50 protein-coding genes (2 of these 50 cut by a window edge) are annotated in these 57,671 nt (G+C 49.4%); 24 read left to right on the top strand and 26 right to left on the bottom strand.

The window, feature by feature from the left end; translation table 11 throughout:
- The 3 genes from MJ611_RS00515 to MJ611_RS00505 form a co-directional block, all read left to right on the top strand.
- Nucleotides 1-718: the 3' end of an ATP-binding protein gene (locus tag MJ611_RS00515; RefSeq protein ID WP_250427393.1), read on the top strand. 2,939 nt of this gene lie to the left of the window's left edge; 718 of the gene's 3,657 nt are visible here — the last part of the coding sequence; its start codon lies off the left edge, out of view; its stop codon occupies nucleotides 716-718.
- A complete protein-coding gene (locus MJ611_RS00510; protein ID WP_250427392.1) occupies nucleotides 715-4,203 on the top strand; it encodes a hypothetical protein in 3,489 nt (1,162 codons plus the stop codon). Before MJ611_RS00515 ends, MJ611_RS00510 begins: the two co-directional genes overlap by 4 nt.
- Before the next feature lie 139 nt (nucleotides 4,204-4,342).
- Entirely contained in the window at nucleotides 4,343-5,461 is a 1,119-nt protein-coding gene (locus MJ611_RS00505) for a hypothetical protein (RefSeq protein WP_250427391.1), read from the top strand.
- An 11-nt stretch (nucleotides 5,462-5,472) separates the two neighbouring features.
- On the opposite strand, the gene MJ611_RS00500 is transcribed toward MJ611_RS00505, so the two are convergent.
- From MJ611_RS00500 to MJ611_RS00465, 8 genes are all read right to left on the bottom strand, one after another.
- A complete protein-coding gene (locus tag MJ611_RS00500) occupies nucleotides 5,473-6,438 on the bottom strand; it encodes a calcium/sodium antiporter (RefSeq protein ID WP_250427390.1) in 966 nt (321 codons plus the stop codon).
- A gap of 124 nt (nucleotides 6,439-6,562) precedes the next feature.
- Nucleotides 6,563-7,270, bottom strand: coding sequence for a YebC/PmpR family DNA-binding transcriptional regulator (locus MJ611_RS00495; protein ID WP_250427389.1), 708 nt, complete (start codon nucleotides 7,268-7,270; stop codon nucleotides 6,563-6,565).
- A gap of 203 nt (nucleotides 7,271-7,473) precedes the next feature.
- Nucleotides 7,474-8,106, bottom strand: a complete 633-nt coding sequence (locus MJ611_RS00490; protein ID WP_250427388.1) for an ABC transporter ATP-binding protein — start codon at nucleotides 8,104-8,106, stop codon at nucleotides 7,474-7,476.
- Complete coding sequence (gene lpxA, locus MJ611_RS00485; RefSeq protein WP_250427387.1) at nucleotides 8,096-8,887, bottom strand: acyl-ACP--UDP-N-acetylglucosamine O-acyltransferase; 792 nt, start codon at nucleotides 8,885-8,887, stop codon at nucleotides 8,096-8,098. Before lpxA ends, MJ611_RS00490 begins: the two co-directional genes overlap by 11 nt.
- Entirely contained in the window at nucleotides 8,884-10,278 is a 1,395-nt protein-coding gene (locus MJ611_RS00480; RefSeq protein ID WP_250427386.1) for a bifunctional UDP-3-O-[3-hydroxymyristoyl] N-acetylglucosamine deacetylase/3-hydroxyacyl-ACP dehydratase, read from the bottom strand. Before MJ611_RS00480 ends, lpxA begins: the two co-directional genes overlap by 4 nt.
- A gap of 180 nt (nucleotides 10,279-10,458) precedes the next feature.
- Complete coding sequence (lpxD, locus tag MJ611_RS00475) at nucleotides 10,459-11,481, bottom strand: UDP-3-O-(3-hydroxymyristoyl)glucosamine N-acyltransferase (protein WP_250427385.1); 1,023 nt, start codon at nucleotides 11,479-11,481, stop codon at nucleotides 10,459-10,461.
- 269 nt (nucleotides 11,482-11,750) lie between these two features.
- A complete protein-coding gene (locus MJ611_RS00470) occupies nucleotides 11,751-12,527 on the bottom strand; it encodes a Cthe_2314 family HEPN domain-containing protein (RefSeq protein WP_250427384.1) in 777 nt (258 codons plus the stop codon).
- 20 nt (nucleotides 12,528-12,547) lie between these two features.
- A complete protein-coding gene (locus tag MJ611_RS00465) occupies nucleotides 12,548-13,777 on the bottom strand; it encodes an HD domain-containing protein (RefSeq protein WP_250427383.1) in 1,230 nt (409 codons plus the stop codon).
- A gap of 139 nt (nucleotides 13,778-13,916) precedes the next feature.
- Here MJ611_RS00465 and porX point away from each other — a divergent pair, with 139 nt between their 5' ends.
- The 3 genes from porX to MJ611_RS00450 are packed head-to-tail and all read left to right on the top strand — an operon-like array spanning nucleotide 13,917 to nucleotide 17,149.
- Nucleotides 13,917-15,479: a T9SS response regulator signal transducer PorX gene (gene porX / locus MJ611_RS00460; RefSeq protein ID WP_250427382.1), complete on the top strand. Its 1,563-nt coding sequence runs from the start codon at nucleotides 13,917-13,919 to the stop codon at nucleotides 15,477-15,479.
- Entirely contained in the window at nucleotides 15,472-15,918 is a 447-nt protein-coding gene (gene tsaE, locus MJ611_RS00455; RefSeq protein ID WP_250427381.1) for a tRNA (adenosine(37)-N6)-threonylcarbamoyltransferase complex ATPase subunit type 1 TsaE, read from the top strand. Before porX ends, tsaE begins: the two co-directional genes overlap by 8 nt.
- A 1-nt stretch (nucleotide 15,919) precedes the next feature.
- Entirely contained in the window at nucleotides 15,920-17,149 is a 1,230-nt protein-coding gene (locus MJ611_RS00450) for an alanine dehydrogenase (RefSeq protein ID WP_250427380.1), read from the top strand.
- Nucleotides 17,150-17,259: 110 nt separating this feature from the next.
- Here MJ611_RS00450 and MJ611_RS00445 read toward each other — a convergent pair whose 3' ends face one another.
- The 4 genes from MJ611_RS00445 to MJ611_RS00430 form a co-directional block, all read right to left on the bottom strand.
- Nucleotides 17,260-18,168, bottom strand: a complete 909-nt coding sequence (locus tag MJ611_RS00445) for a flavin reductase family protein (protein WP_250427379.1) — start codon at nucleotides 18,166-18,168, stop codon at nucleotides 17,260-17,262.
- Nucleotides 18,169-18,578: 410 nt separating this feature from the next.
- Entirely contained in the window at nucleotides 18,579-19,850 is a 1,272-nt protein-coding gene (gene fahA / locus MJ611_RS00440; protein WP_250427378.1) for a fumarylacetoacetase, read from the bottom strand.
- Nucleotides 19,851-20,045: 195 nt separating this feature from the next.
- The gene (locus MJ611_RS00435) at nucleotides 20,046-20,309 is read right to left on the bottom strand and encodes a NifU family protein (RefSeq protein ID WP_250427377.1); all 264 of its coding nucleotides are present in this window, start codon (nucleotides 20,307-20,309) and stop codon (nucleotides 20,046-20,048) included.
- Nucleotides 20,310-20,314: 5 nt separating this feature from the next.
- The gene (locus MJ611_RS00430) at nucleotides 20,315-21,418 is read right to left on the bottom strand and encodes an Mrp/NBP35 family ATP-binding protein (protein ID WP_250427376.1); all 1,104 of its coding nucleotides are present in this window, start codon (nucleotides 21,416-21,418) and stop codon (nucleotides 20,315-20,317) included.
- Nucleotides 21,419-21,604: 186 nt separating this feature from the next.
- Between MJ611_RS00430 and MJ611_RS00425 the strand changes: the two genes are divergently transcribed.
- The 4 genes from MJ611_RS00425 (at nucleotide 21,605) to dnaG (ending at nucleotide 25,287) form a co-directional block, all read left to right on the top strand.
- On the top strand, nucleotides 21,605-22,075 hold the full coding sequence (locus MJ611_RS00425; RefSeq protein ID WP_250427375.1) for an META domain-containing protein: 471 nt from the start codon (nucleotides 21,605-21,607) through the stop codon (nucleotides 22,073-22,075).
- A gap of 59 nt (nucleotides 22,076-22,134) precedes the next feature.
- Nucleotides 22,135-22,662 carry an O-acetyl-ADP-ribose deacetylase gene (locus MJ611_RS00420; protein ID WP_250427374.1) on the top strand — a complete coding sequence of 176 codons (528 nt, stop codon included), beginning with the start codon at nucleotides 22,135-22,137 and terminating at the stop codon, nucleotides 22,660-22,662.
- A gap of 310 nt (nucleotides 22,663-22,972) precedes the next feature.
- Nucleotides 22,973-23,143, top strand: coding sequence for a hypothetical protein (locus tag MJ611_RS00415; protein WP_250427373.1), 171 nt, complete (start codon nucleotides 22,973-22,975; stop codon nucleotides 23,141-23,143).
- 203 nt (nucleotides 23,144-23,346) lie between these two features.
- Nucleotides 23,347-25,287, top strand: coding sequence for a DNA primase (dnaG, locus tag MJ611_RS00410; RefSeq protein ID WP_250427372.1), 1,941 nt, complete (start codon nucleotides 23,347-23,349; stop codon nucleotides 25,285-25,287).
- 642 nt (nucleotides 25,288-25,929) lie between these two features.
- On the opposite strand, the gene MJ611_RS00405 is transcribed toward dnaG, so the two are convergent.
- Nucleotides 25,930-30,444, bottom strand: a complete 4,515-nt coding sequence (locus tag MJ611_RS00405) for a DUF7619 domain-containing protein (RefSeq protein ID WP_250427371.1) — start codon at nucleotides 30,442-30,444, stop codon at nucleotides 25,930-25,932.
- A 194-nt stretch (nucleotides 30,445-30,638) separates the two neighbouring features.
- Between MJ611_RS00405 and MJ611_RS00400 the strand changes: the two genes are divergently transcribed.
- The 3 genes from MJ611_RS00400 to MJ611_RS00390 all read left to right on the top strand — a co-directional run bounded on the left by MJ611_RS00400 (nucleotide 30,639) and on the right by MJ611_RS00390 (nucleotide 33,546).
- On the top strand, nucleotides 30,639-31,076 hold the full coding sequence (locus MJ611_RS00400; protein ID WP_250427370.1) for an acyl-CoA thioesterase: 438 nt from the start codon (nucleotides 30,639-30,641) through the stop codon (nucleotides 31,074-31,076).
- Nucleotides 31,077-31,282: 206 nt separating this feature from the next.
- Nucleotides 31,283-32,527 (top strand): bifunctional 3,4-dihydroxy-2-butanone-4-phosphate synthase/GTP cyclohydrolase II, encoded by a 1,245-nt coding sequence (locus MJ611_RS00395; RefSeq protein ID WP_250427369.1) that lies wholly within the window; start codon nucleotides 31,283-31,285, stop codon nucleotides 32,525-32,527.
- A gap of 335 nt (nucleotides 32,528-32,862) precedes the next feature.
- Entirely contained in the window at nucleotides 32,863-33,546 is a 684-nt protein-coding gene (locus tag MJ611_RS00390) for a hypothetical protein (protein ID WP_250427368.1), read from the top strand.
- Nucleotides 33,547-33,551: 5 nt separating this feature from the next.
- On the opposite strand, the gene MJ611_RS00385 is transcribed toward MJ611_RS00390, so the two are convergent.
- Both MJ611_RS00385 and MJ611_RS00380 read right to left on the bottom strand, forming a co-directional pair.
- Entirely contained in the window at nucleotides 33,552-34,322 is a 771-nt protein-coding gene (locus tag MJ611_RS00385; RefSeq protein ID WP_250427367.1) for an ABC transporter permease, read from the bottom strand.
- Entirely contained in the window at nucleotides 34,322-35,218 is an 897-nt protein-coding gene (locus tag MJ611_RS00380) for an ABC transporter ATP-binding protein (RefSeq protein WP_250427366.1), read from the bottom strand. Before MJ611_RS00380 ends, MJ611_RS00385 begins: the two co-directional genes overlap by 1 nt.
- 364 nt (nucleotides 35,219-35,582) lie before the next feature.
- Here MJ611_RS00380 and MJ611_RS00375 point away from each other — a divergent pair, with 364 nt between their 5' ends.
- From MJ611_RS00375 to MJ611_RS00365, 3 genes are read left to right on the top strand one after another with little or no spacing between them, the layout of a single operon-like run.
- A complete protein-coding gene (locus tag MJ611_RS00375; protein WP_250427365.1) occupies nucleotides 35,583-36,161 on the top strand; it encodes a DUF3267 domain-containing protein in 579 nt (192 codons plus the stop codon).
- A 44-nt stretch (nucleotides 36,162-36,205) separates the two neighbouring features.
- Nucleotides 36,206-36,847 (top strand): YdcF family protein, encoded by a 642-nt coding sequence (locus MJ611_RS00370; protein WP_250427364.1) that lies wholly within the window; start codon nucleotides 36,206-36,208, stop codon nucleotides 36,845-36,847.
- 6 nt (nucleotides 36,848-36,853) lie between these two features.
- The gene (locus MJ611_RS00365) at nucleotides 36,854-37,000 is read left to right on the top strand and encodes a hypothetical protein (protein WP_250427363.1); all 147 of its coding nucleotides are present in this window, start codon (nucleotides 36,854-36,856) and stop codon (nucleotides 36,998-37,000) included.
- Nucleotides 37,001-37,093: 93 nt separating this feature from the next.
- Here the strand turns inward: MJ611_RS00365 and MJ611_RS00360 are convergent, their stop codons facing one another.
- On the bottom strand, nucleotides 37,094-38,593 hold the full coding sequence (locus MJ611_RS00360) for a PQQ-dependent sugar dehydrogenase (RefSeq protein WP_250427362.1): 1,500 nt from the start codon (nucleotides 38,591-38,593) through the stop codon (nucleotides 37,094-37,096).
- 132 nt (nucleotides 38,594-38,725) lie between these two features.
- Entirely contained in the window at nucleotides 38,726-39,247 is a 522-nt protein-coding gene (locus tag MJ611_RS00355) for a cupin domain-containing protein (RefSeq protein WP_250427361.1), read from the bottom strand.
- A gap of 198 nt (nucleotides 39,248-39,445) precedes the next feature.
- On the opposite strand from MJ611_RS00355, the gene MJ611_RS00350 reads away from it, so the two are divergent.
- Together MJ611_RS00350 and MJ611_RS00345 are read left to right on the top strand one after the other, a co-directional pair.
- On the top strand, nucleotides 39,446-40,234 hold the full coding sequence (locus tag MJ611_RS00350; protein WP_262921569.1) for a PhzF family phenazine biosynthesis protein: 789 nt from the start codon (nucleotides 39,446-39,448) through the stop codon (nucleotides 40,232-40,234).
- 151 nt (nucleotides 40,235-40,385) lie between these two features.
- On the top strand, nucleotides 40,386-41,699 hold the full coding sequence (locus tag MJ611_RS00345) for a DUF885 domain-containing protein (protein ID WP_250427360.1): 1,314 nt from the start codon (nucleotides 40,386-40,388) through the stop codon (nucleotides 41,697-41,699).
- A gap of 99 nt (nucleotides 41,700-41,798) precedes the next feature.
- Here the strand turns inward: MJ611_RS00345 and MJ611_RS00340 are convergent, their stop codons facing one another.
- Nucleotides 41,799-42,431 (bottom strand): nitroreductase family protein, encoded by a 633-nt coding sequence (locus tag MJ611_RS00340; protein WP_250427359.1) that lies wholly within the window; start codon nucleotides 42,429-42,431, stop codon nucleotides 41,799-41,801.
- A 361-nt stretch (nucleotides 42,432-42,792) separates the two neighbouring features.
- On the opposite strand from MJ611_RS00340, the gene MJ611_RS00335 reads away from it, so the two are divergent.
- Nucleotides 42,793-44,100 carry a T9SS type A sorting domain-containing protein gene (locus MJ611_RS00335; RefSeq protein ID WP_250427358.1) on the top strand — a complete coding sequence of 436 codons (1,308 nt, stop codon included), beginning with the start codon at nucleotides 42,793-42,795 and terminating at the stop codon, nucleotides 44,098-44,100.
- 81 nt (nucleotides 44,101-44,181) lie between these two features.
- Here the strand turns inward: MJ611_RS00335 and MJ611_RS00330 are convergent, their stop codons facing one another.
- The 4 genes from MJ611_RS00330 to MJ611_RS00315 form a co-directional block, all read right to left on the bottom strand.
- Nucleotides 44,182-44,508, bottom strand: a complete 327-nt coding sequence (locus MJ611_RS00330) for a HesB/IscA family protein (protein ID WP_219878646.1) — start codon at nucleotides 44,506-44,508, stop codon at nucleotides 44,182-44,184.
- A 12-nt stretch (nucleotides 44,509-44,520) separates the two neighbouring features.
- Entirely contained in the window at nucleotides 44,521-44,928 is a 408-nt protein-coding gene (locus MJ611_RS00325; RefSeq protein ID WP_250427357.1) for a hypothetical protein, read from the bottom strand.
- A gap of 15 nt (nucleotides 44,929-44,943) precedes the next feature.
- Nucleotides 44,944-45,357: a Fe-S cluster assembly scaffold IscU gene (gene iscU, locus MJ611_RS00320; protein ID WP_185197531.1), complete on the bottom strand. Its 414-nt coding sequence runs from the start codon at nucleotides 45,355-45,357 to the stop codon at nucleotides 44,944-44,946.
- A 92-nt stretch (nucleotides 45,358-45,449) separates the two neighbouring features.
- Nucleotides 45,450-46,664, bottom strand: coding sequence for an IscS subfamily cysteine desulfurase (locus MJ611_RS00315; protein ID WP_250427356.1), 1,215 nt, complete (start codon nucleotides 46,662-46,664; stop codon nucleotides 45,450-45,452).
- 115 nt (nucleotides 46,665-46,779) lie between these two features.
- Here MJ611_RS00315 and mce point away from each other — a divergent pair, with 115 nt between their 5' ends.
- The 3 genes from mce (at nucleotide 46,780) to MJ611_RS00300 (ending at nucleotide 49,373) form a co-directional block, all read left to right on the top strand.
- Complete coding sequence (mce, locus tag MJ611_RS00310) at nucleotides 46,780-47,181, top strand: methylmalonyl-CoA epimerase (RefSeq protein ID WP_250427355.1); 402 nt, start codon at nucleotides 46,780-46,782, stop codon at nucleotides 47,179-47,181.
- A 93-nt stretch (nucleotides 47,182-47,274) separates the two neighbouring features.
- Nucleotides 47,275-47,847: an L-threonylcarbamoyladenylate synthase gene (locus MJ611_RS00305; protein ID WP_250427354.1), complete on the top strand. Its 573-nt coding sequence runs from the start codon at nucleotides 47,275-47,277 to the stop codon at nucleotides 47,845-47,847.
- 83 nt (nucleotides 47,848-47,930) lie between these two features.
- Nucleotides 47,931-49,373: a CCA tRNA nucleotidyltransferase gene (locus MJ611_RS00300; RefSeq protein ID WP_250427353.1), complete on the top strand. Its 1,443-nt coding sequence runs from the start codon at nucleotides 47,931-47,933 to the stop codon at nucleotides 49,371-49,373.
- Between the two features lie 26 nt (nucleotides 49,374-49,399).
- Here the strand turns inward: MJ611_RS00300 and MJ611_RS00295 are convergent, their stop codons facing one another.
- The 4 genes from MJ611_RS00295 to MJ611_RS00280 all read right to left on the bottom strand — a co-directional run bounded on the left by MJ611_RS00295 (nucleotide 49,400) and on the right by MJ611_RS00280 (nucleotide 53,395).
- Nucleotides 49,400-49,846 (bottom strand): hypothetical protein, encoded by a 447-nt coding sequence (locus tag MJ611_RS00295; RefSeq protein ID WP_250427352.1) that lies wholly within the window; start codon nucleotides 49,844-49,846, stop codon nucleotides 49,400-49,402.
- A gap of 14 nt (nucleotides 49,847-49,860) precedes the next feature.
- Complete coding sequence (locus tag MJ611_RS00290; protein ID WP_250427351.1) at nucleotides 49,861-50,292, bottom strand: hypothetical protein; 432 nt, start codon at nucleotides 50,290-50,292, stop codon at nucleotides 49,861-49,863.
- A gap of 290 nt (nucleotides 50,293-50,582) precedes the next feature.
- Nucleotides 50,583-53,054 carry a GIN domain-containing protein gene (locus tag MJ611_RS00285; protein ID WP_250427350.1) on the bottom strand — a complete coding sequence of 824 codons (2,472 nt, stop codon included), beginning with the start codon at nucleotides 53,052-53,054 and terminating at the stop codon, nucleotides 50,583-50,585.
- A complete protein-coding gene (locus MJ611_RS00280) occupies nucleotides 53,051-53,395 on the bottom strand; it encodes a PadR family transcriptional regulator (protein ID WP_250427349.1) in 345 nt (114 codons plus the stop codon). The genes MJ611_RS00285 and MJ611_RS00280 overlap by 4 nt, the downstream gene beginning before the upstream one ends.
- Nucleotides 53,396-53,680: 285 nt before the next feature.
- Here MJ611_RS00280 and MJ611_RS00275 point away from each other — a divergent pair, with 285 nt between their 5' ends.
- Together MJ611_RS00275 and porU2 are read left to right on the top strand one after the other, a co-directional pair.
- Nucleotides 53,681-54,778 (top strand): putative type IX sorting system protein PorV2, encoded by a 1,098-nt coding sequence (locus MJ611_RS00275; RefSeq protein WP_449580841.1) that lies wholly within the window; start codon nucleotides 53,681-53,683, stop codon nucleotides 54,776-54,778.
- A 25-nt stretch (nucleotides 54,779-54,803) separates the two neighbouring features.
- Nucleotides 54,804-57,671: the 5' portion of a putative type IX secretion system sortase PorU2 gene (porU2, locus tag MJ611_RS00270; RefSeq protein WP_377495392.1), read on the top strand. The gene runs 2,151 nt beyond the window's last position; 2,868 of the gene's 5,019 nt are visible here — the first part of the coding sequence; the start codon lies at nucleotides 54,804-54,806; its stop codon lies off the right edge, out of view.

The raw sequence follows: 57,671 nt of genomic DNA, 5'->3' as shown, positions 1-57,671 counted from the left end.
GACGCTGGAGCAGAATAAGGTGGAGTTGGCGATGCGCGAAAAAGAAGCTGCCTGGCGCGAGATGGCGCGGCAGGTAGCCCATGAGATCAAGAACCCGCTTACGCCGATGAAGCTGTCGCTGCAGTACCTGCAGAAAGCGATTGCTGAAAAGAAACCGAATACGGAGCAGCTCATCGAGAAGATCTCGCAAACCTTGATCACCCAGATCAACATCCTGAGCGATATCGCCACTTCGTTCTCTAACTTTACAGCCATGCCAGAGCCGAAGGCGGAGCTGATGGACGTGGCCGCTGCCTTGCGCAAAGCAGCAGATTTGCACAACGACCCGGCAAGTGCCACGCTTAGGACAGACATCACAACAGAGGCCGTGATGGTGATGGCCGATGAGAGCCTGATGGTGCGTACGTTCAACAACCTGCTGCTGAATGCGATCCAGGCAGTGCCGACCACACGCAAGCCGTTGCTGCACGTTGCCTTAAAGGTACAGCAGGCGGAAGGCGTTGTGTTGATCTCCATTAAGGATAACGGCAGCGGCATCCCGTGGGAAGTACGCGGCAAGGTGTTTATCCCGAACTTCAGTACAAAGTATACAGGTTCGGGTATAGGGTTGGCAGTAGCCAAAAAAGGAATAGAAAACGCAGGAGGTCGCATATGGTTTGAGACAGAAGAAGGGAAAGGCACAACGTTTTTTATCTCTTTACCCTTGGCCAGTCCATGAGCAGAAAGCTCTACATAGGGCTCTTTTTCCTGCTGTTGAGCCTCCCGGTGCTGGCACAGACACCTGTTAACAACAGGCGCTGCAAGTGGCTGCCGGTCTCTTCGCTGCCGGTTATACTTGATTCGCTTACCATAGAACCTTCTTCTGTTACGTTCTCCGGCCCCAGGAAGGAGCAGTTTGCATTTGACTACAACTATACTACCCACGAGTTTCAGCTCACCAGCTTTCCTCCTCCGGATTCGATCGCCGTTGATACCTTGGGAACCATGCAGCCATTGCCGGATTCGGTGCTGGTGTGCTACAGGGTATTGCCGCTGAACCTTACAAAACCTGGCTTTAAACGCGATGTGGCGAAGCTGGAAATGAACTCTTTCCGGAAAGACTTTTACCAGGAAGATTTTGCTGCTAAGGAGGAGATCTTCCGTACGCCCGGGCTGAACAAAACGGGAAGTATATCGCGGGGCATTTCGTTTGGCAACACACAAAACGTGTTCGTAAACTCCGCCCTGAACCTGCAGCTCGATGGCAAGCTGACCGACGATATCAGTATAACGGCAGCCATTACGGACCAGAACATACCCTTTCAGCCGGAAGGAAACACGCAGCAGCTGCAGGAGTTTGACCGCGTATACATCACGCTGAAACACCGGTTGTGGCGACTGACGGCAGGGGATGTGGTGCTGCAAAACAAGCCATCGTACTTTCTTCAGTTTTACAAGAACGTGCAGGGCGGAGCATTTGAAACAACGTTTGGCTCTTCACCGGAGCGGCGCGGCGTAACCACTGTGGCAGCTTCCCAATCGAAAGGTAAATTTGCTTCTCAGACAATAGCAGCGCTGGAGGGAGTGCAGGGGCCTTATCGCCTGCGCGGCCCTAACAACGAGCGCTTTATTATCGTGCTGGCCAATTCAGAGCGGGTGTTCCTGGATGGCAGGCTGCTGACCCGGGGCTACGACTACGATTATACCATCGACTACAACCAGGCCGAGATCACCTTTACAACCAAACATGTTATTACCAAAAATACCCGCATCAAGGTAGACTTCGAATACTCGGACCAGAACTACAGCCGGAGCATTTACCACCTGAACCACTACCAGCAGCTCGGCAAGCTTAAAGTATACGGCAACTACTACAACGAGTCGGATAACCCGAACAACCTGCTGAACCTGGACCTGGATGATGAGGAAAAGCGGCTGCTGGCAAGTATAGGTGATAGCCTCTCGTTGGGCGTTACCTCCGGAGCCGACAGCGTAGCCTTTGATCCGCAGCAGGTGCTGTACGCCCGCCGCGATACGATGTACAACGATAGTATGAACGTTGCCACCATCTTTGTGTATTCCACCAATCCTGACTCTGCCCATTATAATGTGCGTTTCTCGGAGGTAGGGCCAAACCGCGGCGATTACGTAGCAGATAATACTACTGTGAACGGGCGCGTGTATAGGTGGGTGGCCCCCGTGAATGGGGTGCCTCAGGGCAGCTACCTGCCCTTGCGTATCCTGCCCACGCCACGCCAGAAGCAGCTTGTAACGATAGGGGGAAACTTCGAGGTGCAGAAAGGCATCAACGTTTTTGTAGAAGGCGCTGCCTCGAACAATGATCTAAACCGCTTTTCGAAGCTGGACGCCTCGGATGACAACGGAAAGGGTGTGCGGCTAGGATACCTGGTGCAGGACAAAGCAGTGCCCTTGCTGGGCAAGTATAAACTGAACAGCAGCCTGAACTACGAGTATACAGATGAATATTTTACCCCCATCGATCGTTACCGCCCGATAGAGTTTGACCGCGACTGGAGCTTGCCAATTACCCAAGTCAATGCCGACGACCATATCTTTAACTTTTCAGTAGGAGCAGCGCAGGACGCGCAGAACTTGGTCAATTACCGGATCAGTCGCAGGTACAGGGAGCAACAGCTGGACGGGGTACAGCATTACCTTGATGTGCTGAAGCGCCTCGGGAAGCTGGAGCTGCGAAACAATTTTTTTATGCTGCAGAGTGAGCAGGCAGAGCGGGAATCGGAGTGGTACCGGGGGGATGTTGGGATAAAGTACAACGCGCGCCATTTTGCGCCGGGCTACGTGTACCGCTTCGATAAGAACAAACTGAAAGCGATAGGTACCGATTCGGTTACCGGCTCCGCCCAGTACTTCGACGAGCACCTGGTGTTTGTGGAGAGCAGCGACTCATCCAGGACCCGCTTCCGGGTAGACTACAGCCATCGAACCGACCTGCGGCCAACTGCTTTCGGGGAACTGGGGGCGCCTGAAGTAGGGCAGACCTACAACGGCATGGTGCAGAGCAAACTGGGAGCGGAGAGCGACCTGGCCGTGCAGGTAACCTACCGGAAACTGGAGCTGGCTACCTCCAAGGACGAAGAAACTGTGCAGTCGCGGGTAGACTGGAGTGCAGGCTTTCTGGACGGCAGCTTCCGATCGGAGCTGACGTACGCAGTAGGTACAGGCCGGGAACTGAAGCGCATCTTTATTTTCCGGGAGGCGCTGCCCGGGCAGGGAACCCATTACCTGCGCGATGGCGGCAACCCCAACGACCTGAACGATTATCTGGAAGCACAAACTGTAGACCAGCAACGTTACGTCAAGATCTTCCTGCCGACAGATGAGTATGTGAATGCCTATACCAACAACTTCACTTACCGCCTCAACAGCAACACGCCACGCAGCTGGCGCGGAGAGGAAGGCTGGAAAGGTATGGCGTCTCGGTTCTCAATGCTCACCTTCATCAACATCGATAAGAAAACAACCGATAACGACTTGGCCAAGCGCTTTAACCCGTTCCGCGATGACTTCGACGATGAACTGCTGCTGTCGCTGGCCAAGACCCTGCGCAACACTTTTTACTACAACCGTACCAACCCGAAGCATGGATTAGAGTATACCTTGCAGCAGAACCAGCAGAAATCGTTGCTGGCAAACGGTACCGAAACACGAAGCCTGGGCAGCCATACCTTGCTGGGCCGCCTGAACCTGAACGAGGTACTGAGCTCAAGTATAACCTTGGGGCGGAACATCCGGGAAAACCGGTCTAATTTCCTGGAGTCGAAGAACTTTAAGATCATATCGCAGGAACTGACGCCGGAACTGGCCTACCAACCCAATACAAAGCTGCGTTTTACGGGAACGTACCAGTTAGCTTTGCGCGAGGATGCGCTCTCAGCATCCGACAACGAGCAGCAGGCCACCTTCCATGAATTGGGCCTGGAGACAAAGCTGAGCCAGGTGAGCAAGCGCACGATCTCGGGGGTGATCCGTTACGTGAACATTGATTTTGAAGGGGAACAGAATTCTTATGTCGGCTATGAGATCCTGAATGCGCTGCGCCCGGGCAACAACCTCACCTGGTCCTTCAACATGCAGCAGCGCCTGAGCAACGGCCTCAACATTTCCCTGAACTACGACGGTCGCAAAGCAAACGGAATAAATGCCGTACACACGGGCCGCACGCAGGTATCGGTGCTGTTCTAAATTGTTTTCCTGTCGGTTTATACTTTGAAGCATAAGAGTATACAATATTGGCTATATTGTAGCCTTAAATCCAGCTGGTTCAGGTTGAGGGTAGTAGCACAATCCTTTTCCGCTTCCAGTATACTTAAGTATACTTTTAATGCGCTTTTTAACCTTCCTGCTTTTCTTATTTCTTTTTCTGGTTACTTCCGCCTCAGCTCAGAAAGGTTATTTCGTGCCGGGTTTTATCATCCGGGGCAACGACACCATTCCGGGCTTTATTGAACGAAATGCAGAGGCAGACCTGGGCCGATCTATCAAGTATAAACTGTTGCAGAACTCCGATACGAAGCAGGAATACCTGCCATCCGAAATTTCCGGCTTCGGCTTTAGCCCGGATAGCCTTTGGTTTGAGGCAGTGGAAGTTGAAATAAAAGATGAAGCAGGCTTCCGTAAAACGCGCCGTTTTGCTAAAGTAATCCTGAAAGGACAGGTTAGCTTATACAAGGTGCAATTACAGCGTGCTGAGTACAACCCGATCCTGCTCAGGGATAACACGCATGTATATGTGATCAAAAAAGACAGCACTTTCTACACGCTGGGGCAGTATGAGTACCAGTCAGGAAAGTATGTCGGACTTCATAAACGGTATATCGGAACGCTTAACTATACCCTGGCAAATTGCCCGGATGTTATCCACAACATCAACAGCCTGCGGTTTGATGATCGCTCCATCACGAGGCTAATTCGGGAATACAACAGGTGTGCCAGCCCTGAAACCACCATAGCGGAATATACCCACAAAGTAAAAGCAGTGGTACGGCATGGGGTGGAGGCAGGCTATACCTGGAGAGCTAGGCCAACAGATAACTACCGGTTATCGGGCTATTCAGTTGGCTACTTCTGGGAAATCAATAACCCGGACAGGGGCAAGAGGATAGCAGCAAAACTGGGGTTAAGCTATGCTTATCTTGAAAGCGGTGCTACTGTCGATAACAACGAGCTAAAGCATGTGAGCCATACGTTGAAGGTACCGATAACCGCACAGTATAACCTGGGAACATCGCCTCAGGCAACTTACCTGCCCTTTGTATATGCTGGTGTAAGCCCGTATTTTTTTCTTAGGGAGAAGCACATGGCCACCTTGCTCACCTGTGGTGCCGGCCTGTATGTCAGAAGTATAAAAATTACGTACGCGATCGAGAAGGAAGGTCTATTTAAGCCATCGCCAACTATTGCACATGTAACCCTTGGGCTGAAGCTGAGCAGGAATAAGTAATGAAGTATACTTCATCCTCTTTGCACCAGAAAGGCGATGTAGCCAAAGTACACCAGCAGGAAGATTATGCCGCTTATCCTGCCTACTGTGTTCTGTTGCCCGAACGGGATGGTCAGAATAAGCAAGGTGCTGGCAAAGATCATCATCAGTATGTCCGTATTGTTCAGTACGTTGAAGGGCAGTGGGTTTATCAGAGCACTTATACCTAGAATCCAGAGGAGATTGAAGATGTTAGAGCCGACCACATTGCCAACTGCTATATCCATGCTTCTGCGGTAAGCTGCTATTGCTGAGGTTACCAGTTCGGGAAGGGAGGTGCCGATTGCCACTACTGTCAGGCCGATGAATGATTCGCTCAGCCCAAAGACTTTGGCAATGGCTACAGCCCCATCAACTACCCATATCCCTCCCACAAACAGTGCTCCGACACCAATAAGTATAAACAGAACAGATTTGGCGACAGGCATCACTTCCTTTTTATTGACGTCGTTACCTGTTTGGTCGTCTTGGGTTTTGGCTACGTTGTAGACATAAGCCATAAACATCAGGAAGAAGAAGAGCAGAATTACGCCGTCTATCCGGCTGATGTAAAGCTGGGTTTTGTCGCTGAACAGCACAGCATTTGCCAGAAAGCCTACCAGCAGTGTGGCAATAAGTGAAAAAGGAATTTCTGTAAGGATGGTGTTCCGTTTGATCGGCAGTGGGTTGATAAGGGCCGATACGCCCAGTATAAGCAGCAGGTTTGCTACGTTGCTACCAAATACATTCCCGATAGCCAGACCTGACTCGCCCCGTAAACTTGCCAGAATATTGATAATAAGCTCCGGCATGGAAGTACCGAAGGAGACAATTGTAAGCCCCACAATCATATCGCTGAGGCCGTAGGTTTTTGCAACGGACGAAGCACCCGATACCAGTGTATCTGCGCCTTTTACTAAAAGTATAAAGCCAGCTATAAATAGAATGTATACAAGCATGGGCAGGGATGCTGTGGTTCCTGTTTTGCTGTACGTTCAAATAAGGGGAGCGGTGCTAAAACAAAAGGCTGCCCGGGTATGAAACCGGGCAGCCTTTGCTGTGATACTAGTATACTATACTCACTTAGGCCATGTTGTGGTAAACAGCCTGCACGTCGTCGTCTTCTTCAATCTTTTCGATGAGGTTTTCGATCTCCTCTTCCTGTTCTTCTGTCAGCTCGGTGCGGGTGTTGGGGATACGCTGCAGCTCGGCACTGATCACGTTTAGGCCTTTTTCTTCCAGCGCTTTCTGCATCGCGCCAAAGTCTGTGAAAGCTGTTTCTACAATGATCTCGCCTTCGTGCTCGTAAATGTCTTCTGCTCCGGCATCGATCAGCTCCAGCTCCAGCTCTTCGATGTCGAGGCCTTCGGCTGCAATTTTGAAAATGCCTTTGCGGGTAAATATAAAATCAAGTGAGCCGGTTTTGCCCAAAGCGCCACCACCACGGGAAAAGTACACGCGCATGTTGGCAACTGTGCGGTTGATATTATCGGTAGCTGTTTCTACAAGTATAGCGATGCCGTAAGGGCCGTAGCCTTCGTATACTACTTCTTCGTAGTCTTTTTCCTCTTTAGAAGAAGCACGTTTGATGGCAGATTCTACTCTGTCTTTTGGCATGTTCACGCCTTTGGCGTTCTGCATGGCAGTACGGAGGCGTGAGTTTGTCTCAGGGTTAGGACCACCTTCTTTAACGGCCATAACAATCTCTTTGCCTAGGCGCGTAAAGGCCTTCGACATTTTGTCCCAACGCTTAAATTTTCGGGCTTTTCTAAATTCAAATGCTCGTCCCATCGTGTCTGGTGGTTTTTTAAGTATGCTACAAATTTAGCGAGCTTGTACGAAAATTGGTAGTGCCGGTGGTAAAATCGTGTTTCGTATTTCGTTTTTTGTGTTTCGTGTTTTGGGTGATGTAGCAGAAGCTATAGATCAAACTGCTGAAGTATGATTTAAAAAACAACTACCTGCGAAAAACGATAAACGAAACACAAAACACACTATTTCCGCGGTGCCGGATGAAAGTCTGTAATGTGCAGGTGGTGTTGGCAAAAACTATACTCGTGCAGTATATTGGAACCTACAATGATCAGCCTCCCTGCCTTGTTCTGGTCTACGTGCTCCTGGTACCAGCTTACGCCTTCCTGGTCGAGATTGGTGGTGGGCTCATCCAAAAGCAGGAGCGAGGTATCGGAGTAGATGGCCAGGCCGAGCTTGAGGCGCTGCTTCATCCCCGAAGAAAAGTCCTTAACGAATTTGTTACGCGCTTTCTGCAGCCCCATCCGCTCGATCAGCTGCTGCGTAGTCAGGTTATTTCGGAGCGTCTTGAAGCGGATCTGGAAGTCCAGCATCTCTTGCAGCGTAAATTCTTCTACCAGCTCCAGGTAGGGTGCGGTAAGCGACAGGTGGCGATACGCCTGTTCGGCAGGAATTGCCTTCCCGTTCTGCTCGTAACCGATGCTGCCTTCGCTGTGCAGGTTATACCCTGCTATAACAGTAAGAAGAGTGGACTTCCCGGAACCGTTATGCCCAAGTATGGCATAAGAGGTGCCTGACTCCAAAGTATAGGTCAGGTTCCGGAAAATCCACTCGTAATTATAGCGTTTACCTAAACTGCTTAGGTTAATTTGCATCTTTTGCAAAGTAGCTCTTGATGATACCACGGCCTGAGTCACGCACGAAATTCAGAATCTCGTCACGTTCTCTGCTAGGGGCCATTTCCAGCTCGATTTTATCCAACGCCTCCGTGTTATTGAGTCCGCTCATAAACATGATGCGGTAAATCTGCTGTATCTCGTTGATCTGCTCGCTGCTGAAGCCTCTGCGGCGCAGACCGATCGAGTTGATGCCGGCGTAAGTAAGCGGCTCGCGGGCGGCTTTCACAAACGGAGGAACATCTTTACGTACCAACGATCCTCCCGAGATCATGGCATGGGCACCGATCTTCACGAACTGGTGTACCGCGCTGGAACCACCGATGATAGCATAGTCGCCCATTTCAACGTGGCCGGCCATTTGTACCGCATTCACCACGATGCAGTTGTTGCCAACGATGCAGTCGTGCGCGATGTGTGCATAAGACATGATCAGGCAGTTGCTGCCAACTACGGTTCTCATCTTATCGATGGTACCACGGCTAACGGTAACGCACTCCCGGATAACGGTGTTATCGCCGATGATGGTGGTGGTTTCTTCGCCGGCAAACTTCAGGTCCTGTGGCACAGAAGAAATAACAGCGCCCGGGAAAATCTTACAGTTTTTACCAATGCGTGCACCTTCCATGATGGTCACGTTCGGGCCGATCCAGGTGCCTTCCCCGATCTCTACATTCTTGTAGATAGTGGAGAACGGTTCTACGACTACATTATGGGCAATCTTAGCCTCCGGGTGGATATATGCTAGTGGCTGGTTCATGCGTCTTTCTTTACTATACTTGCCGACATCTCCGCCTCCATTACCAGCTGGCCTCCTACAAAGGCCTGACCGGACATTTTAGCTATACCACGCTTGATGGGAGCCAGCAATTCACATTTAAAAATTATGGTATCGCCCGGAATAACTTTTCTCTTGAAACGGCATTTGTCTATGCCCAGGAAGTAAGTCCAGTAATCTTCAGGGTTCTCTACAGTATTTAAAACAAGGATGCCTCCTGTCTGTGCCATAGCCTCGATCTGGATAACACCCGGAAGTATAGGGTTGCCCGGGAAGTGGCCCTGGAAGAACGGCTCGTTCATGGTCACGTTCTTAACGCCCGTAACTGAGTTTTCGTCCAGGTGAATGATCTTATCGATGAGCAGGAACGGGTAACGGTGTGGCAGCGTAGCCGAAATCTGGTTGATGTCCATCACCGGTGGCTTCTTTGGGTCGTAGGTTGGTACGTTCTTGATAGCCGCTTCCTGTATCAGTTTTTTTACACGCTTGGCAAACGCAATGTTGGCAGCGTGGCCCGGGCGTGCTGCCAGTATCTGGCCTTTTATGGGTCTTCCGATCAGCGCAAGGTCGCCCAGCAGGTCCAGCAGCTTGTGGCGTGCCGGCTCGTTTCTGAAGCGAAGTTCGGTATTGTTCAGGATGCCTTCCTCTTTCACCTCAACTTTTGGACGGTCGAGTAGCTCTGACAAGTAGGATAGTTCGTCTTCCTCTACTACACGGTCAACGATCACGATGGCATTGTTCAGGTTACCGCCTTTTATCAGGTTTTGCTTGAAGAGTGCCTCGAGTTCGTGCAGGAAGCAGAACGTACGGGAAGGTGCGATCTCTTCCTGGAACTGGTTAAAATCGGTGATGGAAGCATGCTGGCTGCCCAGAACCGGCGAGTTATAGTCCACCATTACAGTCAGGCGGTAATCGTCGAGGGGCAGTGCTGCGATCTCTACACCGCGCTTATCGTCTTTGTAGCTGATGCCTTGCGTAATCTCGAAATAATTGCGTAAAGCGTTTTGCTCCTGTAAGCCAACTTCCAAAAGCGCTCTCACAAATTCGATGGAAGAACCATCCATGATCGGAGGCTCCGGACCGTCCAGCTCTATCAGCACGTTATCGATCTGCAAACCCACAAGGGCCGCCAGCGTGTGTTCTACCGTGTTTACGCGTGCACCATTCTGCTCAATAGTTGTGCCGCGCGACAGGTCTACCACATTGTCCACATCGGCACTCACGATAGGTTGCCCTGGCAGGTCGATGCGCTGAAATTTATACCCGTGGTTGGCAGGGGCCGGCTTGAAGGTCATGTTGGAGACTACGCCTGTGTGCAGCCCTATGCCCGATACCGTAACCGGAGCTTTAATAGTGTGCTGTTTATAGTTCATTAACGTGTTTGTAACGCTTTAATATTGGCTGCTATACTTCCAGTACAGCGTTTTGAGCTGCTGTATTGTGTATGACAAGTTGCTGTGCGTCTTGTACTATGCACACGCAAAATTAAGGTTTTATCTTCGGCCTTGCCACATTTATTTTTCAGAGAGAAGGCCGCTCTGTAAAGTTAGGTTCTATTTCTTGTCCTTAAGCTCTTCCAGTTCGCGCTGCAGGTCCGGCAACTTGCGGAAAACAGTAATTGCGCGAAGGTTTTGCTTGTAATCGAAAGCTGGTGAGCCCTGTATGATCGTACCGGTTTCTTTCACCGATTTAGACACCCCGGACTGAGCGCCAATGGTTGTTTTGTCAGCGATGGTAATATGGCCTACAATACCTACCTGGCCTGCAATTACGCAGTGGTTACCAATTTTTGAAGACCCTGAAACGCCTGACTGGGAAGCAATGACCGTATGCTGGCCCACTTCCACGTTATGCGCAATCTGTACCAGGTTATCTATTTTGGAGCCTTTGCGGATGATGGTGGAGCCCATGGTGGCGCAATCGATGGTGGTGTTGGCGCCAACGTTTACATCATCTTCGAGCACCACATTGCCGATCTGTGGCACCGGCTTGTAGCTGCCGTCTGCCTGAGGGGCAAAGCCAAAGCCGTCGCTGCCAATCACAGCGCCCGCATGTATGGTGCAGTTGCTGCCCACTACGGTGTTGGCATAGAGTTTAGCGCCGGCAAAAATGGTGGTATTGTCGCCAATGGTTACGTTATCGCCGATGTAGGCCTGCGGATAGATGCGCACATTGCTGCCGATCTTGCAGTTGTTGCCGATGTAGGAAAACGCACCCCGGTAGTGCCCTTCGCCAATGCTGCTGGTGTCCCCGATAAAGCAAGGTTGCTCCACGCCGGTTTTAGAGGCCAGTACGGCAGCCTGGTAATATTCAAGCAGTGTAGAGAAACTGGAGTAGGGGTCCGTCACCCGTATCAGCGTAGCGTTAACAGGCTTTTTCAGTTCCAGCGATTCGGAAACGATCACGGCACTGGCTCCTGTAGTATATAGGTATGGTTCGTACTTTGGATTCGATAAAAAAGCAAGAGCCCCGGTTTGAGCCTCCTCTATTTTAGCTAAAGTTCTGACCGTTACTGAATTGTCTCCCTCAGTCTTTCCCTGTAACAGGTCAGCAATCTGTTGTACAGTAAATTCCATTTTGTAAAATTAGAGCAAAAAACTAAATGTGCTAATGCTTTGGGGGCGCAAACATACTAAAAAACTTTCGCGGGTTCATACAGCACATTCATCTAATGTAGAGAAGTGTTGCCGGAATTTTTGTGTGCAGGTACACACAGGAGGCCGGGTTTATACTTTGTATAAGTTAAAGTATAAAATGGTGTAAAGCAATTTTATACTTGAGTAGTAGGAGAGGAGGGTAATAGGATAATGAGGAAAAGGCGTACCTTCTCTAAGTTTGCTCTTAATTACTGATCGCTGTTACTTGAGAGTGTTTTTTCTATATTTTTCAGAGTGTCTGAAAGCAACTCAACAGACCTTTCGATTTTTGTTAGCACTTCTCTACTGTTAGTATAATGTGCTGAACCCATTGTAACTACTTCCTTTCCATCTTGGAAATTCTTTTTACTCCTGAAATCCACTTCATTTAGAGGAAAGCGGTGAGCTAAGCCATTTCTATCTTCTCTAATGTCACCTATACTTTCACTAAAGATGCCTAAGGATTGAGCTAGATCCTTGTCTTTAAGCTGTAGTTTTTTAAATAAATCCTTCTTGAAAGCTACTTCTTTCTCTCCCCATGATAGATTATAGTAGATATTTAATAAGTGAGCAATACAATCAAGAGCAGATACATAATGATAGTAAAAGTTTTCAGAAGAGTACTTAAAAAGGAAATGAATATAATGATCACCTTCATCTTTAAAATCTGGAAAGAATTTTGTCCCTCCCGCCTCCAATTCTACTTTCCACTGTTCATCAGGTATACCTTTAAGATAATAAAACTTCAAAAGTATGTAGCTGAACTTGAGTTTTCCAAGCTTGTTATTTAGCCTATTAATCCAATTTATAATATCATGCTTAGCAACATATATCATAACATCTACTTTATGATATTCTTCTTTGGCTTCTATATCATTGTGGCTTAGAAATAATTCTTTAACAGGAGGAAAGTGGTTTTGTATTTCTATAGACTCTTGTTGAGTTGGATATTGAAATGCCTTTTCGTACAGTTCTTTACTTGCCATCTGGAACTTGCTTATACATCTTAATGCGCCACCTCCTTCGGGTAACACACATAATATTTCTCCACTTTGTTGCTGAGGGCGCGGATGTTGGGCAGGTCAGAGGCTTCGGCGGCATCCACCACGTAGCCGGTTTTGGTCAGAATGTCTATGGACTGGCCCTCGGCCTGGTAGGCGTTGTTGCTGATCTTGCCCGAGATCATGAGGTATTTTACATCCTCCTCCCGCACTTTAAAGTGCTCCTGCACCAGTTCGCTCAGGCCCAGCAACATGTCCTCCTCGATGGGCTTGCTGGAGATGATCACCTTGAAGAGGCGGCGGTTCAGGATGCTTTGTGCCAGGAAAGAAAGTATAAAATCGGGGTGCGAGGCCCACTCTTTAATGCCGCTCCATACGTCGTGGTCGTCGAGGGAAACGAAACGCTCCAGAATGGTGTTATCTTTTTCGAAGTCCTCCAATGTCAGGTTGGAGGCAAGGAAAAAGCGCAGGCAGGGGCTGGCCGGCACGTCGATGCCTCGTTGCAGCAGCTCGCGGGCACGCTGCACTACGCGCAGCACCATGTTTTCGGCACTGATCACGGTCTTGTGCAGGTATACCTGCCAGTACATCAGGCGGCGGCTCACCAGGAAGTTTTCGATGCTATAGATGGCTTTTTCTTCCACCACCAGCTTGTCGTTGGCGACATCCAGCATTTTGATGATGCGGTCGGCACCAATTTTGCCTTCGTACACCCCGGTATAGAAACTGTCGCGGTTCAGGTAGTCCAGGCGGTCTACATCCAACTGGCTTGAAACGAGCTGGTGAAAGAACTTCCGCTCGTAGGTGCCTTTAAAAATCTGGATGGCCAGACTCAATCTTCCGCCAAAAGCTTCGTTGAGCATGTGCATGATGTGCAGCGAGAGGTGCTCGTGGTGTACTTCCTGAAAGATGGCTGTTTCCAGTGCATGCGAGAAAGGACCGTGGCCGATGTCGTGCAGCAGAATAGCAATGAGCGAAGCTTCGTGCTCGGTGTCGTTTATTTCGTTATTTTTACTCTTTAAAGTGGTTAGCGCCGTGTTCATCAGGTGCATAGCCCCCAGCGCATGATGAAAGCGCGTGTGCAATGCCCCCGGGTACACCATCTCCGTCAGGCCCAGTTGCTTGATGCGACGCAGCCGCTGAAAGTACGGATGGTCGATGATGTCGAACAGCAGCTCGGACGGAACGGTAATAAAACCGTAAACAGGGTCGTTGAAGATTTTTTTCTTATTCACACGAAATAAAGTATGGTTGTGCTAACCGTAGCCTGACAAAGGCAGTACAACATAGTAAAGGCGCTATTTATGCCGGTTCCAAACTATAGCCGATACAGATAATATAAGTATAAAGACTACGCCATAATTGAATGAAACTATGCAAAGATACAGTATTTTATGGGCCGATGACGAGATCGACCTGCTCAAGCCCCACATTCTTTTCCTCGAAGACAGGGGCTACGATATCACTCCCGTAAACAGTGGCGCCGACGCCATCGAGAAGTTCCAGGACCAGCACTTCGACATCGTTTTCCTGGACGAGAACATGCCCGGCATCAGTGGGCTTGAAACACTTACTGAATTAAAAGCCATCCGTCCTTCCGTGCCCGTAATCATGATCACCAAGAGTGAGGAAGAGCACATCATGGAAGAAGCGATCGGCTCCAAGATTACCGATTACCTGATCAAACCGCTGAATCCGAACCAGATCCTGCTCTCGGTAAAAAAGGTGCTTGATAACAAACGCCTGGTATCGGAGCGCACCAACATGAGCTACCAGCGCGACTTCCGCCAGCTGGGCATGGCCTTTGGCGAACGCCTGAGCCCGGGCGAGTGGGCGGATATCTACAAAAAACTGGTATTCTGGGAGCTGGAGATCGACGAGACGGAAAATAAAAGTATGGCCGACGTGATCAACATGCAGAAGGACGAGGCCAACTCCAACTTCGCCAAGTTCATCATGGACAATTACGAAGACTGGATCAACCAGGACTCAGACGATGCCCCGCTCATGTCGCACCAGATCTTCAAGGAGCGCGTGTTCCCGATGATGAAAGAATCAGACAGGCCGGTATACTTTGTGCTGATCGATAACCTGCGCTACGACCAGTGGAAGGTGCTGGAGCCGCTGATCACCGACTACTTTACCGTGGATACGGAGGAGATGTATTATTCCATACTTCCTACCACCACAGCTTATGCCCGTAATGCCATCTTCTCGGGCATGCTGCCCTCTGATATCATGAAGCGCTACCCGAACCTGTGGGTGAGCGACGACGAAGAAGAAGGCAAAAACCTGAACGAGCCCGATTTCCTGGACATCCAGTTCCAGCAGAACCGCGTTACCGACAAGCACAGCTACCACAAGATCACCAACGTGGCAGCCGGCAAAGACCTGCTTGCCAAGTTCAACAACCTGGAAAACAACAAGCTGAACGTGATCGTGTATAACTTCGTGGATATGCTCTCGCACGCCCGCACCGACAGCAACATGGTGCGCGAACTGGCCCCGGACGAGTCGGCTTACCGTTCTATTACCCGTTCCTGGTTCCTGCACTCGCCTTTATTTGATACCCTGAAGATGATTGCCGAGAAAAAGGGCCGTCTGATCATCACTACCGACCACGGCACCATTCGTGTAAAACGGCCGTTCAAGATCATCGGCGACAGGCAGACCAATACTAACCTGCGCTACAAACATGGCAAAAACCTGGGCTACACCGATAAAGATGTGTTCACGGTGCGCAAGCCCGAGCGATTTTTCTTGCCAAAGGCCAACGTTTCCACTACGTTTGTATTTGCGATTGAAGACTACTTCTTTGCCTACCCCAACAACTACAACTATTACGTGAACTATTACAAGGACACGTTTCAGCACGGTGGGGTATCGCTGGAAGAGGTTATTATCCCGTTTGTTACCTTGACGCCTAAGAATGCATAATACGTTAGTAGAGAAAGCACGTATCGAGATGTCGTCGTTGGCTGATTTGCCAGCGGCGGCTTCTGTGCTTTTGGAGCATGCCCAAAAGGAGCCCATCATCCTGTTCGAGGGACCTATGGGCGCCGGTAAAACCACCCTGATCAAAGAGTTGTGCCACCTGATGGGGGTGAAGGAGAATGTCAGCAGCCCTACTTTTGCACTGGTAAATGAATACGAAGCGGCTGACAGGAAACTAATTTACCATTTTGATTTTTATAGGATAAGGGACGAGCGGGAAGCACTGGATATAGGCGTGACGGAATATTTTGATTCCGGTAACTTGTGCCTGATCGAGTGGCCTTCGCTGATCCCGAATTTATTGCCAGACCATTACCTGCTTGTGACGTTGCAGCCTGCCGAACATGGGGAGGTGCGTACTATGACCATAAATAAAGTATAATATGCCGGATAAATTCGCCGCCGTGAATTTGGGTAAGTTAGCCACGAGCCCTGCATTGTACCCTAAAGAGTCGATGTTGGCAGTAGAAGAACAACGCCGCAGCCTCTTTATCGGCATCCCGAAAGAATCTTCGTTCCAGGAAAACCGGGTAGGATTGACACCGGACGCAGTAAAACAACTGACAGACCAGGGCCACAGGATATGGGTTGAATCTGGTGCCGGAAGCCCTTCCAAATATTCTGACCACGAGTTTTCAGAGGCCGGAGCCCGAATCGTTTATTCTACCGATGAGGTGTACGAAGCAGACATCATCCTGAAGATCGCTCCGCCTACGTACGACGAAGTTGACTACCTGCGACCCAACCAGACGCTGATCTCGGCCCTGCACTTCGGCAACCTGACCTCTGATTACATCAACGCCCTGCTCCGCAAAAAGATCAATGCCATATCCTTTGAGCTCCTGCGCGACAGATCGGAAGCAAAGCCGGTAGTGCGTGCCATGAGCGAGATAGCCGGCAGCACGGTAATGCTGATCGCAGCAGAATACCTGAGCAGCAGCAACGATGGCAAAGGCATTATACTTGGTGGCATTACCGGGGTACCACCATCAAAAGTTGTTATACTTGGCGCAGGCACTGTGGCCGAGTATGCTGCCCGTGCAGCCTTAGGTCTGGGTGCAGAAGTAAAGGTGTTTGATAACCACATCTACAAACTGCGCCGGTTGAAGCATAACATAGGTGCCCAGCTTTTCACGTCTACGCTGGACAGAACCGTGCTTTATAAAGAAATTCGCCAGGCAGATGTGGTGATCGGTGCCTTGGTGTCCGACGAAGGCCGAATGGCCTGCATGGTGGAAGAAGGGATTGTGTCGCAAATGGAGCCGGGCTCGATCATCATCGACGTGTGCATCGACCAGGGTGGATGTTTCGAGACGTCCGAGCTTACCTCGCACAGCCGCCCGATCTACCGCAAGTATGACATCATCCATTACTGTGTGCCAAACATTGCCTCGCGTGTTCCGCGCACGGCTACCAATGCACTCAGCAATATCTTTACCCCGATCTTTACCGATATCTCCAAGTATGGCGGCATCAACGAGGCCTTATTTATGAATGACCACTACCGCAGCGGCGTGTACATTTACAAAGGCAGCCTGACCAATGCAAGCATTGCCAAAAAGTTCGGTATGCGTTACAAAGAACTGGGGCTGATGATTGCAGTGAGAAATTAAACGTTAGAAGTTATAGACCTAAGTATAAAGTATAAAACCCGCCGAGGCGGGTTTTATACTTTATACCAGCGGGTGAATCAGTCTGAAATCTAGTGTCTAATATCGGACGTCTATCCCAAGTTTCCGCTTAGCAGCAGTACTTTCCAGGCGGCTTGTACCTGGTTATCTTCCAGTAGTTTTTTGCCCAATATTTCCAGTTCCTGCTTCAGACGCGCTTTGTCATCTTTATACTTGTTTAGGGTATAGGCGACGATGGGTTCCTGCCGGAAAGCTTCTACTTCGGCAGCTGTAGGTATAACCTCTGTATTACCCAGTCGTGCCAGGTTATTGCCTGAAAGTATGCTGCTGTTCCGGATGTAGTCGGGAAGCTGGTCAACGCCCACGCCTCTGTTCTTAACCGGTTTTGGTAGCTCGAATATGCAGTCGCCGTTGGCGCGGAGGTAGTAATCGCCACCCATGCGGGCTACGCCATCCAGTTTGTAAGGATCAATTTTGCCGTTCTCGTCCAGGATCGCTTCGTTGATGTGCATCAGCAGCACTTCACAAATGACCAGGTTGCCGGCGCCACCTTCCGGCCCAAGGCTGATCACATCGTTCACCTTACACTCAAAGGCCACAGGAGCTTCCTGCACACGCGGTGGGGCCACCAGCACCGATGCCAAAGGCGTTAATCCGGATTTTATAAACTCATTGATACCCCGGTCATACTCCGTGCTGGCCAGCGACATTTGCTCTACAATGTCGTAGTTGGCGATGTTGATCACCACTTCTTTGGTGGCCAGTATATTCTCTAACGTATGCTTGCTGGTGTTGTCGCGCACACGGCGGGCAGGGGAGAAAACAAGGATAGGGGGTTTGGCACTGAACACGTTAAAAAAGCTGAACGGACTCAGGTTCACATTCCCATCCAGGTCGGTGGTGCTGGCAAAAGCAATCGGGCGCGGGGCGATGGCACCCAGCAAAAGGGCGTGTACTTCAGCGGTTTTGGTATCCTGCGGATCTATGGTTTTATAGGGCATGTACTTTGGGAATTATAGTTTGTGATGCAGCCACAACAAGGCTGGCCTTTCAAATATACGGCGAATCAGGTTCTCCGGGAAAGAATGATTCTAAAGTATAAAACCACCGGACGGGCAGTGGTTTTATACTTTATTGTTTTCTGCGATGTATCGGTTGCTGGTTGGCTTTAACTCACCCCAAATCGCTTCGGGGAGCAGGGACGTTTTAGGCTGCATTTGCCCTCGCTCGCGTCCCGCGAGTGTGAGCTATTCCGAGGCCTCTGGCCGCTCTTTTTATGCCTCTGGGTCACAGGTGGCGGGACACCACCGAATTATTCACACTCCCCAGAGGCGAGCGAGGGCAATATGGAACAAAGCTATTTCAGAATAAAACCCTGATCCGGGGAGTTTAACCATTCAGCAATCAACCATTACAGCGCCGGCAGTACCTTCCCTCTCACTTCACCAAAGCCAATACGGATGCCGTCGCGCTTGCCGAAGCCGCGCATGATCACAGTATCGTAGTCTTCGATGAACCTGCGCTGTGAGCCGTCTGAAAGTGTGAGTGGCTGCGTGCCGCGCCAGGTCAGTTCGAGCATAGATCCGAAGGAATCTTTTGCAGCGCCGCTGATGGTGCCGGATGCATACATGTCGCCTACCTGTATGTTACAGCCGTTGCTGCTCTGGTGTGCCAGCTGCTGGTTCATGTTCCAGTACATGTACTTGTAGTTGGAGCGGCAAATGCTGTTCTCCTGGCCATCTTCCGGTTGTATGAGCACTTCCAGGTTGATGTCGTAGTTGTGGTCGCCGTTAAACTGCAGGTAGGGTAATGGGCGCGGGTCCTGAACCGGGCCTTTCACCCGGAAGGGCTTCAGGGCATCCAAGGTTACTACCCACGGCGAAATGGAAGAAGCAAAGCTCTTGGCCAGGAACGGACCAAGCGGCACATATTCCCAGGTCTGGATATCCCGGGCTGACCAGTCGTTGAACAGCACCAGTCCGAAGATATAGTCATCGGCTTCATTCGGCGTAATGCTCTCTCCCAGCTTTGTTTCTCTACCAGTGATAAAGGCTACTTCCAGTTCAAAGTCCAAAAGTCTTGTAGGTCCAAAAGTAGGGGCCTCTGCATCAGCTGCTTTGGTCTGACCATTTGGGCGGCGAATATCTGTACCTGATACTACAATAGAAGATGCCCTGCCATGATACCCGATTGGAATGTGTTTCCAGTTGGGCAGCAACGCGTTTTTAGGATCGCGGAACATCGTGCCCACGTTGGTAGCATGCTCTATGCTGGAGTAAAAATCGGTGTAATTGCACACCTTTACCGGCATCAGCATCTGCACCTCGCTCATCTTTACCAGACACTCGTTTATCAGGTCGCTGTTGCCGCTGATCTCGTCGTTATCGTTGCGCAGCAGTATAGACACCCTGTTGCGCACAGCACGCCAGATCGGCTTACCCAAGGCGATAAAGTCGTTCAGATAAGGGCGGTGGAACACGTTCGGATCCATATCGATGAGCTCAAACAGGTTGTGTTGTGCAACAGCATACAGGTCCAGTACATAATCACCGATGGCTACCCCAACACGCGGATCTTTCGTGGCTGATCTGAAAATACCAAAGGGCAGGTTCTGAATTGGAAAGTCGCTTTTAGGGTCTACTTCTATCCAGGAGTGGAGGGCCGGATCGTTCGCTTTTATCATAGTATAAGGGAATCAGATGTTAGGTAGACAAATATAGGAATTTATACGTCGGAAGGAAAAGGCAGGGGCAAGGCCGGTTTAGAGAAAAGAGAGGCAACGTATGAACGCTGCCTTGTTAAACGAATGGGTTATAAAACAAAGCGGGTGTTGCTTTCCGGCAACACCCGCTTTTATACTTTAACCTGTCAGCAAACCTTACAAAGGCGCTACATTAACAGCCTCAACAGCCTTAATTTCAGGTACTGCCCTTAGTACAGACTGCTCTACACCGGCCTTTAGTGTCATGGTAGACATCGGGCAGGTACCGCAGGCACCCAGCAGTTCAAGCCGCAATACCATGTCTTCGGTTACTTCCAGCACCTTCACGTTGCCGCCGTCAGCTTCCAGGTAGGGCCTGATCTGATCCAGCGCGCTCTCGATGCGAAGCAGAAAATCGTTGTCTATGTTTGTGGCTGTCATGTATGTTACGGTTTAATTTCTACGATCTGCGTTTTAGCTAAAGTGGCGTTGCGAACAGATACCTGCTGGGCAACAGCCTGCGCCAACTCCTTGAAAACACCGGAAGCCGGAGAATCGTTCTGCAATGTAATCGGAGTTCCTTCGTCGCCACTCTCACGGATGCTTTGCACCAGTGGCACTTGTCCTAATACCGGCACATCAAACTTCTGCGCCAGGTTCTGGCCGCCCTCTTTGCCGAAAATGAAATACTTGTTCTCCGGCAGCTCGGCTGGCGTGAAGTATGCCATGTTTTCTACCACACCCAACACCGGCACGTTGATCTGTGGCTGGCGGAACATCTGCAGGCCTTTCATGGCATCGGCAATGGCTACTTTCTGCGGCGTGGTTACAATAACAGCACCTGTTACCGGCAGCACCTGCACCATGGTCAGGTGTATGTCGGAAGTTCCAGGAGGAAGGTCGATGAGCAGGTAATCCAGTTCGCCCCACTCCACGTCCGTAATAAACTGCTTCAGCGCAGAGCTCGCCATTGGGCCGCGCCAAACTACGGCCTGGTCAGGCGGCGTCAGGAAGCCAATGGACATCAGCTTGATGCCATACTTCTCTACCGGCACAATGTAGTTCTTGCCGTGGTCGCCCTGCACCATGCTCGGGCGCACGGTCTCGGTGCCAAACATGGTCGGGATGGAAGGCCCGAAAATATCGGCATCGATCAAACCTACTTTTGCACCAGACTGAGCCAGCGCAATTGCCAGGTTAGAGGTTACGGTAGATTTACCTACACCACCTTTACCGGATGCCACGGCAATGATGTTTTTCACGCCGGTAAGCACTTCGGAGTTGCCGGCACGGCCGGAAGTAACACGGGAAGTCATGTTCACGGTCACTTCTGCATCCTTGTCTACCATGGTATGGATGGCGCGGATACAGGCATTGCGGATCATGTCTTTCAGCGGGCAGGCAGGTGTGGTTAGGATAACAGTAAAGCTCACGTTTTTACCGTCTACCTGCACGTCCTCCACCATGTTCAGGGTCACCAGGTCTTTGCCAAGATCGGGCTCCTCTACATAGCTGAGGGCTTTTAATATATCTTCTTTTGTGATTGCCATAACTTTAAAGCAAATAAGTTTTGCCCTGCAAAGATACGAACAAATTATTCTACACCCATGAAATAACTGTTACACTTCTAACAGCTGGGCAGAGAAATGGTTATGGCAAGTATAAATGGTGCCGATGCAACGGTTTTAGCTTTATTGGGGTCTGCAAAGTATAACCAACCTGTATGCTGCTGAAGTATGAAAAAGCTTGTACTATACCTGCTGTTACTGCCCCTGCTGGCGATGTTCTCCTGCCTCGATAAGGAGCAGGATGATGTACCAGCACCTCCCGGCCTGTTTGACAGATGGAATCTGGTCGTGATCGGGTACAAAGATAAAGCGGATCTGAGCCCACCGGAGGATGCGCATGTGTGGATTGCATTTGAAAAGCAAGCAGGCCCGGCTGGTTCCTACCGGTTTAACGGGCAGGCTGCTCCCAATAATTACTTCGGCAGTTTCAACCTGGTAAGCGAAGGAGGAACCGGCACGATGTTGTTCGGGGAGCTGAGTACAACAGAAGTAGCCAGCACTAAAATGGCCAATACGCAATTTGAGGTGGAGTACTTTTCTCTTTTGCCCAAAGCAAAATCCTATACGATACAGCAAAACACGCTCATCATCCTTTGCAGCGACGGCGAAAAGCTGGTATACAACAGGCAGAGCGACTGATTTATACCCGCAAACTGCAGCGCCTGTAGATTTTCCGTATCTTCCTTAAAAAGATACATATGAAGCAGGTAAAACTGAGTGTACTAAAAGGAGACATCACCAAAGTTGAAGTGGATGCCATTGTAAATGCTGCCAACAGCAGCCTGCTGGGTGGAGGTGGTGTAGATGGTGCCATCCACAAGGCGGGCGGACCGGCTATCCTGGAGGAATGCAAGCAAATTATAGCTAGACAGGGTGGCTGCCCTACAGGTGAGGCAGTGATTACAACAGCTGGTAACTTGCCAGCCAAGTATGTTATTCATACCGTAGGCCCGGTGTGGCAGGGGGGAAGCAAGCAGGAAGAGGAACTGCTTGCTAACTGTTACTATAACAGCCTGCGTATTGCCGGGGAGAAAAATCTACAAAGTATAGCTTTCCCGAACATCAGCACGGGCGTGTATGGCTATCCCAAAGACAAAGCCGCCGAAGTGGCCGTAGCAGCTGTAAAATCATACTTGCAGCAACATCCGTCAAGTATAAAAGAGGTGGTTTTTGTGTGTTTTGATGATGAGAATTATGAGTTGTATAGTAGGTTATTAGATGAGTAGCTGAAGCTTATACTTGCTTTCAACAAGCCTTTGCTTCGTAGTTACCTTAGATCCTCAGTTTTACTCACCTATACTTTCATAGTTCCTCTTGGTGCGCTCAAGGCCGCGAGGCCTCGTCCTGGGGGAAGGGGCCCTCGATAAAGGGCATCGCGCTGTCTGGCTTTCCTGCCTAACGGCTGCCACTGGCGTGGCACCGGAAACCAAGAAGGCGCTCAACCCAAGGACTGGAAACGAGACTGCTTCGTAAGCTAGTATGCAACTTCTGCCAAGTCCCCCTTTGAAGGGGGTAGGGGGATGACCCACAGCAGCTATGAAGCTCATACTTTCAAGTATAGCCAAAACAAAATTTTCCATCTCGGGAGGAGCAGGTAAATCCTGTCCATCTTCTCATCCTGCAAATCCTGATTCAGATCTCTCACAGCTACGCTGGCTCTTTTCGGCTCTCGCCTCAAGAGTAGTCGAGATGACAGGAAAAGCATAACCACCCTCTCCTGTTCTTAGGAGAGGACCGGGGTGAGGTTATAAGCGCGGATCAGGAGATCTGCAGCAGCAAAAATTCCGGATTAAGAAATCCGGAACAGCGGAGAGGAGTAGACAGGAGAGTAAGTATAAATTTAAATCAGTGAAGCCTACCTTAAGCCATCCGGAAAATAGTAAATTTGTCTCCCCCTAATTCTGAATACCATGTCGCTGATCCCAAAAGAAACCGTTGACCAGATACTTGCCCAGGCCGATATAGTTGAGGTAGTTGGCGATTTTGTGTCGCTGAAGAAAAAGGGACAGAACATGTGGGCCTGCTGCCCGTTCCACCACGAAAAGTCTCCTTCGTTCTCAGTTTCGCCGGCGAAGGGCATTTACAAGTGCTTTGGTTGCGGCAAGGCGGGTAACTCGGTGCAGTTCATTATGGATGTGGAAGGCACCAGCTTTCCGGAGGCCCTGAAATACCTTGCCAAGAAGTATGGCATCGAGGTGCCCGAAGACCAGCCAAGCCCGGAATACGCCAAAGAGCAGAGCGACCGCGACAGCCTGTTCATTGTTTCGGATTTTGCTAACAAGCACTACCAAAACATTTTGCAAAACCATGAGCAGGGTGGCATTGGGCAATCGTACCTGAAGGAGCGGGGCATCAGCGGAGCCACGATCCGGAAGTTTGAGCTCGGCTACAGCCTGGATGCGTGGTCTGACCTGACCGACGCTGCCTTAAAAGCAGGGTATCAGCAGCGCTTCTTGGAGGCAACCGGCCTTACCATCCTGAAAGAAGACGGCAAGAAGTATGACCGCTTCCGGGGCAGGGTCATGTTTCCGATACACAATGTGTCGGGGCGCGTGGTGGGCTTTGGTGCTCGTACCCTCAAATCCAACGACAAGAAAAGCCCGAAATACCTCAACTCTCCGGAGTCGGACATTTACCACAAGAGCAATGTGCTGTACGGTTTGTTTCAGGCGAAGCAGGCCATTCGCATGCAGGACATGTGCTACATGGTGGAAGGCTATCTGGACGTGCTTTCGCTGCACCAGGGAGGTATCGAGAACGTGGTGGCCTCGTCCGGTACTTCGCTCACCGAAGGGCAGATCAAATTAATTTCGCGTTATACCCAGAATATAACCGTACTATACGATGGCGACGCAGCAGGTATAAAAGCCTCGTTGCGCGGTATCGACCTGATTCTGGAGAATGGCCTAAACGTGAATGTGGTGACTTTCCCACAGGGCGAAGACCCGGACTCCTACATACAGAAAGTAGGCGATGCCGCTTTCAAAGCCTACATACAGGAACATGCGCAGGACTTTATATCGTTTAAAACCAGCCTGTACGCCGAAGAGGCAAAGGGCAACCCGGTAAAGAAGGCCGAAGCGATCCGTGAGATCGTTACGTCTATCGCCAAAATCCCGGATCCGATTAAGCGGACGGTGTTCTTCCGCAGCTGCAGTCTTATCTTCGATATCGATGAGCAATTGCTCATTTCGGAGTATAACAAAATGCAATTGCAGGGGCGCCAGCAGCAACAGCAACCTAAAACCGGTAACCCTGCTGACGACTATTTCGACTACGAACAGGCTGCACTGGCCGCTGAGGCGGAAGAGTATGAACAGGGCGGTTCGGAAACAGATGAGCTGAAACGCTACGAACGCGAGATCGTGCGCATGCTCCTGAGCTACCCCGACAAGTTGCTGGACGATGGTGTTACAACCAGCCAATACATACTAGAGCAGTTAGAGGATATCGAGTTCCGGACACCTGTTTACCGACGCCTGGTAGAACTGGCAAAGGATAAGCTTAACCGGGGCATTTTGCCTGTTGCAGACGACTTTATCAATTACCCGGACAACGAAATACGCACAGAATCTACCAACCTGCTGTCTGACCCATACGAACTGAGCCCTAACTGGGCCACGCACCAGATCTACGTACCCCACGAATCGGATCTGCTTCCATATGGTACCGAGCGCGCTGTGCTGCGCCTGAAATTCCGCTACCTGGAAGGTGTAATAAATGTGGAGGCCGGTAAATTAAAGCTCGTTACGGATCCGCAGGAGCAGGTCAACCAGATCACCTACGTGATGACCCTGAAGAAACTCCACAAGCAGATGGGGGATATGTTGGGGATTGTAGTGTTTCGGTAACTTTTGCTACCACCGTTTCTGCTGGTGTTAAGCAAACCCACTTTCAACTTTGCCTTGGCTTTAAGAGGAGGTATCTATATTCAGTTAAGACAGTCTGACTTCGCTTTTCTTTTGTCATTTCGATGGTGGGGAAGATCGGATGTGGTAAACGGATAAACCCATCCCTGCGCCTCTCCAAAGGAGGGGATTTGGCCTTTAGCTATACTTGGGATAAAACTTTCATCGCTGCCTTTATCCAACCACCCCTAACCCCTCCTTGTCTAAGGAGGGGAATACTGTTACAGCTATACTTGAGGTATAAGTTTCATAGCCGCAGGTATAGCGCGGACAGGTCGCGACCTGTCCGTACAAGAGGTTCCAGTTGCATAGGAGCTTACGAAGCAGTATCGTTTCCAGTCCTTGGGTTGAGCGCCTCCTATTGTTGCGGTGCCCGTAAGGGCAGCCTGCAGCGCAGCGATGGCAGCTTCAATAGACAGCGCGATGCCCGAGGACGAGGCCCCGCGGCCCTGAGCGCACCAAAGTATAAAATGAAAGTATAGGCAAGCAAGACTGAGCAATACTATAAGCTACAAAGCAAAGGCTTGCCAGCTATAAAACTGAAACAGATTTCTCGCTCAGCTCGCAATTGCAGGTACTATCCTTTTATAGTACCGTCACCTTTTTAACCACCACTCCTCTATCCGTTTTGATGTGTAACATATACATACCTGCCCTTGCCAGTTCGAAGTTCATCTCCAGCTTTTCAGGGCGGGGTCTGGTAACTGTGGTTGTTTGCAACAGCTTACCTACGGCATTGTAAACCTGCACAGACTCTATATCAAAATCAGCGTGCAGCAGGCCGATGGTGAATTTGCCGGTTGTTGGGTTTGGGTATACTTCGATGGCTTGAGCAGGAGTAAGGTCCTCTACTACAAAGTCTGTAGTACTTAACGCAACACCTCCAATGCCCTTTATCTGTACTTTACCGGTGGTGGCACCGCGCGGAACACGTACTTTATACTTTGTTTCTGAGGCGTCCAGCACAATAGCCCTCTCCCCATTGAACGTGATCTCATCCTGTACACCCAGCGTACCGAAGTGCTCCCCCATGATTTCTACATCTGTGCCTACGCTACCTTTGGCTGGCGACATCGCCGTAAAGACCGGACCAGGTATTACTTCAAAATACGTAGTACTATTTGCTTTACCGCCCGGCGTTTCCACTATGACATTACCAGACTGAGCACCCTGTGGCACTTTCACGGTCAGTTGCTCCGAAGTTGCCTTAAGAACCTGTGCCTGCGTTTGCCCGAACCATACCTTGTTGCGCTCTACAGTAGGGGCAAAATTTTGACCGGTTATACTTAGAGTAGCGCCCACAATGTCGGTCTGTTTGCTCAGGCTGCTGATGGCAGGTTGGTGCCACACCACATAGGTAGCGGCACTGGTGGCCTCTCCGCCTTTGGTCTCGATCACAAATTTAGAACTTGCAGCCTGTGCCGGAATTCTTACAACCAGTGAATTGCTGGTATGGCTAATGATGTCGCAGGCAAGAGAGCCCAGTTTTATACTTTGGATCAGCTCCGGATTCAGGTGCAGGCCGGTAAGTGTAACCTCGGCACCAACAATACCTTCTGCAGGAGTAAAGCTGCTGATTACGGGTGGCTGGTATACTTTAAAGGCTTCAGTAGTATTTGCAGCGCCATCGGGCGTCTCAATTTTGATCGTGCCTGTAGCGGAGGTGGTTGGCACCAGCACTTTCAGCTCGGTTTCAGTGGCGCTTACTACCGTTGCCGGTACACCATTAAAGTATACTTTGTTGTTGGTAGCTGTTGCCGAAAACTTCTTGCCTGTAAGTATCACTTCGGTGCCATACTTGCCGGCGGCAGGCGCAAAGTTATCTATACCTGGTGTGGCAATGATCTGCTCCGGATCCAGCCGCAGGTTCTCGTTTATCACCGGCGGCATGTCGTAGATGCGGTTCGTAGTGATGTTGGTGCGCACCGGCGAGTTGTAGTCGAAGAAGATATCGGCAAAATTTTCTACGGCTGTCTTTTCTGGCAGGTCTGCTTTCGGCTTGATGCTGAACTGGATGTAGCCGTGGCTGCCGGGTTCGTTGGTGGTACTGTCGGGTAGCATGATATTGTCGAATGTCCAGGTAAGCACCGGACGCCCTTTGCCGCTCACTTCGAAGCGAGCGGTGTGCGAGGCAGCGCCTAGTTCCAACGTGCTCAGATCCAGGTGCTCCGAGAGGGTGTCCACTACCACTACCCGGTACGCTACATCGGTGCCCGTGTTCTGGAAGCGGATCTTATACTTGAGGGCAACACCGGTTGGGGTATAATTTTCTTCTGTTCTGCCAGTTGGTGTTACCAACTTGTCATTCGGGTCAAACGAGTCGATGATCGGGAGGCATTCTTCAGCTACTTCAGCTTCTTCGTCATCCGGGGGCAGTGCGTTTACAAAACCGGTGCTGACAGTAGCGGAACCTCCTCCAGCCGTGCAGGCTTCCACGGTGGCACTGGCCAGGGTGTTGTCGCCGTTGCTTTCCGGCTGATCTGCTTCCATGCGGGCTGTTCTGCCGCCAGCAGGTATCCAGAGCACGAGGCTGTCGCCAGAGGCCAGTTTATAGTTCTCGATAGTAGTAAGCTGCCCGTCCAGGTACACGCGGAACTGCTTGCCCGTTTCCATAGCAGTAGTGCCGGTGTTGCGGACAACGAAGCGCACCATGCCGTTTTCGGGGTTGCACTTACCGGTTACAGTGGCTACCGGGCCTGCGGTGCTGTTGTTGGCTGGGGTGATCCAAGCTTTTGTGCACACGGTGCGGCCGCGGACGCTTTCATCGCCGCAGGTCACTTTGTCCTGGATAGTTATGGTGCCGGATTGCCCAGCAGCTACCGTGCCCACGTCAAACACATAGGTACCGTTCGGCAGGCGGGTGTAAGCTTTATCTGCTGAAAGTAATTCCACCTCTTTAGGCAGCTGCAGGTATACTTTGGCGTTGCTGGCTGGGGCAAAGCCGGAGTTGGTGTAGGTTACTTTAGTCACGCTCTCAAAGCAACGGCGCCGACGGTCTGAGGAGACGCTGACGGAGAGGTAAGGAGGGGAGAATACCTTGTTAGCAAAATCCACATTATTCAAAAACCTATTAGTGTCCGATACTTTTACCGGATAGCCTTGCTCAGCCGACGGGCAGGTAGGGGTGATTGTGCGGCCTTTCTGAGCAGGGGAAATGGTATGCAACGTATAATCACCGGGGGTAACGCTTAAGGTATAGCCTCCGTCTTTCTCGGTTATAGCATAGTGCGGACCCGGGTTAGCCATCACCACAACGCCCGGAAGTGTACGCTCACCAATGTCATACTTGCAGTTCTGGTTTGCATCGTCGAACACCAGGCCTTTGATGATGCCGTTCGGGGTATTGAAGGTGCTGGCCGTGTACAGGGTGTAGCCGTCTGCCTGATAATCGTCAATCACCAGGCGGTAGCCCAGTTGGTCTACAGCAAGGTGGTTTATTTTCCGGTCCATTTCTTCGTGTAGGAAATCACCATCCGAATCAAAGATCCAAAAGCGGCTTCGGTGTGTGTTGGAGGCAACATAAACGTTTCCCTGGCCATCCAGCGCCATGTCGCTGTCTTCCATTATCACGCTGTCCAGCTCGGTCCAGCCCCCAAACTGGCGGATGGAATTGCCTTGCAGGTCAAACTGCTGCACCCGCCCGCCGTTATAATCCAGCACATGAACTATACCCAGTCTGTCTACAGCAACAGCCATAGGCAACCACACTTTACCCGTTCCTTTACCTGGTGCTCCTACAGTACCGCTATACTTTCCATCGGGACTTATTTTATGCACCAGCCCGCCTGTATAATCTGTTACATAGATGTTGCCGCTTGCGTCCACAGCCAGGTCTGTAAGCTTGTGGTTATTGCCCGTAGAACCAAAGTCAGTATACTTTTTCAGGATGTTGCCTTCAGGGCTTAGCTTGTATACAGAAGAGGGTTGTTTGCTGAAGTATGGGTTGCTAAGCGCGTAGATGTTGTTGAAAATATCTGTTGTAATGGCCCTGGGAGCTGGTATAAAAGTATCAATACCTTTGTCTCCTAATGTTTTAACATACTCGTTTTGCGCATTGAATTTGTTGATCTTCCCGACAAAATCCAGCAGGTAAACATTGCCTTCCTGGTCCAGCGTCAGATCCATATTTTGCCACATGCTACCCCACTCATAGAGGCCTTCACCTCCTAGCTTTGAATACATGGTAATCTGGCTGTTGCCTTCCTCCCTTTTATCGGCAATAACAATGCTTTCTCCGTCAGGCATAACAGCTATGCTATACTTGGAGCCTGACAGGCTGGGAATTCCGGATTTATGTGACATAACCCGTAAGAGTTCTCCTTCTGCGCTATAGACATAATAGCCCCAGGTGAGTATATCCGTGATACATACCTGGCCAGTGACTTTGTCAACTGCCAGCTTCCAGGGGTGCTTCATGCTCAGCGTGTCATTTGTATCCTTACCAAACTTTAACAGGCGTTCTCCGGAAGGGGAATATTTAACAACTTCTTTCTCAGGAGTGTGCAGCAGGTAGAGGTTGTCTTCACGATCAAAGTCGATGCTCAGCGGAGCTTCAAAATAATTGCCGGTGGTTGGGTCCAGCGGGATGATCTGGAGCAATTTGCCTTTGCTGTCGAACTTCTGGATGCGTTTGTTGCCCGTATCGGCCACATAAATTTCCTCTTTGGAGTTAACAGCAATTCCTTCCGGATTTTTAAACTGGCCCGGGCCTTCGCCTTCAGAACCAAACACCAATACCAGTTTTCCTGCGGGGTCATACTTGGCCACCCGGGCATAAGTGAAACTAACCGCATATAAATTGTCATACCGGTCAAGGGCAATATCATACTGGCCAAACTCCTCCGATTCTGAAAAAAGCCCTTCTGGCTGATAAGTATGATCTTCTATTCCTAAGTTCTCATGGTACCTGAATTTTACTACCGGGCCGGAGGTCGAGGCGTAATAAATGTTTCCCTGCGAGTCTACGGCTACATCTTCCGGCGCATTTACCTGTACACCAACTTTTGCTGCCAGCTCAAAGCGAGGTATCTGGGCATTACACATGATAAAACCGAAAAAATAGAAAAATAGAATGGTGGCGAAGGGTAGAATTATCCTCATAGGCTAAAAGGCAAAAGTTGAAATATGGCTATTGTGCTGTAAATGTAAGCATTAAAGTATAAACATAGAGCTATACTTTAGCACAATATCCGCTACAAAAACAAAAAGCAGCCTGTGTTACAAACTGGCGGTTTATCTTTGCCAAAAAGTATAAGCTAGCCACTCCGTTAGCCTCAAAACCAAAGAAGATAACCATGAGCCATACTTACAAAGGCAAAGTGATGTGGTCGCACCTGGATGCCAACATGCACATGCGCCACTCTGCCTACGCCGATTTTGCCGCACAAGCCCGTATCGAGGCACTGGCCGAACTGGGCCTGGACCTGAAAACGTTTCAACGGCTGCACATCGGCCCGATTTTATTTAAAGAAGAAACCTCCTACCTGCGCGAGGTAGGCATAAACGAACACCTGAGCGTAACTACAGCGCTTACCAAAAGCCAGAAAGACGGCTCCAGGTGGGCCATCCGCCACGAGCTATTCAAGGAAGATGGCGTAAAAGCTGCAGTCATTTTGGTAGAAGGCGCCTGGATAGACACCCTGAAAAGAAAGCTGGCCGTGTTGCCGGAAGACCTGGCAGAGCATTTTGCCCAATTGCCTCGCACTGCCGATTTTGAGGAGATTGAAGGGTAATCTGTACAGCTACGTATAAACCAGGCCTTAGCGCTCTAACTGCAATTGCAACAAGCGCTGGCGTACTTTCAACTATTCCCGTTTTTAATGTGTTATGATTTATAACGGCAATGCAGGATAAACTTTTTACCTTTGCCTAGCATTTTAATAGTATAGACAACACCTGCAGGATGCCACGCGCACCAAGCAGGTATAAGTAATAGCACATGGAAAGTAAGGAGACGGAAGCGCTTAGACCTTTCGATACCATAGAAGACGCCATCGAAGATATCCGGCAGGGCAAAATTGTAATCGTGGTGGATGACGATGACCGCGAAAACGAAGGTGATTTTATCTGCGCCTCTGAGCGTGTAACACCAGAAATTATCAACTTTATGGCTACCCACGGGCGTGGCCTTATTTGCTGCTCACTTCCTGAGGAACGCTGCGAAGAACTAGGGCTGGAACTGATGGTAGGCCGCAACACAGCATTGCATGCCACACCTTTTACGGTGTCTGTAGACTTGATCGGGCATGGCTGCACCACCGGTATCTCGGCCTCCGACAGAGCCAAAACCATACAGGCGCTTGTAGACCCAAGCACGGATCCGCATTCGCTGGGCAAGCCGGGGCACATCTTCCCGCTGCGGGCAAAAAAAGAAGGTGTGCTGCGCCGTCCGGGCCATACCGAGGCAACCGCTGATCTGGCACGCCTGGCAGGTTTATACCCGTCGGGAGTGTTGGTGGAGATCATGAACGAAGACGGAACCATGGCCCGCCTGCCTGACTTGGTGAAAGTGGCAGAGCGTTTTAACCTGAAACTGATCTCTATCCGCGATCTGATCGTTTACCGCCTGCAGCAGGAAAGCCTTATAGAGCGCGAAATTGCCGTGCAGCTGCCAACCGATTACGGCGATTTTGACCTGTATGCTTTTACGCAGCGCAGCAACGGTGCCAAGCACCTGGCCTTGGTAAAAGGTACCTGGGAAGAAAATGAGCCGGTAATGGTGCGCGTACACTCTTCCTGTGTGACAGGTGATATCTTTGGCTCCTGCCGTTGCGACTGCGGTCCGCAACTGCACGAGGCCATGCGTATGATCGAGCGCGCCGGTAAAGGAGTGATCGTGTACATGAACCAGGAAGGCCGTGGTATTGGCCTGATCAACAAACTGAAGGCCTATAAACTGCAGGAGCAGGGGCTGGATACGGTGGAGGCGAACCTGGAACTAGGGTTCGGCATGGACGAGCGCGACTACGGCGTAGGAGCTCAGATTTTGCGCGACCTGGGCGTGTCTAAAATGAAGCTTATCTCCAACAACCCGAAAAAACGGACCGGCCTGATCGGCTATGGGTTAGAGGTAGTGGAAAACCTGCCGATCGAGATCGCACCAAACGAGCACAACCAGAAATACCTCGCTACCAAACGCGATAAACTGGGACATGAGATCCTGAAGAGCGCAACACTGCGCTAGTAACGATACTCATACTTTAATGACCTGAGCCTGTATTCCCTGGTGAATACAGGCTCAGGCTTTTTTATGGCCTGCTAGTTTGTTTCAGCGGCTCCGAATGCTGGTCATACCTGCCTCTGATTAAGAGGTATTTAGCCTTGAGGGTGAAGGTGCATTTATTTTTAGTGGAGAAGCAGAGTTTCCTTTATTTATCCATATTTTATATTTGTTAATGTATACTCTGGTGTAAGTATGTAACGTTCTATAAATGAAGCTTTTGCACTAACTGTATACCGTGTATGGTAATTTATTTTGATGTGGTTGGATGATGGATTATACTTTTTACCCAAAAGCTTATGCATCGCAGTTTTACCTGGCAACCGCAGTGGCTTACACTATTTGTAGCCCTGTTGTGCTACCCAATCCTTGGTCAGAGTCAGACCAGACCTACTATTGATGTACAAGAGTGGCCCACCGGAGAAGTTGTTCTCACCACGGGCGAAACCATGACAGGAGCGCTTTCTTACCACCAGAATGAGGAGGTAGTACAGGTCCGGCAGCCGGACGGGGCTATAAGTACGTTCTCTCCTGTAAATGTAGTGTACTTTACTGCAAGTGATTTTGAAGGGGGACCGAACAAGCTTTTCCGGGCTTATGACTGGAACCTGGGCAAAGAGTACAGCGACTTTAAAAAACCAACTTTCTTTGAGCAGCTAAACGAAGGCAAACTCACCCTGATCATGCGGGAGGAATATGTACAGCAGGATGTTTCCCGCACCGGCCTCAACCCTGGTTACAGCGGCTACTACCCCTATGGCTACCCGGCAGGAAGCAACTGGGTGATGCAAGTGAAGGAGGTATACTTTGTGTTACTTCCCAATGGTGATATCAGACAACTGCGCAACGTGCGCAGGGACCTGCAGCAACTGTTCGGCAAAAAATGGGACCAGGTAAAGTCCTTTATTAAGATGAACAAACTGGATTACGATCAGCCTCACCATATGATTGCCATCATCAACTTTTATAATTCCCTGCCATAGTTTGGCTACAAGTCGCGGAGCCGTAGTATTACGTACGAGAGACCAAGAAACAGACCAATGTAGCAGAGCGCCGGCAGCGTGGCCCATTGAGGTGCAAGCAGCTCGGTGGGTGACGTTAGCTGGTCGAGCAGTTCCTGGCCTGGCATAGGCGTCAGGCTGGAAAGTACTTTCATCGGCATATACTTATCCCATTGGTCGTCCAGGTTGAAGTGGATGATCGGCTCTACAATTTTGGCATAAGCAAGAAAGGCGATGATGGAAAGACCACTTTTCCGGATCAGGAAGGCAAAGAACATGGCCAGCGCCATATAAGCTACCGCCTGCACAAAGTAGTACGACAGGAAATCTATCTGGCTGAACATGGACGAAGTGCTTTTGTCGGAGCTGTAAAGCAGGCCAAAGTATAAACCCAGCAGGAGCAGGAAGAGCGTCGCCACTACGGCTACGGCCAGTACTACATAAAACTTGGCCAGCACCAGGTCAAGGCGCGATAGCCCGTCAATTACCTGCTGGCGCATCGTTCGGAAGCTATACTCGTCTGTTACCAGCACAATCATCAGGATGCCCAGCAGCAGGTTAAAGAAGCTGGCAATGTAGGTCAGCCGCGACCAGATGCCCGGAAACTGGTACGTAGCCGGCCCCAGCGATTCGCCGTTGATCACGATATTGCTGCTGGCATACACCAGCAGGATCATAAGCAGCACGTAAATGCCAAGTATGACCCAAAACGTGCGGTAAGGGAATATTTTCAGGAACTCTATACGGAGTAAATTCATCAGGATTCTGTTTTAATGATCTCCAGGAACTGTGCTTCCAGGCTTTTGCGGCGTACCAGCAACTGCGATAAGGTAATGCCTTCCTCAAACATGGCTCTGTTTACGTCGGTGCTGTTGTAGCCATCATGCAGGGTAAGGGCAATGGCGCTTTTCTCGGATCGCACACTCTCCACAAAAGGCAACTGCTGCAATACTGTTAAAGCTCTCTGCTGGTCGGGAGCAGTTATTACTACCTGGTCTTTGGCCGAGAGGATGGCACTTACCGGCCCTTCTGCTTTCAGGTGGCCACTGCGCAGCACGGCCACGTGTGTGCATACTTTCTCTACTTCATCGAGCAGGTGGCTGGCAAGTATAATGGTTTTGCCTTCTCCGCCAATCCGAAGTATAAGCTCCCGCACCTCGGCTATACCTTCCGGGTCAAGGCCGTTGGTGGGTTCATCCAGCACCAGAACTTCGGGGTTGCCCAGCAGTGTGGCTGCCAGTGCCAGGCGCTGTTTCATTCCCAGCGAAAAACCTTTGAACGTAGTATGCTGGCGGCTTTCCAGGCCAACCAGGTGCAGCACGCGTGGTATTTCGCGGTGGTTGGTGCCTTTGATATCTGCAACAACCTGCAGGTTGCGCTTGGCTGTCAGGTAAGGGTAGAAGTTGGGCGTTTCGAGCAGGGCGCCAATGCGGCGTTTTGTCTCCTTGCCTGTAGCCTCACCAAACCAGGTAAAACTGCCGGAGGTAGGATGAAGCACGTCGAGCACAAGCCCCAGCGTAGTGGTTTTGCCCGAACCATTAGGCCCGAGTAAACCATAAATGCTGCCCTGCTCAATGTTGATGGACAGCTTGTCGAGAGCCTGCAGAGCGCCATACTTCTTGGAAAGGCCGTTGGTTGCCAGTACGTTTGCCACAGCTTGTTTGCTTAGGTTAAGGTAACTGCCGGTGTGGCAGCCAAAGCAAATATAGTTTATTTATACTTCAAAGAAGTATAGCCTGCACGCGACTTGTCAGTGTATGTCGTTCTTCAGGGTATTCCTGATGAGTACCGGGAACTGAAATAGATCAGGAAAATGTATCTGCAAACTTTTATTGCGAGCACAGGCGTGTACAGTGTTTTGCTAAAAAACACTTGGCACAGCTTGCAGGCGTAAACGTAAATATACTTCTGCAGGGGAACGTTACCGGAATTCACCAATAGAGACAGGCCGGATTTTTACCTGGAACAGATGCCTTCAGAATCAGAAAGCTGTTAACTTAGCTTCACAACAGGAGCAGATGGATCATCAAAACAACAGAGAAATTACCCTGACAGCTGCACAGGCGAATGTGCGTGCGCTGGCGTTTATGCTGCCCATACTTTTGCTGTACGCGCTGCCTTACCTTTTGCTCTGGCACGGGCAGTTTACCATTGCTAACCTGAAAGCTTTTGCCAGGACTTATGAGGCAAACCTGCTGTACTTCCCGTTCCTGATGTTTCTCATTATAGGCGTGGGAGCCGTGGTGCACGAGCTGCTGCATGGCGTTACCTGGGCTGTGTTCTGCAAGCGTGGGTTCAGCTCCATTTCGTTCGGTATTTATTGGAAGATATTAACACCCTACTGCCACTGCAAAGAACCGTTGCGGCTCAAACATTATCTGCTGGGCGGGCTGATGCCCGGGTTTATACTTGGTTTGCTGCCTGCTGTATACGGAATCGTTCTGGGTAATTTTGGGTGGTGGCTATTCGGACTTTTCTTCACTTTTGCAGCGGCCGGCGACCTGCTGATCGTCTGGATGCTACGCAGGCAAAACAGCAACGACCTGGTACAGGATCACCCGGAAAAGATTGGGTGCTTTATTTTGGAAAGGGGATAGGTTAATGAAATCCCTGTATCTGAACACAGTTAAGTACTTACGCAATGCAGCCTAATACACGCCAGGTGTTGTTGTTCAATACCATTATCAGTTTTCTGGCAAAAAGAGATGTCGAAAGCCTGACACGGGCAGCGTTGGTTGAAAAGTATGGTTTAGAACAGGTTGATCTCTTGATCCTGCTCGGGAACAGCAGCCTGTATGTAGCGGAACAAGCTGCTCTTGCCTATATAAACGGGTTGGCAAAAGACCTGATGATCTGCGGCGGAATCGGGCACTCCACACATTACCTGGCAGCCAATGTAAAACAGCACGAAAGGTACCATACCCTAGATGTAACCGATAGGCCCGAAGCCGATATCCTGAAAGATGTACTGGTAAAGTATTGGGGTATTCCGGAATCTGAGATCATGCTGGAGAACAGGTCCACGAACTGCGGGGGCAATGCCGTGGAGGCTGGTAAAGTGCTGGAGAAGTTGCAGAAGGTGCCTCAGAGTATACTCCTGATGCAAGACCCTGTATTGCAGCGGCGGTCGCAGGCATCCTTCGGGAAAGTATGGCAAAAGCACTCTCAGGTGCAGTTTATCAGCTACGCCGCTTTTGTACCACTCCTGAAATTAGAAAATCAGAACCTTGTGTTTGCCAACAGCGCACATGCTGAATTCTGTAGTATAGCGCGGTTTCTGTAGCTGGTGATGGGAGAAGTGCCGCGGCTGCGAAACGATAAAAATGGCTATGGTCCAAACGGCAAAAACTTTATTGTGGCAGTAGACATTCCGGCCGACGTGTTTGCCGCTTATGATGAACTCTCTTCAAGCTTTGGCGATTATATTCGGACCTGAGGTAACGATTGCTAATCAAAGAATAACCACTGAAGAATCAAACAGAAAAAGCCGCAGGTATACCTGCGGCTTTTTCTGTTTAAAGTATATGTCTTACTTGGTCGGCACGAGGCGGTAAATTATGCCCGGTGTTTCCACAGAGATGTAAATGTGCCCATCAGGTGCCATGCGCACGTCACGTACGCGGCCGATGTTTTTGAGCAGTTTTTCTTCGCTTACCACTTTATTGCCATCCATTTTCAGGCGGCTCAGAAACTGGAAACGCAGCGAGCCCACCAGCAGGTCGCCTTCCCAGGCTTTGTAGCGGTCGCCGTAAACGAAAGCCATGCCAGAAGGGCCAATCGAAGGCACCCAATAATGCAGCGGCTGTTCCATTCCTTCTTTCTTTGTCAGCTCCGTTAGCACGGTGCCGTTGTAGTTGATGCCGTAAGAGATAACCGGCCAGCCATAGTTCTTGCCTTTTTCGATGATGTTGATTTCGTCGCCACCTTTCGGGCCGTGCTCATTCGACCAGATTTGGCCGGTCTTCGGGTGCATGGTCATGCCTTGTATGTTGCGGTTGCCATAGGTATAAATGGAACCTACGGCGCCTTGCTGGTTCACATAAGGATTATCCGAAGGTATACTTCCGTCGTCTTTGATGCGGTGTACTTTGCCCGGAAAGCGCTCCAGGTTTTGCGCATTCTCATGATGGTTGCCGCGGTCGCCTACTGATAGGTACAAATAGTTATCCTTGCCAAACACCAACCGGGAACCGTAGTGATGGCGGGTTCTGGACCAGGGTTGCGCTTCAAAAATAACCTTCTGGTTAGTAAGCTTGTTGCCTTCCAGTTTGGCGCGCATCACGGCTGTGGTAGAAAGGATGTTGCCACCTTCCTCTTTCTGTGCAGAGTAGGAGAGGTACACCAGGTTGTTTTTGGCAAAGTCAGGATGCAATGCTACGTCCAGCAAACCGCCCTGGCCCTGAACCAGCACCTGTGGGGCACCCTCTATTTTCTGCAGCGCTTTGCCTTTGGTGTGGCGGTAAAAAGATCCGTTGCGGTCTGTGATGAGCATGTCGCCGTTTGGCAGGAACGCCATGCCCCAGGGAGATTCCAGGCCGGTTACGACAGTGTCCAGTTTAAAGCTCATTTTCTCCGAAGTATGAACAGCCGGCATGGCTTCTTCTTTGTTAAACGTATAAGCCTGCACATTCTGGATGCCTTCCTGTATGTAGCTCACCAGTCCTTTTATTTCCTCATCGGTAAAGGCCTCGTCGAAGGCAGGCATGCCCTCGTTCGGATATCCCACCTTGATGGCCTGGAAAAGTGCCTCGTCTGTATTGCCGTGTTTCCACTGGCGGTCGGTAAAGGCTTCCAGTTTCTCGCCGTGGCAGCCGGAGCAATAATTGGCATAAGCCGTACGGGCATTTTTATGCTTGTCGTCCAGGGCAGCAGTCTGCCCGATTGATGCTGTGGCAGTAGCAGTAGCAGTATCTGTGCTGTTGTTAGCAGAACTGGCATTTGCAGACGAACTGGAAGTAGAACTGGTGCAGCCCTGCAGGCTCAGCAACCCGAAGGCAAGCATAGAAAGCAGGTTAGTGGTTTTGGTCATAGTTTTTACATTGATGTTGTTTTCCAGGTGCTCCAACGAGGGGAGCAGTACAAATATAGCTTTCTGGCTTTATACTTCCTTACAGGCAATATCTTAATACAGTAACAACAGCAGCTTACCGGTATGGTTTTCTTATACCTGATTTGTTTTCCAGTGCTGTACCAACAGTCCGTTTTCACCATTAACCGGATCTGCTTCCGGTAAAGACACCTGCCTGATGTTTTCCATTTTCTCTGTCATGTCATCCGCTTCGGTGCAGATGTCGTAGCGTTCCTGCCCCTTCGGGTAAGCGCCAACAACTTTAAAATCCGGAGAGGCTCTTTGGCGGCAATGGCCGGTACCTGCCGGCAGCACCACCATATCACCTGCTTTTACCTCGATCTCTTCACCACCAGATCCACCGAACTGGATTGTAGCTGCGCCTGCAAGTACGCCCAATACCTCGTGCGCATTGCTGTGGTAGTGGTGGTAGCCGAACACGCCGTTGGTCCAGCTGCCGCCCCAGTTGTTTTTGCGGAAGGCTTCCTTAAACTGTGCCTCCAGGTCAAGTTCATCAGGGAATACCTGCCGGTAGAGGAGCAGGGGCAGGGTTGGGTTGTTTGGAATGTTGCCCTTTGGCTGGAGGAGGAGCGGGGTTACGTCGGGGTCTTTCATGGTTTACTGCTTGGTGATAGTTTATTTATTACAGGTACTACGGCACCGCTAGCCGGATTGTGTTAAAAAAGCAATCCTGAAAAGGTGAATTGTTCCGCCAACAATTCACCTTTTTTGTTACTTTCACAGCTGCGCCAGGGCAGGCAAAAGTATAAAGTATGCCCACTCTGAAATAAATAACCAAAAACGCTACGAACCTTGAAAAGAATCAAACTATACCAGGTAGATGCCTTCACCGATAAAGTATTTGGTGGTAACCCTGCCGCTGTTTGTGTGCTCGACGAATGGCTGAGCGATGAGCTGATGCAGAAGATCGGCAACGAAAACAATCTGGCCGAAACTGCTTTTGTGGTGAAAACCGGTGAAGATTACGAGATCCGGTGGTTTACGCCAACCGTAGAGGTAGACCTGTGCGGACATGCTACGCTGGCTGCCGCTTATGTGCTGTTCCGCTACTACAACCATCCCACAAACCCGCTGAAGCTACACTCCCGCCGCAGCGGCTTGCTGCAAGTAGCGCACGCCGGAGAGGAGCTGACGCTTGACTTCCCGACGGATGTACTTGAAACGGCCGCAACGCCGGAAGCGCTGATCACCGCCTTTGGCAAAGCGCCGCAGGAAACCTACAAAGGCAAAACCGATTACCTGCTTGTTTTCCAGTCTGAGGAAGAGGTGGCGGGCTTCAACCCGGATATTAACCTGGTGAACTCGGTACCTGCCAGAGGTATCATTGTGTCTGCGCCTGGCAAAGAGGTCGATTTCGTGTCGCGGTTTTTCTGCCCGCAGGTAGGCATAACGGAAGACCCGGTTACCGGCTCGGCACACACCACGCTGACACCCTACTGGAGCGAACGGCTGGGCAAGAAGAAGCTTACAGCAAAGCAGCTATCAGCGCGACAAGGCAACCTGACCTGCGAGTACCTGGGCGAACGGGTGAATATCACTGGCAAAGCCGTAACATACTTAACCGGGGAGATAGAAGTATAAAATGGCAGAAAAGACCTCACAGCGTCTTCCAGACCTGTGAGTGTCTAAGTTGCTACGAAACAAAGGCCGCTGGCACAGACACTCACAGGTTTTGTAAACACTGTGAGGTCTTTGTATTACTGGCAAATACATCTGAACTATACTTACCTGTATGAAGAAAATCCTCATCTTACTGCTAGTGGTTGCCTGCTGGGCCTGCACTTCTACCAAAAACGATACTCAAAAAGCCGAGGTAGCCACCATGGATCAACTGGCGGAACGTTACGTGAAAACGCTGCTCAGACTGGGCCAGTACGACAGCGACATTGTAGACGCTTACTACGGTCCTGAGGAATGGAAGCCAACCGCAGCTCCTGCTACAGATTCACTTCCGGCAGATGAGTTCCTGAAAGAGTTCAGGACGATAAGAGAACAGTTGCAGGCGCAGAACACGGAGAGCTTGCCCGAAGATGAGAAGCGGCGGCTGGCCATGTTCCAGAAGCAGGTAACAGCTGCCATTACCAAGGTAGAAATGATGCAGGGCAAAAAGCTGCCTTTTGATGAAGAAGCTCAACTGCTCTATGACGCCAAACCACCGCATTACGAGCTAACTTACTTCGACTCGTTGCTGAATGCCATTGACAAAGAATTGCCGGGCAAAGGAAGTATAGCCGAGCGCTGGAGTACTTACAAAAACAGGTTTGTTATACCAAAGGAGAAGTTAGACACGGTATTTCAGGCGGCCATTGCCGAAGCCCGCAAAAGAACCAAAGCACACTACAAACTGCCTGCAAACGAGAACTTCAGGATAGAGTATGTAACAGACAAGCCGTGGTCGGGCTACAATTACTTTAAAGGCAACGGCTATAGTTTAATTCAGATCAACACCGACTTCCCGATCAACATTGAGCGCGCCATTGACCTGGCCTGCCACGAAGGATATCCAGGCCACCATGTGTTCAATGCGTTGCTGGAGCAGCACCTGGTAAATGAAAAAGGCTGGAAGGAATTCTCCATTTACCCGCTCTTCAGCCCGCAGTCGCTGATTGCCGAGGGGAGCGCCAACTACGGCATAGAGGTAGCCTTTCCGGCAAATGAACGACTTGCGTTTGAGAAGCGGATACTATTCCCATTAGCTGGCCTGAACCCTGCAGAGGCTGATCGCTACTACGCCATACTTGCCCTGATCGGGAAACTGAATTTTGCAGGAAACGAAGCAGCACGATTGTACTTAGATGGCAAAATCAGCCGCGATGAGGCGGCGGAGTATCTGGTAAAGTATAACTTCTATGAGAAAGACAAGGCCCTGCAGCGCACGCGCTTCATGGATCGCTACAGAAGCTATGTGATCAACTATAACCTGGGGCAGGAGCTGGTACGGAAGTATATCGAAGCAAAAGGCGGCACAGACAACAATCCGCAGAAACGCTGGAAAGCGTTTGAAGAGCTGTTGTCAAATCCTTATACTGCGTCTATGCTGCAGTAAGTTTATACTTTCCAACGTAAATATTTATTCCCAAAAGCAAAATAAAAAAGCCACCAAAAACGGTGGCTTTTTCTCTGAAAAACGAACTAAAACAGGTAGTTAATCAACTTTCACAAAAAGCTGCTCTTTGTTGCGGCGTACTTTTTTAGCATTAGCTAAGAAGTCAGCCTCTACATGGCGGAAGCCAAGCGGAAGCAGGGTAACGCTGCGCAATCCTTTTTCTTTCAGGTTCAGCAACTCATCCAGCGCAGCCGGGTCGAAGCCTTCCATTGGCGTGGCGTCCACGCCTTGCTCAGCGGCAGCGGCTAGTGCTGTGCCTAAAGCAATGTAAGTCTGGCGGGCTGCCCACTCATACTTTTGCTCCTGCGTACGGCTCACAACAGAACCCATCAAGCTGTTTTTGAAGTCTGCAAGCGACTCAACCGGTATGTTGCGTACAGTGGCAATGTTACGCATGTATTCGTCTACCTGCTCCTCGGTTACGTTATCCCATGCCGCAAATATCAGCAGGTGCGATGCCTCCACAATCTGAGGCTGGTTGTAAGCCACTTTCTGGATCTGCTTGCGCACTTCTGTATCTTCCACCACAAGTATGGTATAAGGCTGCAGGCCCATAGAGGAAGCGGAAAGGCGGGTAGCCTCTAAAATATAATCTACTTTCTCCTGTGGTACCTTCTCGCCCGTCATGCGCTTGGTAGCGTAGCGCCAGTTCAAATGATTTAAAAGACTCATATGGTTAATTATGCTTTTCTAAACAACTAATGTATGTACATGCAAATATAAACAATAACATGCGTGTATGTTCATTAGTTTCCAAAAGAATTTTTTCGTGCTGATGAGCTCTTTAATGACTTACACCAAGCTTATATGTTAGTACTTATGCGAGCCTCTCTAGTTTATTACTTAAGCGTTCAGAATCTGAAATATAGTACAACAGGCGGTGTACTATTGTTTGTGTTTAAACATTAATAAAAATATTGCTATAAGTAGGTAGTGTTTTGAACTTAATAAAGAACTAAGTGGTTAGCATTTAAATTTCTTCTGATTAGTAGAAGAAAAGTACAATCGTCAAAGGTAAACTTTAAGTCAACGTATGAAGAGAATTTTTACCCGCGTACTGAAGGCATGCGGTGCAGTAGCCTTGTTTTTCTTAGCCTCCCCGGAGTCCACAACAGCCCAGGTAAGTATGGGCAGATTTATCACCACGTATAGTCAGAACTTTAACGGCTTGCCCGCTTCAGGCACAGGCACTTGGGATGACGGACAGTACTATTTTCCGGGCTGGACTGTTAAACGGACAGTAGCTAGTTCCACGATCACAGCTAATAGTGGAGGTTCAAATACATCGGGGCTTTACAGTTACGGTAGTACCGGCACATCAGACAGAGCTCTTGGCTCTATTAGTTCTATACCTTCAGGATTGAAAGTTTCTGCGCAATTCGCTTATGGACTGCTGTTGCAAAATAACGCTGGTACTTCCATAACATCTCTTGATATCAGTTTCTTTGGAGAGCAATGGCGTGTCTCTAATAGCACTGCACCTGAGCACAAGCTAGTATTTTCTTATGCTATCAGTGATGACCCTTCTTCCTTTAACCTGTCACCTGCCAACACCAACTGGACTGTAGTGCCGGCACTTGAGTTCAGAAGCCCTAAGTATAAAGTATCCGGAGGAGCATTAGATGGTAACCTGCCGGAAAACAAACGTTTTTTAACTGCTTCGCTGCCCATTGTTATTCCGAATGGGCACTACATCATGCTGCGGTGGGTAGATTACGATGAAACGGAAGCTGATCATGGCTTAGCCATTGATGATGTTAGTCTTGCCTGGAGTGTAAACCCGTCCGGTCCGGGAATACTGCCTGTAGAGTTGGTGCAATTTAGCGCAACGAAGCTACAAAAAGCAGTGGAGTTGCACTGGCGCACGGCCTCAGAAGACAACAACGATCACTTTGCCGTGGAGCGCAGCAGGGATGGTAAACTATTTGAAGAAATAGGACGAGTAGCCGGCAAAGGTAACAGCAAGGTTCTTTCGACCTATACTTTCACTGACAACAAACCTTTTGGTAGCACTTCCTATTATCGTCTGAAGCAAGTCGATACCGATGGCACTTTTGCTTATTCCAATGCAGTGGCTGTAGAAATGAGTTATACTTCAGAGACAGTAAAAGTATACCCGACACTTACAGCAGATTTCCTGCAGGTAGAGCTAAACCATCAACAGCGCAGTTCTAAACTGATGGTAGTCGATGAGCAGGGGAAACTTGTACTGGAGCGCGTACTTTCCGAAACTCAAAGTATAAACCAGGTAGATGTACGCCAGCTTCATAGTGGCATGTATGTGCTGATCCTGCAAACCGGGAAAGAGACGGTCGCCACAAGCCGGTTTGTAAAACTATAAATTCAACTTTAGCCAAGCCAAACGCAAAAGGGCCAGCTACATTAGCTGGCCCTTTGCTCTGTATATAAGCTGCTATCTTTATTAAACGGAGAAGCTGTCGCCGCAGCCGCAGGTACGGCTGGCGTTCGGGTTGTTGAAGTAAAAGCCTTTGCCGTTCAGGCCGTCTGAGAAATCAAGCTCAGTGCCGGCCAGGTACAGGAAGCTCTTCATGTCTACTACCACTTTTACGCCTTTGTCTTCAAACTCCTGGTCCATTGGCTTTACTTCATCATCGAAGTCGAGTTTGTAGGAGAGGCCGGAGCAGCCACCACCTGCAACAGAGGCACGCAGACGAAAAGTATCATCCAGCTGCGCATCCTGCTTCAGCTTTATTACTTTTTCTTTCGCTTTATCTGATACTGTAATCATGTTACTATTTCTTTAAGAGACCGGATTCATTACAACACTGAAAACAGTGATTGTGTTCATATCGCGGCCAAAGTATAACTTGTCGAGGGCCTCGTACATATTACGCGCGCGGAAATAAGAGGTATTCAGTTCCTTATCGCCGCGGGCCATCCACTGCACCGTGTACGAACTCTCTTTTTCTTTGTAGCTGCGTACGTACTCCAGCATTTTACGGAGCACGTCCAGTTTATCGTAGCCTGTTTCGGTATGGAAAAGGAACGACTGCTGGTGGCGCGGGTTCACCGTAATCAGGTCCAGGCGCAGCTTGTTGTCGATCTGCCGGAATTCAAAAAGCAGACTGGTACCGCTTAAGCCTAAGTGGTTCTCAATCTGCTTCTGAATGCGTACACTTTCTACGTGCACCTCTGTCGTTGACTCCATTCGCGAGTCTGTGTCTTAGTGGTGAGACTTAGGCAGCTCCAGTGCTGGCAAGCCGTTCTTCACTCTGTAATCGTTGATCGCAGATTTGATCGCGTCTTCAGCCAGTACAGAGCAGTGGATTTTTACCGGAGGCAACGCCAGTTCTTCCACAATGTCCATGTTGTCGATAGCCAATGCTTCGTCAACAGTTTTGCCTTTCAGCCACTCGGTAGCCAGCGAAGAAGAAGCGATCGCAGAACCACAACCGAAGGTTTTAAACTTCGCGTCAGTGATTACCTGGTTCTCGTCTACTTCAATCTGAAGGCGCATTACGTCGCCGCACTCAGGCGCACCTACAAGGCCGGTACCCACATTGTTCTTCGCTTTGTCAAGCGTACCAACGTTGCGAGGGTTGTTATAATGATCAATTACTTTATCTGAATAAGCCATAGCTGTATTTAATTACGAATTATTAATTACTAATTATGAATTGAATCAGAACTACGAATCATTATTAATTCGTAATTCTTAATTCGTCATTATTAATGTTCTGCCCACTCAATAGAGTTCAGGTCGATACCTTCTTTGAACATCTCCCATAGTGGAGACATTTCACGCAGTTTGGCAACCGCCTCTTTTACGTGGTTGATGGCGAAGTCTACTTCTTCGTCCGTAGTGAAGCGGCTCAAGCCGAAACGCAGGGAAGAGTGTGCCAAGTCATCGCTCAGGCCTAATGCTTTTAATACGTAAGATGGTTCCAATGATGCTGATGTACAGGCAGATCCGGAAGAAACAGCCAGGTCTTTCACACCCATCATCAAGCCTTCACCCTCTACATACTTAAAGGAAATGTTAGAAACGTGTGGCAGACGGTGCTCACGCGAACCGTTTACATAAGACTCTTCGATAGTAAGCAACTCGCGCTCCAGTCTGTCGCGCATAGCAGAGATACGGGCTGTATCGGCTTCCATTTCCTGGCGAGCCAGCTCACAAGCTTTGCCTAAACCAACAATACCAGGTACGTTCAGGGTACCGGAACGCATGCCACGCTCATGTCCGCCACCGTCCATCTGGGCAGTAACTTTCACACGTGGGTTCTTGCGGCGTACGTACAGCGCACCTACACCTTTCGGGCCATACATCTTGTGTGCCGAGAAAGCCATCAGGTCAATACCGTCCGCTTCCACGTCTACCGGAATTTTGCCTACTGCCTGGGTCGCGTCTGTAAAGAACAGGATACCGCGCTTCTTGGCAAGGGCAGAGATCTCACAGATCGGCTGAATTACGCCCACCTCGTTGTTGGCGTACATGATCGAGATCAGGATGGTCTTGTCAGTGATAGCTTCTTCCAGTTGCTTCAGGTCGATAAGGCCTTCCGCATTTACTGGCAGGTAAGTAACCTTACCGCCCAGCTTCTCGATATGCTTACAGGTATCTAACACTGCTTTATGCTCTGTGGTAGCCGTAATGATGTGGTTACCTTTAGAAGCATACATCTCGAAAACACCTTTGATAGCCAGGTTGTCAGACTCAGTGGCACCGGAAGTAAAGATGATTTCTTTTGGAGAGCAGTTGATCAGGGCTGCGATCTGCTCACGGGCATAATCTACAGCTTCTTCTGCATGCCAGCCAAAAGCGTGGTTACGCGAAGCGGCGTTACCAAACTTTTGTGTAAAGTATGGTATCATCGTTTCCAGCACGCGCGGGTCAAGTGGCGTGGTGGCGTTGTTATCTAAATATATGGGTAGTGTTAGCATAGCACTATTTTTATCTATTTTATTCCTGATTATTAACAGCCAGGAGAAATTATTAGTTTTAGATTTGCTGCAAAATTAATAAAAAAAGGTTACTTAGACTAATTACAAATAGAAAATGCTAAACGTAGAACATATCGGGATCGCAGTTAAAAATTTTAGCGAAGCAAACGGCTTATACTACAGGTTGCTGGGCGTGGAACCTTACAAGACAGAGTATGTGGAGTCGGAAGGCGTAAATACCTCTTTCTTTAAAGTAGGCGGCACTAAAATAGAGCTCCTGGAGGGCACCACAGAAGACAGTGCGATCACTAAATTCGTAGAGAAAAGAGGCGAGGGCATCCACCACATCGCTTTTGAGGTGGAGGACATTTACGCAGAGATGGAGCGCCTGAAGAAGGAAGGCTTTGCCCTGCTGAACGAAGCGCCTAAAAAAGGAGCCGATAACAAGCTGGTTTGCTTTGTGCACCCGAAAAGCGCCACCGGTGTGCTGGTAGAACTGACACAGGAGATCAGGTAATTGTTGATTGTTAATTGCTGATTGTTTTTCAAACACGATGAACAATCTCAAGGAGAATCAACAATTGACAACTAACAATCAACAATTAAAACTATGAAACACTTTCTGAAACAGGTGCAGGCGGCAGAGGAAGAGTTGCTGGTAGGCAATGTTATACTTTACCCGACCGATACGGTGTGGGGCATTGGCTGCGACGCCGAAAATGCCGAGGCCGTGAAGAAGATCTACAAGATCAAAGAACGCGAGGAGTCCAAGTCGATGATCATGCTGGTGAGCGACGTGGACATGCTGCGACACTACATAAAAGAAGTGCCCGCTAATTTTGAGCGCCGCCTGAAAGACCAGAAACGGCCTACCACCTATGTGTTTTCCGGGGCCCAAAACCTGCCGAAAGAATTAATAGCAGAGGATGGAAGTATAGGCGTACGCATCGTAAACGACGAATTCTGCCATCGACTGATCCTGCAGATCGGACGCCCGTTGGTTTCTACCTCGGCCAACATCAGCGGCGAACCCTCCCCAAAAACTTTCTCCGAGGTATCGGATAAGATCAAAGAGCGGGTGGATTACGTGGTACAGTGGCGGCAGGATGAAAAGACAGAAGCACAGCCATCAAGAGTAGTGAAAATTGAGCAGGACGGATCGCTGCGTGTGCTAAGAGAGTAACCTGGCGCAACAGGTTTCAATTAATTGGCTTATTTTTGTGCCTCAGGTGTATGGTTATACTTCCTGAGGCTTAATTTTTATTGATGGATAGAATACAACTTCCAGCGGACCCAATTTTTGAAGTGGTTGCCGCAGCTGCAGCTGAGTTGGGCGTAGAGGCCTATGTAATAGGCGGGTTTGTGCGGGACCTGGTGCTCAAGCGCCCTTCCAAAGACATTGATGTAGTATGCGTAGGCGATGGCATTGAATTGGCGGAGCTGGTTTCCCAGAAGCTGAAGCACAAGCCTAAGGTTTCCGTTTTCAAGCATTTTGGTACGGCCATGCTGCGTGCCGGCGATTGGGAAGTGGAATTTGTCGGGGCCCGAAAAGAGTCTTACCGTGAGCACTCCCGCAAGCCCGAAGTAGAAACCGGTACGTTGGAAGATGACCTGAAACGGCGGGACTTTACCATCAATGCGTTGGGCATCAGCCTGAACAGGCACAACTATGGCGAGCTGGTCGACAGGTTTAACGGCCTGGGCGATATGAAAAAGAAGATCATCCGCACGCCGCTTGATCCGGATATTACCTTCTCCGACGATCCGTTGCGCATGATGCGGGCCATCCGCTTTGCCAGCCAGTTAGGCTTCGATATTGCCCCGGAAACCTTCGACGCTATCATCGACAACAAAGACCGTATCAGAATTGTATCGCAGGAGCGGATCACCGATGAGTTGAACAAGATCGTGCTGTCGCCGGCGCCCTCGTATGGCTTCAAACTACTGTTTGCTTCCGGTTTGCTGCACCTTATCTTCCCGAAAATGGTGGAGCTGCACGGTGTGGAAAGTATAAAAGGCAACTCCCACAAAGATAATTTTTACCATACGTTGCAGGTGCTCGATAACGTGGCGCAGGTATCAGATGATCTGTGGCTCCGCTGGTCGGCTATTCTGCACGACATTGCCAAGCCCGATACCAAGCGCTACCACGAAAAAGTAGGCTGGACCTTTCACGGACACGAGGAGAAAGGCGCCCGCATGGTGCCCAAGCTATTCAAAGATCTGAAGCTGCCCCTGAACGAGCACATGAAGTTTGTGCAGAAACTCGTGCGCCTGCACCTGCGCCCGATCGCGCTGGTAAAGGAAACGGTAACCGATTCGGCTATCCGCAGGCTTCTGTTCGAGGCCGGCGACGACATCGACGCGTTGATGAAACTCTGCCGCGCTGACATTACGTCCAAGAACGACAGCAAAGTAAAACGCTACCTGCAGAATTTTGACAAGGTAGAACGGCGCCTGGTAGAAGTGGAGGAGAGCGATAAACTCCGCAATTTTCAGCCGGTGATCACCGGCGAGATCATCATGGAAACTTTTGGCCTGAAGCCGTCCAAAACAGTTGGAGAACTGAAGGAGGTGCTGACAGAAGCGATTCTGGAAGGCAAAGTAAAGAACGAATTCAACGAGGCTTATACTTACCTGTTGAAAGTAGGAGAGGAGAAAGGCCTGGAAGTAGTTAAAACCCTATCGGAAACTGAAAAAGGAGAATAGCTTTTACGCCATTCTCCTTTCCAAATCTACTGTAAAGCACACCGGATAGCCTGCGCCTGCATGGGTACGTGGTTACGGCCCACAACGGCAAACACGCGCTCGCCTCGAAGCACCGCATTGGTTAGGAGCCGGTACATGTGCAGGTTTCTGAATTCACTGTTATACCTGTTGATATCATTGGTGAACTTACCGCCTGTTTTACTGCCATCTTTCAGCGGGTCAAACCAGGCTGTCGGAGCTTCCCACCAGTTGGCCGGTGTTGTCCAGTACTTGCTGTAGGCTGGCTGCAACGATGCTACATCCGGTAATACGGTAGCAAAGGCGGGTACCATGCTGTTAGCTTTCTGCAGCAGTTGTGCTACGGTTGCCTTTATCTGCTCCTCGTTCATGTTCTTACGCTCCCGCAGCCGGCTCGCTTCCCGAAGTATAAAAAACAGCTTTATCTGCTCGGGCGTGAATTTATCGAGAGACATCAAATAGTTTACTTCTAGTTTACTTCATCCTGCGGGCTTGGCTCCAGCGACTGTGTTTTTATACCTGCAGCCTTCGCCAGGTACCTGACATAACCTGATTCGCCAAACTTCTTTATCGTTTCTGCCTCGGACGATGCTGTGCCACGGTCCGGCCCTTCAAAAAAAGCAATTGTCGGTTTCTGTGCTTCCCAGGCCTGGCGAATGTTCCGGAACTGCGCATGTGCAGTATCATCGGAATGTGCAGCGCCGATGTACTGCAGGTTGCCTCCGTTCTTAGTATTCAACTGCAGCGACCACTCTGTTGCTGGCGTCTCCTTCCATTGAAGATAGGAGATGAGTTTTTCTTCACAGGTAGCACCATCTGGTGCCTGGGCTATAACTACAGACGCATTGGCAAGTATGGTTGTAGCAACAGTTAACATGAGTAAAAGCTTATTTTTCAGCATAGTTTTATAGATGTTAAATGAACAGCGTTAAACCGGGTGAGGTAGAGGAAATGACCTGGATTTGGTCGTGTTTATATTGAGGCTGCGCAAAATCAACAGAGCTGACACGCATGTTAAGTGCCAGGCTCTGCCGATTTGAATAAAGCATCAAACAACTAAACAAGGACGGGGAAGGAGCGAAGTATACTTCGCGGTAAGTATAGTTTTACTTTGTACTAGTGGCGGTTTTGTAAGCAGGCTGGCGGAGTTATACTTTCCCGGCCAGCCTGTTATACTTTAGAGCGAACAGCTTAGCGGCGTGTTACCTTGCTAGGGCCGTTGCTGTCGATGGTGGTGTTGGCTGGATTGCCTCTGTACGTGATGCTGCTGGCACCTGTAGCCTCTGCACGAAGCGTTGTGGAAGCGAATACTTCTACCTGGCTGGCTCCCGTAACATCTGCATCCACATCATTGGCACGCAACTCGTTGGCGTCTATCTTGCAGGCGCCGGTTACATCCATCTCCAGGTTATCTGCCCTGCCGGAAAGCTTGCCGACAGAGGCGCCCGCTACATCCAGTTGCAGGTTGCGCACGTTTACGTTGGCAACGGATTGGATGGCGCCGGCAAAGCTAAGCGACAGTTCTTCTCCTCTGATGTTGCCGATGTCTGCCTTGATGGCGCCCCCCAGCGCAATGTTCCGGATATCGGGTGCTACGATCTGAATCAACACAGGGTCCTGTTCGCGGAACAGGTTGAAGTTGCGCCTCTTGGTGCCGATCACCAGCTCACTGCCATCCTGCTCCACATCCATGCGACGGATATCCTCCTTGTCGCCGCGTACTTTTACGCTGTAGTTGCTGCCCTGTCTTATCTGCACATGGAACGGGCCATTCACTGTGATATGATCAAAGTTTTTGATGTCGAAGGATTCGGTGTTGCTGCCGTATTCGCTTTCGTGGCGCAGCACACTGCCTGCTATCCCCAGGTCCATGTCTTCGTCCATGTCAGCTGATTCCGCATCTTCGGTATCCAATGTATCGGAAGCGCAGGTAAGGCACTCGAGCATATTGCCTTTCACCTGCCAGGTGTTGCGCGCAATTTTATCGTTGCTGTAGTCGCCGTCAAACAGGCTGCCAGGCAGCATGTACGTGAATTCGCGTGTCAGGCGCAGTGGCTTGTTTTGTGGCAGCATCAGCGTCAGGCTCAGTTCCTGGTCGCGGAAGGCAGCGCCTTCTTTAAACTCGTAGCTGTTGTCGAAGCGGATAACAGAATCCTGCTGCACGACGCGGTAGGTTACCATGCGGGCATTCTGCTTGGCCTCTTCTTCGGTTTTGCCTTTGGCCTCCACACGCTGAATGATCTCGACGTTATTGCTGCCATGCTCCTTCACTTCGATATAAATGTTGTCAAACTCAAGATTGGTATCGTAGGCATCCAGTGTCAGGGTTTTGTAGTTGCCCACCGGCATGGTTTTAGAAGTTACGACCTCGCCAGAGCGTCTAAAGTTGCCTGAAAAGATTATGATCATGGCAATCATCACAAACAAGCTTACCAGCCATACTCCGAACATCGACCAGCCAACAATCGGGCGCAGGAAAAAGCGCTTAGCCAGCAGGCCAATAGCCAGGAACATCAGCAACAGAAGCGGAATAAGACCTACAAAGAAGCCAGCCACCAGTCCGAGCCGGGGAAAGCCCTCCAGAAAAACGGAGGCCGGAAAATCACCTAAATTTACCCACTGTGCTTCATCAACTATACCCAGCGACACAAAGAATGTAGAAAACAATGCAATGGTCAGGGCTACGGAAATGATCAGCAGGAACACGCCTGCACCGATGCGGATCAGCGTGATCAGGACGGCAAGTATAGGGCCTAGCGCACGTCCCAGCCAGTTAAAGATCTGCGAGATCAGGCGCACAGGCAGCAGGATTAATTTGGCAGCGGTGCTTTCCTCTCCGTTACGGTCGCGCATGTTCAGGTTATCTTTCAGCGTCTGCTCAATGCCTGCCAGTGTTACCGGGTTGCCCTGCATCTGCATACGCTCCGTCAGGGTTACGGCCTCAGGTACAGCTATCCAAAGTATAAGGTAAGTCAGCAAACCAAAGCCTCCCAAGAAGATCGAGATCAGGAAGAGAATGCGGATTACGGCTACATCTACTCCAAAATACTTGGCGATGCCACTCGCTACACCGGCTACTTTTTTGTCTTCAGGATCCCGGAAAAGCCTCTTTATGGTGGTTTCGGGTAGCTGAGCACTCTGCGGCATGGCAATCCACAGCACAATGTAGAGGATGATGCCTGTGGCAGCTGATACGCCGGCAGAAACGATGCCGAGCACAACCAAAAGTATAAAGAACAGCCTAACCCAGAGCATGTCGATGTTGAGGTAGTTGCCTATACCGGCGCAAACGCCGGCCAATACTTTTCTGTTGATATCGCGGTACAGCCTTCTCGGGCCGGCCACTGGCTGTTCTGTTTGCTGCTGCTTGTTGTAAGGGATTTCCTCTTCAAGCGGCTCTTCAATCTCGAAATCAGTCACGTTGCCCATTCTGCCGATCAGGTACTGTACATCTTCCTGTGTGATCACCTGTTTGGCAGGCGACAGGCGGGCCGCAAAGATTTCTGCCACGCGCGATTCGATGTCAGCTACGATCTCTTCATGCCCCTCGTAGTTGGAGAAGTATGTTCTGATAGAGGCAAGGTACCTGCTAAGCTGCTCATAGCCATCCTCTTCGATGTAGAAGATAATGCCTTGCAAGTTGATGCTTATATTCTTTTTCATAGTTGCTGAGCTTTCTTGTTTAGGATAATGAATTCGGTGGAGTCAACTAGTTCGCGCCACGTTTCTCGTAGCTGCTCTAAAAACTCACGGCCGGTAGCGGTGAGCGTGTAATACTTGCGGGGTGGCCCAGAGGTAGATTCTACCCAACTATAGTCGAGAAGCCCCGCGTTCTTGAGGCGAGTAAGCAGCGGGTACAGGGTACCCTCCACTACTATCATCTTGGCAGCTGTAAGCTCCTCCAACATATCGGAAGCATATACCTCACCACGAGAGATAATCTCCAGGATGCAGAATTCCAGAATTCCCTTCCGCATCTGCACTTGTGTGTTTTCTACTTTCATGATGATTCCGTTAAATGTTGAAGCAAATATAATATAAGGTACTATGTAAAACAAGGTACTGTGTAAAAATAATTACGGAAGATTTTTTTAATGGTTGTTACTAAAAGGTTTATGGATTAAATTCTTTATTTTTGAATAATTTTCTGAAGCAGGCAACTCCTTAAAAAGAAGTAATGTTTGATGTGCAACTTGCACCTGTTTAAGGTTAAGGAGGTTAGGAGTTGTAGAAGTGCTGTCAGAGAGGTTTTCAGCTAAGTTGATTTTGCGGATCTATACCTGGTTTGTATGATAAAAAGTATACTGCGGTGCATAGCGGGGGCTATGTTGCTATTTTGTTGGTCTGGTGCTGTGGCGCAGGTTTCCACTCCTAAGTATAGCAATGAATTTCTCAATATAGGTGCAGGAGCCCGTGCTTTGGGTATGGGCAACGTGCAGGCAGCGATCGTTAACGATGCCACAGCCGGTTACTGGAACCCTGCCGGACTGCTTCGCCTGCCCAACAAGTATAACATCGCGCTTATGCACTCCGAGCTGTTTGCCGGCATTGCCAAAAATGATTTCGGCAGCTTTGCCATGCCGCTGGATTCGAGCAGCGCACTGGCAGTTTCCATTATCCGGTTGGGCGTTGATGATATTGCCGATACCCGCCGCCTGCAGAACGAATTTGGTTACATCCAGTACGACAGCATCCGGTTCTTCTCTGTGGCTGATTATGCCATGCTGCTTTCTTATGCCCGTAAAAGCAACCTGATCGAGGGGCTGCGTTTGGGTGCCAATGCTAAGATCATTTACCGTAACGTAGGGGAGTTTGCCAATGCCTGGGGCTTTGGGATAGATGCCGGTGCTCAGCTGGAGCGGGGCTCCTGGCAATTTGGCCTGATGGCAAAAGACATTACTACTACGTTCACTGCCTGGTCGCATAACGTAGAAGCACTGGAAGAGGCATACCTGCAAACAGGCAACGAGCTCCCGGAAAACTCTGCTGAGCTTACCCTGCCCCGCCTGGTGCTCGGTGTTGGTAAGAGCTTCACCTTTACTGACAAATTATTAGCTCTTGTAGCCACAGACCTTGACTTTACTTTCGATGGCAAGCGCAATGTACTGCTTAAAACGGATGTCGTGTCCCTCGACCCGCATGTAGGGCTGGAGCTGGCCTATGCCAACACGGTGTTTGTACGCGGAGGATTTAACAACTACCAGGAGACGAAGAACTTCGACGGCGGCACCACCAAGCGCATGCAGCCAAACTTTGGGGTAGGCTTCCAGACAAGCGGGCTGCACCTCGACCTGGCTTTGTCGAAGGTTAATGACAAAGAAAGCAATGCCGTTTCTGCAGGCAACACTACTTCCGTGATCGTTTCACTCGGATATTCCTTTAATTAGACTTAACTGTTTAGCTGAACAGCCAATGAATATTTCTACTATTAGCAGACGCTTTTTGCTGGCGTTTTTTATGCTGTTAGGTTTTAGTGCTTTGAACACCACACAGGCACAAACCGTGTACGGCAACGAGTGGATCAACTATTCCCAGACCTATTATAAGATCAAGGTCGTTAACAATGGATTGCACCGGCTAGGCTATAGTTATCTTGATAGCTTAGGCCTTTCAGGTGTCAATCCAAAAGAGTTGCAGCTTTTTAGAAGAGGCAAGGAAGTATCCATCTATGTGGCAGGTGAAGATGATGGTAGACTGGATGCTCAGGACTATCTAGAATTTTATGGGGAACGGAATAATGGAGAATTGGATAGTGAGTTATACAAGAATCCGGCTCATCAACCTCACCAGCTCTACAGCGTGTATACTGATACTGCAACATACTTTTTAACCTTCTCTCCAGCAGGTGGAAAGCGTATGCATGTGGTAAATCCTGCAAAAGATGGCTTAACAGCTCAACCTAACGTGCTTCAGAAGATAGTAAGGCCTTTTACAGATAATTTCTATGCCTTTAAATTCTATGGTGAGAATAGGCTGCCTTGGTTAGATGAAGGAGAAGGGTTTTACTCTTTTGAAACCTCGACACAGAGGGATTATACCATTAGCGGGCTTACAAACATCGATGCAACAGGTATTAAGCCTACATTAGAATTAACACTTGCAGGGCAAAGCGCAGCACAACATAAGGTTGAAATAGCAGTTGTAGCTCCTAGCGGATCTGTTCGTGTTCTAGATGAAGTGCAGTTTAATGCCTATGAGTTTAGGACATATCGATATGCATTAGAGCCCACAGAGCTGAATACAAACCTGAAAATAAGACTCACGCCTAAAAACAGTATTCCAAATGGAGCACCAGATCGTGTAAGTATAACCTACTATAAAGTATACTATAACCAGAGGAGCATCTTCTCTGGTACAAATTTATTCTTCTATACAGACACAACTAAAGCCTCAAACCACTATTATGAGTTTGCCGGTGCACCTGGCACAGTGGTTGCCTACGATATAACAGACCAAGGCCAAATAATGAGGCTAGAAGGGCATGTTAATGCTACCAACAGAAAGGGCTTCGTACTTTCACATGCTGCTTCAGGTAATCAAACCAGAAGAATATTGTTGGCCAACACAGCAAAAGTATTTACTGTAAAACCTGCTGAACGTGTTGTTTTCCGAAATATTCAGCCAGCAGCACATAATTACATCGTTATAACTCACAAAAAGCTGATGCAGCGTGTGGGGAGTGCCGGCTTGCCTGCGCCGCAAGAGTATGCCGCTTACCGTGCATCTGCTGCCGGGGGTGGTTATGATACCTTGGTTATGCCTGTTGATTTGGTTATTGACCAATTTCATTACGGCGACTTCTCTTCCAATGCCATCAGGCGGTTTATGAAGTTTATGGGGTCCTCACCAAGAGGTAAAAGCTTGTTTATTATTGGTAAGGGGCGTGAATATTATGGTGCAGGTTATCGCAGGTCAAAGGATATGAGAGGATTGGATCTGATCCCAACAGGAATTGTACCTGCCTCCGATCTTTTCTTCACTGCTGATTTTACTAATTCGAATTATGTTCCTGAAGTGCCTGTTGGCCGTTTATCTGTAGTCAGCGCCCAAGAAGTTATTAATTACCTAAACAAAGTTAAAGAAGCGGAAGCTGTAAATCTTGGACAAGAATGGCAGAAAACCATTCTGCAACTAGGCGGAGGTATGACCAACAGCGAGATCAATCTCTTCACCAGTTACTTGAAACGATATAAGCAAATTGCTGAAGGACCATTGTTAGGTGCCAATGTAAAGGAAAAGTATCGACAGAATGTAAGTGAGGTTGTTGAGAATATCAATATTGCCGAAGAGGTGAATACCGGTGTATCGCTGATTACCTTTTTCGGACATAGCTCATCTTCTACAAGCGATTTAGATATTGGATTAGCATCGAGTGCAGTTAATGGATATAATAACAAAGGGAAATATCCTTTTATCCTCATGAATGGATGTGGGTCAGGAAATGCTTTTACCGCTGTTTACAATTCATTTGGGGAAGATTGGCTGAAAACACCAGATAAGGGGGCAATAGGATTTATCGCACATACTGAAATTGGTTATACTACTTACTTGGACAGGTATTCAACTAATTTTTATTTAACTGCTTTTCAAGACCCTGAGTATTATGGAAAATCGATCGGCCTCATTCAGCAAGAAGTAATAAAAGATGTATTAGCAGCTAATACATCAGAGAATATCATCGTAATGGCTTTGTGTATGGCATTGCAGGGTGATCCTGCTGTAAAACTATATTCACCCTCTAAGCCTGATTATCTGTTTGAGACAAGTGTACCAAGTATAGTTTCCACTAACGGAGGCACTATAACTGCAACCGCAGAATCTTTCCTGATTAGGGCTGCTGTTAAAAATTTAGGTAAGGCTATAACAGACTCCATTAATGTTTCGGTGAAACGAACGCTGGCCGATAATACGACCACTCTTACTACTTCTATCAAAGTTGCTCCGATATTCTACCAAGATACACTGTTGATTCCTATAGATAATAAAGGAGTAGCAGCCATGGGTATCAACAATTTTGAGGTGATGTTGGACAACACTGAAAGTATAGATGAGCTACAGGAAAATAATAACATAGCCCGTTTCCAGTACTTTTTCCCAAGTGCTGGCTTAATGGCTTTGTCTCCGATGCGATTTGGAATTGTAAATGAAGAGAAAATAAACGTGGTGGCACAATCCACACAACTGCAGGCTGATCAGCGGCGTGTATACTTTGAGCTTGATACGACACTTACATTTAAATCGCCTCTTAAGAAAACATACCTGAGTAATACAGGCGAGGTG

The organism is Pontibacter ruber, from assembly GCF_023630205.1.
Lineage (GTDB): Bacteria > Bacteroidota > Bacteroidia > Cytophagales > Hymenobacteraceae > Pontibacter > Pontibacter ruber.
This window is presented reverse-complemented; position numbering and strand designations above follow the sequence as displayed.

Bases quoted from the DNA above. Each gene is read 5' to 3' on its own strand.
- MJ611_RS00510 (WP_250427392.1), top strand. From the start codon at position 715: ATGAGCAGAAAGCTCTACATAGGGCTCTTTTTCCTGCTGTTGAGCCTC.
- MJ611_RS00505 (WP_250427391.1), top strand. From the start codon at position 4,343: ATGCGCTTTTTAACCTTCCTGCTTTTCTTATTTCTTTTTCTGGTTACT.
- MJ611_RS00500 (WP_250427390.1), bottom strand. From the start codon at position 6,438: ATGCTTGTATACATTCTATTTATAGCTGGCTTTATACTTTTAGTAAAA.
- MJ611_RS00495 (WP_250427389.1), bottom strand. From the start codon at position 7,270: ATGGGACGAGCATTTGAATTTAGAAAAGCCCGAAAATTTAAGCGTTGG.
- MJ611_RS00490 (WP_250427388.1), bottom strand. From the start codon at position 8,106: ATGCAAATTAACCTAAGCAGTTTAGGTAAACGCTATAATTACGAGTGG.
- lpxA (WP_250427387.1), bottom strand. From the start codon at position 8,887: ATGAACCAGCCACTAGCATATATCCACCCGGAGGCTAAGATTGCCCAT.
- MJ611_RS00480 (WP_250427386.1), bottom strand. From the start codon at position 10,278: ATGAACTATAAACAGCACACTATTAAAGCTCCGGTTACGGTATCGGGC.
- lpxD (WP_250427385.1), bottom strand. From the start codon at position 11,481: ATGGAATTTACTGTACAACAGATTGCTGACCTGTTACAGGGAAAGACT.
- MJ611_RS00470 (WP_250427384.1), bottom strand. From the start codon at position 12,527: ATGGCAAGTAAAGAACTGTACGAAAAGGCATTTCAATATCCAACTCAA.
- porX (WP_250427382.1), top strand. From the start codon at position 13,917: ATGCAAAGATACAGTATTTTATGGGCCGATGACGAGATCGACCTGCTC.
- tsaE (WP_250427381.1), top strand. From the start codon at position 15,472: ATGCATAATACGTTAGTAGAGAAAGCACGTATCGAGATGTCGTCGTTG.
- MJ611_RS00450 (WP_250427380.1), top strand. From the start codon at position 15,920: ATGCCGGATAAATTCGCCGCCGTGAATTTGGGTAAGTTAGCCACGAGC.
- MJ611_RS00445 (WP_250427379.1), bottom strand. From the start codon at position 18,168: ATGCCCTATAAAACCATAGATCCGCAGGATACCAAAACCGCTGAAGTA.
- fahA (WP_250427378.1), bottom strand. From the start codon at position 19,850: ATGATAAAAGCGAACGATCCGGCCCTCCACTCCTGGATAGAAGTAGAC.
- MJ611_RS00435 (WP_250427377.1), bottom strand. From the start codon at position 20,309: ATGACAGCCACAAACATAGACAACGATTTTCTGCTTCGCATCGAGAGC.
- MJ611_RS00430 (WP_250427376.1), bottom strand. From the start codon at position 21,418: ATGGCAATCACAAAAGAAGATATATTAAAAGCCCTCAGCTATGTAGAG.
- MJ611_RS00425 (WP_250427375.1), top strand. From the start codon at position 21,605: ATGAAAAAGCTTGTACTATACCTGCTGTTACTGCCCCTGCTGGCGATG.
- MJ611_RS00420 (WP_250427374.1), top strand. From the start codon at position 22,135: ATGAAGCAGGTAAAACTGAGTGTACTAAAAGGAGACATCACCAAAGTT.
- MJ611_RS00415 (WP_250427373.1), top strand. From the start codon at position 22,973: ATGAAGCTCATACTTTCAAGTATAGCCAAAACAAAATTTTCCATCTCG.
- dnaG (WP_250427372.1), top strand. From the start codon at position 23,347: ATGTCGCTGATCCCAAAAGAAACCGTTGACCAGATACTTGCCCAGGCC.
- MJ611_RS00405 (WP_250427371.1), bottom strand. From the start codon at position 30,444: ATGAGGATAATTCTACCCTTCGCCACCATTCTATTTTTCTATTTTTTC.
- MJ611_RS00400 (WP_250427370.1), top strand. From the start codon at position 30,639: ATGAGCCATACTTACAAAGGCAAAGTGATGTGGTCGCACCTGGATGCC.
- MJ611_RS00395 (WP_250427369.1), top strand. From the start codon at position 31,283: ATGGAAAGTAAGGAGACGGAAGCGCTTAGACCTTTCGATACCATAGAA.
- MJ611_RS00390 (WP_250427368.1), top strand. From the start codon at position 32,863: ATGCATCGCAGTTTTACCTGGCAACCGCAGTGGCTTACACTATTTGTA.
- MJ611_RS00385 (WP_250427367.1), bottom strand. From the start codon at position 34,322: ATGAATTTACTCCGTATAGAGTTCCTGAAAATATTCCCTTACCGCACG.
- MJ611_RS00375 (WP_250427365.1), top strand. From the start codon at position 35,583: ATGGATCATCAAAACAACAGAGAAATTACCCTGACAGCTGCACAGGCG.
- MJ611_RS00370 (WP_250427364.1), top strand. From the start codon at position 36,206: ATGCAGCCTAATACACGCCAGGTGTTGTTGTTCAATACCATTATCAGT.
- MJ611_RS00365 (WP_250427363.1), top strand. From the start codon at position 36,854: ATGGGAGAAGTGCCGCGGCTGCGAAACGATAAAAATGGCTATGGTCCA.
- MJ611_RS00360 (WP_250427362.1), bottom strand. From the start codon at position 38,593: ATGACCAAAACCACTAACCTGCTTTCTATGCTTGCCTTCGGGTTGCTG.
- MJ611_RS00355 (WP_250427361.1), bottom strand. From the start codon at position 39,247: ATGAAAGACCCCGACGTAACCCCGCTCCTCCTCCAGCCAAAGGGCAAC.
- MJ611_RS00345 (WP_250427360.1), top strand. From the start codon at position 40,386: ATGAAGAAAATCCTCATCTTACTGCTAGTGGTTGCCTGCTGGGCCTGC.
- MJ611_RS00340 (WP_250427359.1), bottom strand. From the start codon at position 42,431: ATGAGTCTTTTAAATCATTTGAACTGGCGCTACGCTACCAAGCGCATG.
- MJ611_RS00335 (WP_250427358.1), top strand. From the start codon at position 42,793: ATGAAGAGAATTTTTACCCGCGTACTGAAGGCATGCGGTGCAGTAGCC.
- MJ611_RS00330 (WP_219878646.1), bottom strand. From the start codon at position 44,508: ATGATTACAGTATCAGATAAAGCGAAAGAAAAAGTAATAAAGCTGAAG.
- MJ611_RS00325 (WP_250427357.1), bottom strand. From the start codon at position 44,928: ATGGAGTCAACGACAGAGGTGCACGTAGAAAGTGTACGCATTCAGAAG.
- iscU (WP_185197531.1), bottom strand. From the start codon at position 45,357: ATGGCTTATTCAGATAAAGTAATTGATCATTATAACAACCCTCGCAAC.
- MJ611_RS00315 (WP_250427356.1), bottom strand. From the start codon at position 46,664: ATGCTAACACTACCCATATATTTAGATAACAACGCCACCACGCCACTT.
- mce (WP_250427355.1), top strand. From the start codon at position 46,780: ATGCTAAACGTAGAACATATCGGGATCGCAGTTAAAAATTTTAGCGAA.
- MJ611_RS00305 (WP_250427354.1), top strand. From the start codon at position 47,275: ATGAAACACTTTCTGAAACAGGTGCAGGCGGCAGAGGAAGAGTTGCTG.
- MJ611_RS00300 (WP_250427353.1), top strand. From the start codon at position 47,931: ATGGATAGAATACAACTTCCAGCGGACCCAATTTTTGAAGTGGTTGCC.
- MJ611_RS00295 (WP_250427352.1), bottom strand. From the start codon at position 49,846: ATGTCTCTCGATAAATTCACGCCCGAGCAGATAAAGCTGTTTTTTATA.
- MJ611_RS00290 (WP_250427351.1), bottom strand. From the start codon at position 50,292: ATGCTGAAAAATAAGCTTTTACTCATGTTAACTGTTGCTACAACCATA.
- MJ611_RS00285 (WP_250427350.1), bottom strand. From the start codon at position 53,054: ATGAAAAAGAATATAAGCATCAACTTGCAAGGCATTATCTTCTACATC.
- MJ611_RS00280 (WP_250427349.1), bottom strand. From the start codon at position 53,395: ATGAAAGTAGAAAACACACAAGTGCAGATGCGGAAGGGAATTCTGGAA.
- MJ611_RS00275 (WP_449580841.1), top strand. From the start codon at position 53,681: ATGATAAAAAGTATACTGCGGTGCATAGCGGGGGCTATGTTGCTATTT.